General features: G+C 72.5%; 50 protein-coding genes (1 of these 50 only partly in view). 22 read left to right on the top strand and 28 right to left on the bottom strand.

The window, feature by feature from the left end; genetic code table 11:
- On the top strand, positions 1-1,117 hold the end of the coding sequence (locus ABZ459_RS47235; protein ID WP_357986147.1) for a phenylalanine--tRNA ligase subunit beta. It extends 1,439 nt beyond the left edge of the window; the window shows 1,117 of its 2,556 coding nt (coding positions 1,440-2,556); its start codon lies beyond the left edge, outside the window; its stop codon occupies positions 1,115-1,117.
- A gap of 45 nt (positions 1,118-1,162) precedes the next feature.
- Here ABZ459_RS47235 and ABZ459_RS47230 read toward each other — a convergent pair whose 3' ends face one another.
- Positions 1,163-1,771 (bottom strand): Uma2 family endonuclease, encoded by a 609-nt coding sequence (locus ABZ459_RS47230; protein WP_357986144.1) that lies wholly within the window; start codon positions 1,769-1,771, stop codon positions 1,163-1,165.
- 80 nt (positions 1,772-1,851) lie between these two features.
- Between ABZ459_RS47230 and ABZ459_RS47225 the strand changes: the two genes are divergently transcribed.
- Positions 1,852-2,085 (top strand): hypothetical protein, encoded by a 234-nt coding sequence (locus ABZ459_RS47225; RefSeq protein ID WP_357986141.1) that lies wholly within the window; start codon positions 1,852-1,854, stop codon positions 2,083-2,085.
- A gap of 41 nt (positions 2,086-2,126) precedes the next feature.
- Here the strand turns inward: ABZ459_RS47225 and ABZ459_RS47220 are convergent, their stop codons facing one another.
- The 4 genes from ABZ459_RS47220 to ABZ459_RS47205 form a co-directional block, all read right to left on the bottom strand.
- Positions 2,127-3,434, bottom strand: coding sequence for an MFS transporter (locus tag ABZ459_RS47220; protein WP_357986138.1), 1,308 nt, complete (start codon positions 3,432-3,434; stop codon positions 2,127-2,129).
- A 96-nt stretch (positions 3,435-3,530) separates the two neighbouring features.
- A complete protein-coding gene (locus ABZ459_RS47215) occupies positions 3,531-3,890 on the bottom strand; it encodes a nuclear transport factor 2 family protein (RefSeq protein ID WP_357986135.1) in 360 nt (119 codons plus the stop codon).
- Positions 3,891-3,941: 51 nt separating this feature from the next.
- Complete coding sequence (locus ABZ459_RS47210) at positions 3,942-4,346, bottom strand: hypothetical protein (protein ID WP_357986132.1); 405 nt, start codon at positions 4,344-4,346, stop codon at positions 3,942-3,944.
- A gap of 224 nt (positions 4,347-4,570) precedes the next feature.
- The gene (locus ABZ459_RS47205; protein ID WP_357986129.1) at positions 4,571-6,232 is read right to left on the bottom strand and encodes a class I adenylate-forming enzyme family protein; all 1,662 of its coding nucleotides are present in this window, start codon (positions 6,230-6,232) and stop codon (positions 4,571-4,573) included.
- A 262-nt stretch (positions 6,233-6,494) separates the two neighbouring features.
- On the opposite strand from ABZ459_RS47205, the gene ABZ459_RS47200 reads away from it, so the two are divergent.
- From ABZ459_RS47200 to ABZ459_RS47185, 4 genes are all read left to right on the top strand, one after another.
- Positions 6,495-8,156, top strand: coding sequence for an endo-1,4-beta-xylanase (locus ABZ459_RS47200; protein ID WP_357986125.1), 1,662 nt, complete (start codon positions 6,495-6,497; stop codon positions 8,154-8,156).
- Between the two features lie 124 nt (positions 8,157-8,280).
- Positions 8,281-8,850, top strand: coding sequence for a dienelactone hydrolase family protein (locus ABZ459_RS47195; protein ID WP_357986122.1), 570 nt, complete (start codon positions 8,281-8,283; stop codon positions 8,848-8,850).
- A 228-nt stretch (positions 8,851-9,078) separates the two neighbouring features.
- Positions 9,079-10,128, top strand: coding sequence for a TOMM precursor leader peptide-binding protein (locus ABZ459_RS47190; protein WP_357986119.1), 1,050 nt, complete (start codon positions 9,079-9,081; stop codon positions 10,126-10,128).
- A complete protein-coding gene (locus ABZ459_RS47185) occupies positions 10,125-11,204 on the top strand; it encodes a hypothetical protein (protein WP_357986116.1) in 1,080 nt (359 codons plus the stop codon). Before ABZ459_RS47190 ends, ABZ459_RS47185 begins: the two co-directional genes overlap by 4 nt.
- Before the next feature lie 60 nt (positions 11,205-11,264).
- Here the strand turns inward: ABZ459_RS47185 and ABZ459_RS47180 are convergent, their stop codons facing one another.
- The 12 genes from ABZ459_RS47180 to ABZ459_RS47125 form a co-directional block, all read right to left on the bottom strand.
- Positions 11,265-14,396, bottom strand: a complete 3,132-nt coding sequence (locus tag ABZ459_RS47180; protein ID WP_357986113.1) for a DUF87 domain-containing protein — start codon at positions 14,394-14,396, stop codon at positions 11,265-11,267.
- On the bottom strand, positions 14,378-15,013 hold the full coding sequence (locus ABZ459_RS47175; protein ID WP_357986110.1) for a hypothetical protein: 636 nt from the start codon (positions 15,011-15,013) through the stop codon (positions 14,378-14,380). Before ABZ459_RS47175 ends, ABZ459_RS47180 begins: the two co-directional genes overlap by 19 nt.
- A 3-nt stretch (positions 15,014-15,016) precedes the next feature.
- On the bottom strand, positions 15,017-16,048 hold the full coding sequence (locus ABZ459_RS47170) for a DUF559 domain-containing protein (protein WP_357986107.1): 1,032 nt from the start codon (positions 16,046-16,048) through the stop codon (positions 15,017-15,019).
- Between the two features lie 57 nt (positions 16,049-16,105).
- Entirely contained in the window at positions 16,106-16,765 is a 660-nt protein-coding gene (locus ABZ459_RS47165; RefSeq protein WP_357986104.1) for a sensor domain-containing protein, read from the bottom strand.
- A 114-nt stretch (positions 16,766-16,879) separates the two neighbouring features.
- On the bottom strand, positions 16,880-17,314 hold the full coding sequence (locus tag ABZ459_RS47160) for a helix-turn-helix domain-containing protein (protein WP_352364923.1): 435 nt from the start codon (positions 17,312-17,314) through the stop codon (positions 16,880-16,882).
- 40 nt (positions 17,315-17,354) lie between these two features.
- Positions 17,355-18,953 (bottom strand): ABC transporter ATP-binding protein, encoded by a 1,599-nt coding sequence (locus tag ABZ459_RS47155; RefSeq protein WP_357986100.1) that lies wholly within the window; start codon positions 18,951-18,953, stop codon positions 17,355-17,357.
- Positions 18,950-20,026 (bottom strand): serine hydrolase domain-containing protein, encoded by a 1,077-nt coding sequence (locus ABZ459_RS47150; protein ID WP_357986097.1) that lies wholly within the window; start codon positions 20,024-20,026, stop codon positions 18,950-18,952. The genes ABZ459_RS47155 and ABZ459_RS47150 overlap by 4 nt, the downstream gene beginning before the upstream one ends.
- Positions 20,023-21,201 carry an anhydro-N-acetylmuramic acid kinase gene (locus tag ABZ459_RS47145; RefSeq protein WP_357986094.1) on the bottom strand — a complete coding sequence of 393 codons (1,179 nt, stop codon included), beginning with the start codon at positions 21,199-21,201 and terminating at the stop codon, positions 20,023-20,025. The genes ABZ459_RS47150 and ABZ459_RS47145 overlap by 4 nt, the downstream gene beginning before the upstream one ends.
- Positions 21,198-22,097, bottom strand: a complete 900-nt coding sequence (murQ, locus tag ABZ459_RS47140; RefSeq protein ID WP_357986091.1) for an N-acetylmuramic acid 6-phosphate etherase — start codon at positions 22,095-22,097, stop codon at positions 21,198-21,200. Before murQ ends, ABZ459_RS47145 begins: the two co-directional genes overlap by 4 nt.
- Positions 22,094-22,921, bottom strand: coding sequence for an ABC transporter permease (locus ABZ459_RS47135; protein ID WP_357986088.1), 828 nt, complete (start codon positions 22,919-22,921; stop codon positions 22,094-22,096). The genes murQ and ABZ459_RS47135 overlap by 4 nt, the downstream gene beginning before the upstream one ends.
- A complete protein-coding gene (locus ABZ459_RS47130) occupies positions 22,918-23,886 on the bottom strand; it encodes an ABC transporter permease (protein ID WP_357986085.1) in 969 nt (322 codons plus the stop codon). The genes ABZ459_RS47135 and ABZ459_RS47130 overlap by 4 nt, the downstream gene beginning before the upstream one ends.
- Complete coding sequence (locus ABZ459_RS47125) at positions 23,886-25,433, bottom strand: ABC transporter substrate-binding protein (protein ID WP_357986082.1); 1,548 nt, start codon at positions 25,431-25,433, stop codon at positions 23,886-23,888. Before ABZ459_RS47125 ends, ABZ459_RS47130 begins: the two co-directional genes overlap by 1 nt.
- Before the next feature lie 86 nt (positions 25,434-25,519).
- Between ABZ459_RS47125 and ABZ459_RS47120 the strand changes: the two genes are divergently transcribed.
- The 3 genes from ABZ459_RS47120 to ABZ459_RS47110 all read left to right on the top strand — a co-directional run bounded on the left by ABZ459_RS47120 (position 25,520) and on the right by ABZ459_RS47110 (position 30,197).
- On the top strand, positions 25,520-26,404 hold the full coding sequence (locus tag ABZ459_RS47120; RefSeq protein ID WP_357986079.1) for a MurR/RpiR family transcriptional regulator: 885 nt from the start codon (positions 25,520-25,522) through the stop codon (positions 26,402-26,404).
- Positions 26,405-26,541: 137 nt separating this feature from the next.
- On the top strand, positions 26,542-27,060 hold the full coding sequence (locus tag ABZ459_RS47115) for a peptidoglycan recognition family protein (protein ID WP_357986076.1): 519 nt from the start codon (positions 26,542-26,544) through the stop codon (positions 27,058-27,060).
- A gap of 197 nt (positions 27,061-27,257) precedes the next feature.
- Positions 27,258-30,197, top strand: a complete 2,940-nt coding sequence (locus tag ABZ459_RS47110; RefSeq protein ID WP_357986073.1) for a tetratricopeptide repeat protein — start codon at positions 27,258-27,260, stop codon at positions 30,195-30,197.
- Positions 30,198-30,321: 124 nt separating this feature from the next.
- Here ABZ459_RS47110 and ABZ459_RS47105 read toward each other — a convergent pair whose 3' ends face one another.
- Positions 30,322-30,723 (bottom strand): hypothetical protein, encoded by a 402-nt coding sequence (locus tag ABZ459_RS47105; RefSeq protein ID WP_357986070.1) that lies wholly within the window; start codon positions 30,721-30,723, stop codon positions 30,322-30,324.
- Positions 30,724-30,948: 225 nt separating this feature from the next.
- Here ABZ459_RS47105 and ABZ459_RS47100 point away from each other — a divergent pair, with 225 nt between their 5' ends.
- Complete coding sequence (locus ABZ459_RS47100) at positions 30,949-31,506, top strand: dihydrofolate reductase family protein (RefSeq protein ID WP_357986067.1); 558 nt, start codon at positions 30,949-30,951, stop codon at positions 31,504-31,506.
- 45 nt (positions 31,507-31,551) lie between these two features.
- Here ABZ459_RS47100 and ABZ459_RS47095 read toward each other — a convergent pair whose 3' ends face one another.
- The 7 genes from ABZ459_RS47095 to ABZ459_RS47065 form a co-directional block, all read right to left on the bottom strand.
- Positions 31,552-32,088, bottom strand: a complete 537-nt coding sequence (locus ABZ459_RS47095) for an NUDIX hydrolase family protein (protein WP_357986064.1) — start codon at positions 32,086-32,088, stop codon at positions 31,552-31,554.
- A gap of 164 nt (positions 32,089-32,252) precedes the next feature.
- The gene (gene nrfD, locus ABZ459_RS47090) at positions 32,253-33,257 is read right to left on the bottom strand and encodes an NrfD/PsrC family molybdoenzyme membrane anchor subunit (protein WP_357986061.1); all 1,005 of its coding nucleotides are present in this window, start codon (positions 33,255-33,257) and stop codon (positions 32,253-32,255) included.
- A complete protein-coding gene (locus ABZ459_RS47085; RefSeq protein WP_357986188.1) occupies positions 33,254-34,036 on the bottom strand; it encodes a 4Fe-4S dicluster domain-containing protein in 783 nt (260 codons plus the stop codon). The genes nrfD and ABZ459_RS47085 overlap by 4 nt, the downstream gene beginning before the upstream one ends.
- A 63-nt stretch (positions 34,037-34,099) precedes the next feature.
- Complete coding sequence (fdh, locus tag ABZ459_RS47080; RefSeq protein ID WP_357986185.1) at positions 34,100-37,327, bottom strand: formate dehydrogenase; 3,228 nt, start codon at positions 37,325-37,327, stop codon at positions 34,100-34,102.
- A gap of 5 nt (positions 37,328-37,332) precedes the next feature.
- Complete coding sequence (locus tag ABZ459_RS47075) at positions 37,333-37,623, bottom strand: hypothetical protein (RefSeq protein WP_357986058.1); 291 nt, start codon at positions 37,621-37,623, stop codon at positions 37,333-37,335.
- A 103-nt stretch (positions 37,624-37,726) separates the two neighbouring features.
- Positions 37,727-39,136 carry a rhamnulokinase family protein gene (locus ABZ459_RS47070; protein WP_357986055.1) on the bottom strand — a complete coding sequence of 470 codons (1,410 nt, stop codon included), beginning with the start codon at positions 39,134-39,136 and terminating at the stop codon, positions 37,727-37,729.
- Positions 39,133-40,146, bottom strand: coding sequence for a LacI family DNA-binding transcriptional regulator (locus ABZ459_RS47065; protein ID WP_357986052.1), 1,014 nt, complete (start codon positions 40,144-40,146; stop codon positions 39,133-39,135). Before ABZ459_RS47065 ends, ABZ459_RS47070 begins: the two co-directional genes overlap by 4 nt.
- A 135-nt stretch (positions 40,147-40,281) precedes the next feature.
- Between ABZ459_RS47065 and ABZ459_RS47060 the strand changes: the two genes are divergently transcribed.
- From ABZ459_RS47060 to ABZ459_RS47050, 3 genes are read left to right on the top strand one after another with little or no spacing between them, the layout of a single operon-like run.
- Positions 40,282-40,599, top strand: coding sequence for an L-rhamnose mutarotase (locus tag ABZ459_RS47060; RefSeq protein ID WP_357986049.1), 318 nt, complete (start codon positions 40,282-40,284; stop codon positions 40,597-40,599).
- Between the two features lie 10 nt (positions 40,600-40,609).
- Positions 40,610-41,764, top strand: coding sequence for an L-rhamnose isomerase (gene rhaI / locus ABZ459_RS47055; protein WP_357986046.1), 1,155 nt, complete (start codon positions 40,610-40,612; stop codon positions 41,762-41,764).
- 5 nt (positions 41,765-41,769) lie between these two features.
- A complete protein-coding gene (locus ABZ459_RS47050; protein ID WP_357986043.1) occupies positions 41,770-43,809 on the top strand; it encodes a bifunctional aldolase/short-chain dehydrogenase in 2,040 nt (679 codons plus the stop codon).
- A 16-nt stretch (positions 43,810-43,825) separates the two neighbouring features.
- Here the strand turns inward: ABZ459_RS47050 and ABZ459_RS47045 are convergent, their stop codons facing one another.
- Positions 43,826-44,365, bottom strand: coding sequence for a hypothetical protein (locus tag ABZ459_RS47045; RefSeq protein WP_357986040.1), 540 nt, complete (start codon positions 44,363-44,365; stop codon positions 43,826-43,828).
- Positions 44,366-44,529: 164 nt separating this feature from the next.
- On the opposite strand from ABZ459_RS47045, the gene argC reads away from it, so the two are divergent.
- The 8 genes from argC (at position 44,530) to ABZ459_RS47005 (ending at position 52,503) form a co-directional block, all read left to right on the top strand.
- Entirely contained in the window at positions 44,530-45,552 is a 1,023-nt protein-coding gene (gene argC, locus ABZ459_RS47040) for an N-acetyl-gamma-glutamyl-phosphate reductase (RefSeq protein ID WP_357986037.1), read from the top strand.
- Entirely contained in the window at positions 45,549-46,700 is a 1,152-nt protein-coding gene (gene argJ / locus ABZ459_RS47035) for a bifunctional glutamate N-acetyltransferase/amino-acid acetyltransferase ArgJ (RefSeq protein WP_352364964.1), read from the top strand. Before argC ends, argJ begins: the two co-directional genes overlap by 4 nt.
- Positions 46,697-47,572: an acetylglutamate kinase gene (gene argB / locus ABZ459_RS47030; RefSeq protein WP_357986034.1), complete on the top strand. Its 876-nt coding sequence runs from the start codon at positions 46,697-46,699 to the stop codon at positions 47,570-47,572. The genes argJ and argB overlap by 4 nt, the downstream gene beginning before the upstream one ends.
- Positions 47,569-48,735 (top strand): acetylornithine transaminase, encoded by a 1,167-nt coding sequence (locus ABZ459_RS47025; protein WP_357986031.1) that lies wholly within the window; start codon positions 47,569-47,571, stop codon positions 48,733-48,735. Before argB ends, ABZ459_RS47025 begins: the two co-directional genes overlap by 4 nt.
- A complete protein-coding gene (argF, locus tag ABZ459_RS47020) occupies positions 48,732-49,679 on the top strand; it encodes an ornithine carbamoyltransferase (protein ID WP_357986028.1) in 948 nt (315 codons plus the stop codon). The genes ABZ459_RS47025 and argF overlap by 4 nt, the downstream gene beginning before the upstream one ends.
- Positions 49,676-50,182 carry an arginine repressor gene (locus ABZ459_RS47015; protein ID WP_357986025.1) on the top strand — a complete coding sequence of 169 codons (507 nt, stop codon included), beginning with the start codon at positions 49,676-49,678 and terminating at the stop codon, positions 50,180-50,182. The genes argF and ABZ459_RS47015 overlap by 4 nt, the downstream gene beginning before the upstream one ends.
- A gap of 78 nt (positions 50,183-50,260) precedes the next feature.
- Positions 50,261-51,682, top strand: a complete 1,422-nt coding sequence (argH, locus tag ABZ459_RS47010; protein WP_357986022.1) for an argininosuccinate lyase — start codon at positions 50,261-50,263, stop codon at positions 51,680-51,682.
- Positions 51,664-52,503, top strand: coding sequence for a DNA-3-methyladenine glycosylase (locus tag ABZ459_RS47005; protein WP_357986019.1), 840 nt, complete (start codon positions 51,664-51,666; stop codon positions 52,501-52,503). Before argH ends, ABZ459_RS47005 begins: the two co-directional genes overlap by 19 nt.
- Here the strand turns inward: ABZ459_RS47005 and ABZ459_RS47000 are convergent.
- Complete coding sequence (locus ABZ459_RS47000) at positions 52,443-52,844, bottom strand: PH domain-containing protein (protein WP_352330053.1); 402 nt, start codon at positions 52,842-52,844, stop codon at positions 52,443-52,445. The two genes, ABZ459_RS47005 and ABZ459_RS47000, sit on opposite strands and share 61 nt — an antisense overlap.
- 87 nt (positions 52,845-52,931) lie before the next feature.
- Here ABZ459_RS47000 and tyrS point away from each other — a divergent pair, with 87 nt between their 5' ends.
- Positions 52,932-54,197, top strand: a complete 1,266-nt coding sequence (gene tyrS, locus ABZ459_RS46995; protein ID WP_357986017.1) for a tyrosine--tRNA ligase — start codon at positions 52,932-52,934, stop codon at positions 54,195-54,197.
- A gap of 121 nt (positions 54,198-54,318) precedes the next feature.
- Here the strand turns inward: tyrS and ABZ459_RS46990 are convergent, their stop codons facing one another.
- Complete coding sequence (locus ABZ459_RS46990; protein ID WP_357986014.1) at positions 54,319-55,878, bottom strand: glycosyltransferase family 39 protein; 1,560 nt, start codon at positions 55,876-55,878, stop codon at positions 54,319-54,321.
- Between the last annotated feature and the right edge of the window lie 939 nt (positions 55,879-56,817).

The following is a 56,817-nucleotide window of genomic DNA, read 5'->3' as shown; positions in this document are numbered from 1 at the left end:
GCGGCCCGACCTCACCGACCCCAACGACCTGGCCGAAGAGGTCATCCGGCTCGAAGGCTACGACCGGCTGCCGTCGGTGCTGCCCAGCGCTCCGGCGGGCGCCGGGCTGACCGAGGCGCAGCGGCTGCGCCGGCGGGTCGGCCGGGCGCTGGCCGAGGGCGGCTACGTCGAGGTGCTCAGCTACCCGTTCATCGGGGCCGACGACTTCGACCGGCTGCAGCTGCCCGCCGACGACGCGCGGCGCCGGGCCATGCGCCTGGCCAACCCGCTGTCGGAGGACGAGCCGCTGATGCGCACGACGCTGCTGCCCGGCCTGCTCAAGACGCTGGTCCGCAACGTCGGGCGCGGCTTCGGCGACGTGGCGCTGTTCGAGACGGGCGCGGTCTACCGGCCCCGGGAGAACGCCCCCGCCGTCGCTCCGGTGCTCGGCGTCTCGCGCCGTCCCACCGAGGAGGAGCTGGCCTCGATCGAGGCGGCGCTGCCCGACCAGCCGCTGCGGGTCGCGGTCGTGCTGGCCGGGGAGTTCGAGCGGTCCGGCTGGTGGGGCTCCGGCCGGCAGGCCTCGTGGGCCGACGCCGTGCAGGCCGCCCGGCTGATCGCCGCCGAGTCGCGGGTCGAGCTGTCCATCAGCGCCGACCAGCACGAGCCCTGGCACCCGGGCCGGTGCGCCGCCCTCTACGTGGGCGACACGCTGGTGGGGCACGCCGGTGAGCTGCACCCGCGGGTCATCGAGGCGTACGGGCTGCCGCCGCGCACCGCCGCGATGGAGCTGGAGCTGTCGCGGCTGGAGTCGGGCATGCCGGGTCCGGCGCAGGCGCCGCCGGTGTCCCCGTACCCGGTGGCGACGCAGGACGTGGCGCTGATCGTGCCCGACTTCACGCCGGTGGCCGACGTGGAGGCGGCGTTGCGCGACGGGGCCGGCGAGCTGCTGGAGTCGGTGCGGCTGTTCGACGTCTACGCGGGTGAGCAGGTGGGCGAGGGGAACAAGTCGCTCGCCTACACGATGCGGTTCCGGGCGGCGGGCCGTACGTTGACGGTCGAGGAGACGACGGCGGCCAGGGACGCGGCGGTGGCGATGGCGGCCGACCGCGTGGGAGCCCAGCTCCGCAGCGCCTGAGTCGACCAGAGGGGGCCGGTACGGATCGCCGTACCGGCCCCTTTGTCATGTGGTGTAGAGCGTCGTGAGGTCGATGTCGATGTCGAACGGCGCGGTCAGCTTGAGCCGGTCGTGGTGGATGCCGGTGTTGGCATAGCTGTTGGTGGCCGGGTCGATTTCGTAGACGTAGACCACCGGCAGGCCCGAGGCTTCCTCGATGCGCCAGAAGTGAGGGATGCCTGCCTCGGCGTAGAGAGTGGGCTTGCGCTTCCTGTCGCGGACCACCGAATCAGGAGAGACGACCTCGACGGCGAGAAGGACGTCTTTGGCGTCGAAGTAGGTGACGTCTTGCTGAATGACGGCGTTGGGGCCTAGCACGATGAGATCCGGTTCAGGCCGTTGTTTGGGCCCCAGTTTCACGCTCATCTCCTGGCGAAGACGGTAGCCCTCGGGGGCAGCCTCTCGCAGCTGGAGATGGAGCTGGAAGATCACTGTGTGATGGAAGTCGCGCTGGGGGCTTACGAAGGCCAAGCTTCCATCAATCAACTCTGTGTGCGCAGGCAAATCCGGAATGTGATCGAGGTCTTCGGCGACGTAGCCCTGCGGCGGGGGGAAGGCCCAGTCGGGGAGTGAGGAAGAGGACTCCATCTTGAAGATCACCGCTTCGGCAGTCATGATCCGACGCTAACCAATGTATTCCGTGCACGCTCGGTGAACGAACGTACACGCGTTCAACTCGCGGGAGAATGTGGGGCATGAGGCAGTTGCTGGTGTTCGGCGAGCGTGGGGATGCCGAGGAGGTCGCCGAGACGCTGGGGGAGTGGTTCCCGGGGCTCGGGGTGCCGCGGGTGGTACGGGAGACGCTCGCCGGTGAGGACGACGCCGAGGACGCCCAGTGGCTCGTCGTCGTGGACGGGCTCGACGAACAGGCCCTCGGCAAGGTGGATGAGCTGGTGGAGCGGTACGAAGGCTGGCGCGAGCCGGAGTAGGCCCGCCCCCGCCGGTGGGACGGCCGTGTGGGGCGGGCCGGTCAGGCAGGGGTGGGCTGGTCGGACGACTGCTGGGCGCGGCGGGCGCGTTCGGTGATCGCGTGTTCGTCGGTTCTGGCGTCGTAGCGGCGGAATCTGGGCAGGGCGGCGGCCAGGCCCAGGACGGCGCCCACGCACAGCAGGCCGCCCGCGCCCAGCGAGAAGCGGGTGCCGCCGAAGTTGGCCATCAGGCTCGCGCGGGCGTTGCCCAGCATCGGGCCGCTGGCGTACGACAGCAGCTCGATGCCCGCCAGCCGCCCGCGCAGCTCCTGCGGGATGGTCTGGTTCCACATCGTCGTGCGGAAGATGCCGCTGATCATGTCGGCCGCGCCGGCGAGCGCGATGCACAGGAAGACCAGCCACACGCTGGGGGCCAGCGCCGTCAGCGTCATCGCCACGCCCCACAGCGCCGCCGCGACGATCACGCCGAGGCCCTGCCGCTGGACGCGGGCCGTCCAGCGGCCGGTCACCGAGGCGGCCAGGGCGCCCACGGCGGCGGCCGAGTACAGCAGGCCGAGCGACTCGGGCGAGCCCAGCTCGTCGGCCAGGAACGGGAACAGCGCGTTGGACATCGCGAACACCATGGCCGCGATGTCCACCAGGTACGTGCCCATGAGGTCGCTGCGGCCGGTGGCGTACCGCACGCCCTCGACCAGTGACCTGAGCGAGGCCGGCGCGGCGTCCTCGACGGGCGGCAGCGACCTGATGCGCCACAGCAGCGCCAGGGAGAGCACGAAGGTCGCCGTGTCGATGGCGTAGGCGACGTGCGTGCCGAGGTGGACCAGCAGCAGGCCGCCCAGTGCCGGGGCGACGATCGCGCCGACGTTCCAGCGCAGGCTGTTCAGCACCGCCGCCGCGGCCTGCTGGTCGTGCCGGACGACCTGCTGCATCACCGCCTCCAGGCTCGGACGCTGCAGGCAGGCGATGCCGGTGGACAGGGCGCCCATCACGTACAGGACCCAGACCTGCGGGTGCGGGAGCATCGCGTTGACCACGAGGGCGGCGGTGGTGACCAGCAGGCCCAGCTCGCTCAGCACGATGATCCGGCGGCGGTCGAGCGCGTCGGCGATCGCGCCGCCCCACAACCCGCACACCACCATCGGCACGAACTCCGCAAGGCTCATCAGCCCGACCGCGACGTAGGAACCGGTCAGTTCCTTCATCTGGTACGGCAGCGCCACCATGGTGATCATCGTGCCGAACATGGTGACGACGCCGGCGCCGAACAGCAGGCGGTAGTCGCGGGAGTCGCGCAGCGGGCTCAGGTCGGGTGACAGCTGACGGAGCAGGCGCATGAATGATGCGGGCACGAAGTCTGATTGTCGGACCACGTCCGCGATGAGGGCAAATCATTTAGGAGCGGCGAAGGCCCCCGGGGGGAACCGGGGGCCTTCGCGGGAGGGGCGTCAGGCCGCGGGCACCTTGTCGAGGAAGCCGAGGACCTTGCGGATCCGGCCGTCCTCGGCCAGCTCGACCACGTCGAAGCCGACGGCCAGGGGCTCCTCGCCGGCCGGGCCGAGGTGCCAGGTGAAGCGGGCGATGTGGTGGTGGGCGTCGAACACCTCGCCCGGCGTGAACACCAGGCCGGGGAACATGCCCTGCGCGCCCTCGATCACGGCGGCGATCCCGGCGTGCCCGGCCACGTCGGCCATCGGGTCGGTGTAGGTCGCGTCCTCGGTCCACAGCTCGGCGACGGCCTTGGCGCGGGCGTCGGCGTCGGTCTCGTTCCAGGCGGCGATGTAGCGCTCGACGAGTTCGGCGGTCATGATGATCTCACTTTCTGCCAGGAGTTCTTTCAACGGTTCTCAGGAGAGGTGTCAGCGGCGGGCCTTGCGCAGGCCGGTGATCTGCAGCTCGGCGAACAGCCCCACGACCAGGGCCTGGGCGATGGCCCAGACGGCGCCGAGCGTGCTGAACTCGAGCGCGCCGGTCACGACTGCGACCACGCTGCCCAGGGTCCAGGCGATGTTCAGGCCGATGACGGCCTTGACGGCGGCTCGGTTGATCGTGGGGCGGGAGGCCAGCAGGCCGACGGCGGCGCCGTACACGAGGAGGAAGATCCCGATCTCGCGCAGCAGGCCGGCGCCCGGGCCGAGCAGGTCGCTCGCGGGGCCGGCCAGGGCCAGGTAGACCAGCCCGTTGCCGCCGGTGACGACGGCGTCCGCGACAAGCGCGAGGCGCAGGAACTTGGTCCGGTCGGCGGTGACGGTGAGGGCGGTCATCTCGGCTCCTTCAAGTGCTGGTTGCGACACTTGAACGATGTCAGCCGGGGCGTAGGGGCCGCGATTACGCGCCAGGTAATGAAGTCCGCGAACCCGCCGCCGACCTGCGGGTTCTTCGGGCAGAAAGAACGGGGCGCCCCCTTGCGGAGGCGCCCCGGACGGGGTTTTCAGAGGTGTGCGACGTCCCGGAGGCGGGCGGAGTGCGGCGTCGCGGCGGGGGACGGTCAGGAGCCGAGGACCTCGCGGCGCAGGTGGGTCTTGAGGATCTTGCCGCCGGGGTTGCGGGGCAGCTCGCCCTCGCGGAACCACACGTGTGCCGGGATCTTGAACTTGGCGATCCGGTCCGTCAGGAACGAGCGCAGCTCCTCGGCCGTGACCGACCGGCCCGGCGCCGGCCGGATCACCGCGCCGACCTCCTCGCCCAGCTCGTCGTGCGGGACGCCGATCACCGCCACGTCGTCCACCGCCGGGTGCTCGAACAGGGCGGCCTCGACCTCGGCGCAGTAGACGTTCTCGCCGCCCCTGATCACCATGTCCTTGGCGCGGTCCACGATGTAGACATAGCCCTCCTCGTCGATCCTGGCCAGGTCGCCGGTGTGCAGCCAGCCGTCCACGAACGTCTGCGCCGTGGCCTCGGGCTGGTTCCAGTAGCCCATGATCACGTTCGGGCCGCGCACGCACAGCTCGCCCACCTCGCCGGCGGGCAGCTCGGCGCCCATGGGGTCCACCACGCGCACGTCCACCACGGCAGAGGGCATGCCGATGCTGTCGGGCCTGGCGTGGTACTCGGCGCCGCCGTTGCCGATGGCCAGGGCGGTCGTCTCGGTCATGCCGTAGCCGTTGGAGGGGGCGCGGTCGGGCAGGTTCGTGGTGATGCGCTCCAGCAGCTTGGGCGGGGCGGGGGCGCCGCCGTAGCCGAGGGTGGTCAGGGACGACAGGTCGTACTTGCCGAAGTCGGGGTGCGACATGAGCTGCCAGGCGTTGGTCGGCACGCCGATCATCGTGGTGACGCGTTCCCGCTCGATCAACCGCAGCGCCTGCTCGGGGTCCCACTTGTACATGAGCACCACGCCGCCGCCGGTGAACATCGAGGTGGTCATGCCGGAGAAGCAGCCGGTGACGTGGAACAGCGGCACGGTCAGCAGCGTCACCCGGCGCACGCTCGCCGCCGCGCCCGCGTCCTTGCCGGCCATGGTGACCGAGCGGACGAGGCCGTAGGCCACCGTCATGGGGGACTGGCCGAGGTTGCGGTGGCTGCCCAGCGCGCCCTTGGGCCGCCCGGTGGTACCGGAGGTGTAGAAGATCGTCGCCGGGTCCTCGGGGGACAGCTCCACGTCGGGCAACTTCACGTCGGCGGTGACCTCGCCCAGCACGTCGCCGAACGAGCGCGCGCCCTCGGGCACCTCGCCCCTGGTCACGATCATCGGCACGCCCGTGGAGGCCAGCCTGACCGCCCGCTCGCCGTCGGCGATCAGCACCTTGGCCCCCGAGTCGCGCACGCCGTAGGCCAGCTCGGCCTCCGTCCACCAGGCGTTCAACGGTACGGCGATGGCTCCGGCGGCCAGCGCGGCCGAGAACGAGACCACCCATTCCGGGTAGTTGCGCATGGCGATGGCGACGCGGTCGCCCTTGGTCACGCCGTACTCCTCGACCAGGCGGCCGGCCAGGGTGGCGGCGCGGCGGAAGTGCTCCTCGAACGTGATGTGCTCGTCCTCGTAGGCCAGGAAGACCTGCTCGCCGTGGAACCTGCTGGTCTCCAGCAGGGCGCGGAAGTGTGCCGGCGCGTGCTTCCAGGTGCGTACCCCGGTGTCGCCGATCTCCTCGGTCTCGAAAAGCTGGCCGGGGCCGGTGAGCTGGGCTTGGACCTGGGCGTGCGAAAGGGACATGCGCAGAACTCCCGCATCAGACGATTCTTCCGGACTTTCACAGTACCGACCGGTAGGTACGTCGCGCTAGAGCAGCGAAAACCCCTGGCGCGGACGTTCGTGAAAGTTTCACGAGAAGGCCGATATTTTTCGCCTGCCAACTGCTCTTATGGCGGCGGTGCGCGATCGGCATTGACCGTTCTGCCGCATGTCAATACCGTCTGCGATGCGATCCGCCGAGGATCGAAAGGTTTCGGAATCGAGTGCCTGCCTCCGGAGGTAGATGCCCGTGCTCTCGTCCCTGTCCGTCAGAGTCCTCGCCCTGCTGGGGATTCTCGCAGCATTCCTCCTCCCCGCCACCGCGGCCGACGCCTCGGCGCCCCTGCGCACGCACGCGTCCGCCAAGGGCAAGTTCATCGGCACGGCGCTCGCCACCGGCCCGCTGGCCGGCGAGACCTCCTACCGCACCATCGCGGCGACCGAGTTCAGCCAGGTCACCGCCGAGAACGCGATGAAGTGGGACGCCACCGAGCCCAGCCAGGGCCAGTTCAACTACTCCGGCGCCGACGCGATCGTCGCCTTCGCCGCCCAGAACGACCAGCAGGTGCACGGCCACACCCTCGTGTGGCACAGCCAGACGCCGGGCTGGGTGCAGGGCCTGAGCGTGACCGCGATGCGCGCGGCCATGCAGAACCACATCGCCAACGTCGTCGGCCACTTCGCCGACAACCCGGCCGTGGTCTCCTGGGACGTGGTCAACGAGGTCTTCGACGACAGCGGCAACCTGCGCACGTCGTTCTGGTACAACACGCTCGGCTCGGGACACATCGCCGACGCCTTCCGCGCCGCCCGCGCCGCCGACCCCGACGCCAAGCTGTGCATCAACGACTACAACACCGAGGGGATCAACGCCAAGAGCACGGCGATCTACAACCTGGTCTCCTCGCTGCGCCAGCAGGGCGTGCCGATCGACTGCGTCGGCTTCCAGTCCCACCTGGCCATCCAGTACGGCTTCCCCGGCGACTTCCAGCAGAACCTGCAGCGCTTCGCCGCCCTCGGCGTCCAGGTCCGGATCACCGAGCTGGACGTGCGCATGCAGACCCCCAGAGACGCCACCAAGGACGCCACCCAGGCCACCTACTACCGCAACGTCGTCAACGCCTGCCTCGCGGTGACCGCCTGCCAGGGTGTGACGATCTGGGGCTTCACCGACAAGTACTCCTGGGTGCCCGACACCTTCCCCGGCCAGGGCGCCGCGCTGATCTACAACGAGAGCTACCAGCAGAAGCCGTCGTACACCGCCGTGCACGACGCGCTGGCCGGCGGCACCGGCACCGACACCACCCCGCCCAGCACGCCGGGCACCCCCACGGCGGGCAACGTCACCGCGAGCTCGGCCACCCTCACCTGGGCGGCCTCCACCGACACCGGCGGCAGCGGCCTGGCCGGCTACAACGTCTACCGGGAGCAGGGCGGCACCGACACCCAGCTCGGCCAGTCCACCGGCAACAGCATCAACCTGACCGGCCTGACCGCGGGCACCCAGTACCAGGTCTACGTGCGGGCGCGCGACGGCGCGGGCAACCTGTCCGGCGAGTCCCCGGCGGTCACCTTCACCACCCTCACCGGAGGCGGCACCGGCGGCTGCACCGCCGCCGGCACCGTGCAGACCCAGTGGAGCGGCGGGTACGTCATCCAGCCCGTGACAGTCACCAACACCCGCACGTCCCAGATCAACGGCTGGACGGTCACCTTCACCCTGCCCGCCGGGCACGCCATCACCGGCTCCTGGAACGCCGCCGTCACCGTCAGCGGGCAGAACGTCACCGCCAGGAACGCCGGGTACAACGGCACGCTCGCGCCCGGCGCGAGCACCAGTTTCGGGTTCCAGGTCAGCAGGCCGGGCGGCGACACCGCGACGCCGTCCGCCTACACCTGCTCCTGACCCGCGCGACCCCCCGGGCGGACATGGCCACCGCCCGGGGCCCCGCACGCCGGCGCGGCGGGCCACGGGAGGGTGCCCGAACGGGGCCCTTGGTGGGGCCTGCGCGCGATGGTACACAGTGCACATGGCAGAGATCATCCTGTTGCACTCCGCACAGGGCCTGCGACCGGGGGTAATGGGGGCCGCGGAGGCGCTTCGCACGGGCGGGCACGTCGTGCGCACGCCCGACTACTACGACGGCGAGGTCTTCGACGACCTCGAATCCGGACTGCGCAAACGGGACGCGATCGGCTTCGACGAGCTCGCGCGCCGCTGGCGGGAGATCGCCGCGCGGGCGCGCGGGCCGGTCGTGTTCGCCGGGTTCTCGCTGGGCGGGTTCGGGGCCCAGCTCCTGGCCGCCACGCACCCCCTGGCCCAGGGGCTGCTGCTCTACCACGGCTGCGCGGCCGTGGCCGAGGTGAGCGCGGAGGGGTGGCCGGTCTCGGTGCCGGTGCAGCTCCACTATGCGGAGGGCGATCCGTGGGTGGACGCCGGCGACGTCCGCAGTCTGCGTACGGAGCTCGGGCCGTTATTCGAGTGCTTCATTTATCCGGGAAATGTGCACTTGTTCGCCGATCCTGATCTTCCCGGATACTCGGAAGAGTCGGCGGCGCTTATGTGGAAACGATCCCGCGACTTTATTGCACGGATATAAGACGATTTCGCGGATATTTCGTACTTGGGTCTATCAAAAGGGGCGATCTTTACTTTATGATCTCATCGGCCCATCAAGATCGACGGAAGGATCGCTCATGACGATCGAGATCAAGAAGGTCGAAGAAGTCGAGACCACTGGAAACAGCAACAGCTGCTGACCTCTTGGGGCCTCCCGCGACGCGGCCCGACCCCGCGGGAGGCCCTCACTCGCCCGGGAGCCGCCTTCATGCCCAGGATTCAGGTGAATCCGGTCTTCCCCCTGTTCATCGACGACGCCCGCGGGCGCGTACGGCTCGGCGACTTCCCCCCGACCGGCCAGATCCTCGACCCGGCGCCACCACCCCTGCGCCGCCTGCTGCGCCTGTGCGCCGAGACCCCCGTCGAGCAGTCCGACCTGTACGACCTCCTCGACGACCTCACCCCCGCCGAGATCGACTCGGCCGTCGAACAGCTGCGCGCGGCCCGCTTCCTGGTCACCGACGCCGAGCTCGTCACGCTCGCCGCCGACGCCCGGCTGTCCAGGTTCGCGCTGTTCATGGCCATGTTCCAGCCGGCCGACCGGGCCGTGGCCGCGCTCGGCGACCTCGCCGGCAGGCACGTGGCGGTGCTCGGCGTCGGCGCGATCGGCGGCCAGGTCGCCCTGCACCTCGCCACCTCCGGCGTCGGCCGCCTGACCCTGCTCGACGACGACCGCGTCGAGATCGGCAACCTGCACCGCCAGCACCTCTACACCGTCCGCGACCTCGGCGAGCCCAAGACGGCCGCGGCCGCCCGCAGGCTGCGCGAGCACTGCCCGGACGTCCGCGTCACCCGCGTCGAGCGGCGCATCACCGGCCCCGCCGACGTCGTCACCGACGCCGACCTCGTGGTCAACACCGTCGACACCCCGCAGCCGCACATCCGCCGCTGGGTCAACGAGGCCTGCGTACGGGCCGGCACGCCGTTCGTCACCGGAGGCTTCAACCAGCACGTCGGCCTGCTCGGCCCGCTGGTCGTGCCCGGCAAGACCGGCTGCCTGGCCTGCCAGGAGGCCGCCCTGGCCGCACGGTACGGCTCCACCGTCCTGCCAGCCAACGACAACCCGGGACGGGCCATCCCATCGTTCGGGCCGTTGTGCGGGATCGTGTCGAGCATGCTCGCCGCCGAGGTGATCCGCTTCCTGACCGGCATCGGCGCGCCCGCCGTCGAGGGCCGCAGCCTCTGGCTCGACCTGCTCACGCTGACCACCACGGCCTACGACTTCGACCGCCGCGACGGCTGCGAGGTGTGCGGGTGAAGACCGGGCCGCGGACCGATCTGTCGTTCCTCAGCGTGGTGGCCGACGGCCCGGACGACTACGTGATCGGCAACGGCGAGACGTTCGTCAACGTGCCCGGCGTGGCGGCGGCCGTGGTCGAGGCGCTCGACGGCACCAGGACGGCCGCCGAGGCCCGCGCCCTGGTCCTGGCCGAACGCGGCCTGGACGTCGACGTCGCCGAGTTCGTGACCGGGCTCGGCGCGGCCGGGCTGCTCAGCCGGCCCCGGCGCCCGCCCAACCTGTGGGACCGGATCAGGCCCGGCCACGTGGCCTGGCTGTTCTCCCGCCCGGCGCACGCCGTGCTGGCCGCGCTGACCGTGTGCGCCCTGGCCGCGGCGGTCGCCAGGCCCGGCGTGCTGCCGTCGTTCTCCTCGCTGGTCTGGTCGGACAGCCTCACCTTCACCGTCGTCTTCGCCGCGGGCTCGTGGCTGCTGGTGCTGGTGCACGAGCTCGGCCACATCGCCGCGGCCCGGTCGCTCGGCGTGCGGGCCGAGCTGTCGCTCGGCACCCGCCTGCAGTTCCTCGTCGTGCAGACCAGGATCACCGGCATCTGGGGCGTGCCCAGGCGCGCCCGCTACCGCGCCCACCTGGCGGGCATGCGGGTGGACTGGTTCCTCGCCTGCGCCGGGACCTGCGTCCTGTACGCCGCCGAGGTGCCCGTGGTGCGGCTGGTCGTGGTCATCTGCCTGTCGCAGATCGCCTGGCAGTTCCTGTTCTTCATGCGTACCGACGTCTACTACGCCATCGCCAACGCCGGCGGCAACAAGAACCTCATGGCCGACGCGCAGGCGTACCTGCGGGCGCGGCGGACCCGTACGGCGCCGCGCGGCGTCCGGGTGTACGCCTGGTTCCTCGTGGTGGGGCGGGTGCTCGGGCTGGCCTTCTTCGCGCTCTACACGATCCCGGTGACGGTCGCCGTGTGCCGCCGGGCCGTCGAGGAGCTGCCGGGCTGGCAGCCGGTCGCCGCGCTGGCCGTCGTCGGCGCCGGGTGGGCGCTCTACCTGGCCGTCCTGGCCCGCCGCCTGCTCACCTCGGCCCGCCGCCCGGGCTCCTGAGGCAGCCGACGCAGGCCGGCACGGCCCCGGCCGCCCCCTCCGCGGCCGGGACCGTGGCGATCAGGCGCCCCCGCGGCTCCTGGCGACGACCTCCTCCGTGGTGAGCGGCGCCTTCGGGTGGTGCGTCAGGCACATGGGCACGCGCGCCTTGGCGAACCCGCCCCCTTCGCCCGCCACGTAGAACTCGCCCGCGCCCAGCCGGGAGATGTCCGGCACGTCGCCGCCGCCCTTGAACTGGGCCATCTCCCTGGCCGCGCTGATCTGGATCGGGGCGTTCAGCAGGCCGAAGAACTGCGTGGCGCAGTTGCCGGGGATCTGGTTGTGCAGCCCCTTGGGCGCCTGCGTGGCGAAGACCAGGCCCAGGCCGTACTTGCGGGCCTGGGAGGCGAGCAGCACCGTGCTGCGGGTGGAGACCGACGCGCCGCCCGCCGCGGGGGCGAACGTCTGGGCCTCGTCCATGACGAACAGCGCGCCCAGCGGTCGGTCCTGGGCGGGGTGCCGCTTGAACCAGACGAACAGCTCCATCTGCAGCCGGCTGACGAAGCTCTGCCGCTGCTCCAGGCCCGGCAGCCCGGCCAGGCTGATCACCGAGACGCGGGCCCGCCTGCCCGGCGGCGGCGTCACCAGCAGCCCCGGATCGACCGGCTCGCCGGCCCCGCCGAACAGCGGGTCGTTGTCCATCGCCGCGGTCAGCGACTGGGACAGGTCGGCCGCGATGCGCCGGGCGCTGGCCAGCTCGCTGACCCCGTCCGGCAGGTCGGCCAGGTACGCCGCCAACCCTCTCAGGCTGGTCGCGCCGCCGCCTCCGTAGGCGGCCAGGGCCCGCCTGAGCACGGCCTGCCCGCGCAGCGCCTTGTCGGTGTTGGCGTCCAGCCTGACCCGCGGCACGATGAACGCGACCGCGGCCTCGACCGCCTCGGCGAACTCGTCGGGGTCGCCGGCCAGGCTCGCCAGGTCGGGCAGCGGCTGGAAGCTCAGCGGGCGTCCGCCCGTCCGTCCCGGCGTCCAGACGGTCACGTCGGTGGCCGCCAGGTACTCCTCGGCGCGGCGGGCGTCGCCCTCCGCCCACGTGCGCGGCGGCTCGGGCCACGGCTCGTCCAGCCTGGCCAGGTCGTTGTTCGGGTCCAGCACGATCGAGGAGACGCCGCGCAGCGCGCACTCCTCGACCAGCCGCCTGATCAGCACGGTCTTGCCCGAGCCGGAACCGGCGAAGATCGCGGTGTGCTTGCGCAGCGCCTCCAGCGCGATCCGCACCGGCTCGCCGTCCGCGATCCGCCGCCCGATCGTCAGGGCCCCCTCCTGGTCGCCGCCGCCCTGGCTCCGCGCCGCGACGGGAATCTCGGGGGCCGGCCCGGCGGGAACGCTCCACGCGTCGGCCAGAGCCTCGGTGAGGAATCCGATCCTGGACGTCGGCCGCCGCGCGGCGAGCCAGACGGCCAGGTCCGGCGGGCTCTCCGCGACCAGGGCCCGCAGCGCGGCGAGGACCAGCAGGTCCTGCCGGCTCACCCGCAGCGTCCTGCCACCGGCCCGCTCGAACGCCGCGATCGTCTCCCGCGTCGCGGGCCCTTGCGACCATGGGGTGTCGCGCAGCAGGAACAACCGCCGCTTGGGCACCTCCGCGTCCAGCCCGGCCGCCACGCACGCCTTGCGGACGCGGTTCAGCGCCGCGTTCCCGTGCGTCGCGCTGACCGCGCGGAAGGCCCAGTGGACCTCGTCCTCCCTGCTGTCGTCGAGCGTGCGGCGCAGCCGGGCGTGCAACGGGGGCTTGGCGCTCGGCGGCGGATCCACGCCGAAGGCCCGGCCGGCCTCACCCTGCTCGGCGATCCACGCATGCAGCCCGGCGGCCAGCAGCGCGGGCATCACGGTGTCCTCACCGGCCTGGTCGATCACCGGGGCCTGCGCGGCCTCCAGCAGCTCGGCGAAGCGGGCGTCGAGCGCGTCGAGGTCGGCGAGGTCGGCAGGGCGCGCGGGCGGCTGCTGACGCGGCGCCGACTCCGCCGCGAACCCGGTCAGCTCCCTGACCGCGCCGTCCATGACGCAGGCGTGCACGTGCCGGTCGATCCGGATGAGCAGCTCCCGAGGGGTGAACCCGGGCGCCTGCTCGAACGCCTCCGGCCGGACCGGCCAGGTCGGGTACGGCGGCTTGACGCCCGCCTCGCCGTACTGCACCTCGAAGCGCGTGGCGACCAGGGTGCGGGCGGTGGCCGCGTCGGGGATGGTCATGAGCGGGACCGCCTGGCGGAAGCGGTCGCGCACGGTGTCGACCGCCACCCGCTCGATGAGCGCCCACGTGGCGGGGATGCAGGTCACGACCGTCAGGGTCCGGCGGGTGACCTCGCGCAGCGCCATCAGCCCGCCCGCGATGCGCTCGATCATGAGCTGCTCGGCCGGGTCGTGCTCGGCGCCGCCGGAGGTGGTGACCCGTGACTGGGCGACGAGGGGGTCGATCTGGTCCACCGCGACGACGGTGGGGCCGGTGAGCGCCATCAGCCGCGACAGGTCCCTGACGATCTCCTGCGGCGTGCGCCCGAGCTGCCGGATGCCCCAGCGGGCCCGCTCGCCCGGCTCGCCCTCGGGCGCCGACGACAGGTACGACTCCCCGAGGTCCTGCAGGGCGGGATCGTCGCCGGCCAGCAGGACCAGGGCGCGCGCGGCGTCCTGGCTGTCGCGGCCGACCTGGCCCCCGACGCGGCGGAACGCGGTGACGAAGGCGTCCAGCTCGTCCCTGGTGAGGCCGCGCTTGCCGGTGACCGAGCGGCGGGCCATGCGGGACAGCCCCGCCATGATGGCCAGGCGGTCCAGGAGCACGGTGAGCTGCGTCTGCCCGTCGTGGCGGGGCCGGGAGAGGCTGTCCAGCAGGGAGACCACGATGCTCTCCCAGAAACCCTTGGCATCCAGCAGGCCGACCAGGACGAAGTAGCCGCCCTCGCGCTGGGCGCGTTCGCGCAGCCAGCCGAGCAGGTGGGTCTTGCCGGTGCCGCGCTGGCCCTGCATGACCACGCCGATGGGGCTGCTGTCGGGCTGGTGGGCGGCCGCGGCCAGCCCGTCGAGGAGGATCTTCGTCGATGCGCCGTGCAGGCCCTCGACGTGGAAGGGGGAGCGGCGCCACACGTCGTCGGCGCCCTCGGTGTAGTTGAACGTCAGCGCGGCCAGGTCCGCGATGCCGCCGCGGCTCACAGCTCGCCGATCCACAGCAGATGCTTGTCCTGCCCGCCTATGATCACCGCCGCCTCGCGGTCCTCGGGCGTGAGCGTCTTCTGGTTCGACTCCGGGACCAGGTTCACGTCCGGAAGGCGTTCCATCTGGACGAGCGTCTCGTCCACCTCCTGCTTCGGCACGGCGGGAAGCAGCCGCCGGAGCGGGGTCAGGCTCACCCACGAACCGGGGGCGGCGGCCAGCTCGGCGTACGCGGCACGGATGCGCGACTCCAGACCGGCGGGCAGGACGTCCGGCTCGGGCTGGAAGATCTCCGACAGCCGCTGGTCGGTGCGCCGCATGAACCGGGGCAGCCATTCCAGCAGGGCCCGCGCGATGGCCCCCGACGAGCCGGTCTGCGGCGGGATCGCCCCGGCCCGCAGGTCCTCGGCCAGCCTGGCCCACCCGGAGTCGGTGAGCACGTGCACGAAGGCGCGTCCGCGCCTGGGCTGCCGGCTCTCGACCAGCTTCAGGTCGTTGAGCTTCAGCCGCCGCTGACCGTCGATGGTCAGCCTGTAGTGCTCCTTGAGCTCGCTGTTGGAGATTTCGCGGGCTTCGACGGCCAGCACCAGCAGGGCAGTGAACTCGGGCAGGGTCAGCCCTTTGTCTGGCATATCTCATCCTTCCGCTCTGCGGCGGTTCCGCAGAAACTGGCCGATCTGACGGACGACGGTGTCCATGTCAGTCATCACCTGAGCATCGGGAAAGCGCAGCACGGCGTAACCATCGAGTTGGAGGAGCACGTCCCGCTGCCGGTCGGCGGCGAACTTGGCCGGAGCCCGGTGGTCGGGACCGTCGATCTCCACGACGCACCGCTCCCGCTCCCAGAGCAGGTCCACCCGGATCGGCACGGCCAGCGGCCCCGTCCGGTACGTCTGGTTCCAGGCCCGGCCCCCGGCCCACGCCCGCGCGGACAACGCGGCCTCCAGCGCCCGCTCGCTCGCGCTGCCCGGATGCGGCCTGCCCGCCACCGGCGGATACGCGACGGCGGGCGCCCGATCGGCGGTCGCGGGAAGCGGGACGGCCCCCCGGGCGCCACCCGCAGCCGCCGGGAGCGGGCTCGCGGGGAGCGGGGTGGCGATCGTCCGTACGCGGTCGTCGTGCAGGGGCGCGCCCGCCAGCCAGACGCCGGCCCGGCCCCGGTGCGCCAGCCACTCGCACCCGGCGACCAGCACTTCCCCTGCCGCCGCGCCGAGCCCGTCCGGCACCCTCACCAGGACCGCCAGCCGGGCCCGGCCGAAGCTGTCGGCCAGCGCCCTGACCAGCCCCGCCGCCCGGACCTCCGGCGCCAGCCCGCTGGGTCCGCCCGTCAGCGCCCGCCGGGCCAGCTCGGCGAGGAACGGCCCGAAATGACCGGTCGCCGAGGCCCTGCGCAGGGCCAGCGCCTGGACCGCGGCCACGTTCACCCCGGACGGGCCCTCGATGCCCTCGGCGCCCGGCAACCAGGCCGGGAACAGCGCGATGGCCGCCTTGTCCAGCTCACGCAGGACGGAGGCGGCCAGGCCGACGACGGAACGTTCCTCGGCGGCGAAGTAGGTGACGACGGCCGGGGCGTCGTCCGGCAGGGGATCGAGGGCCGGCGCGATGGCGTCGGGGTCGGCGTCGAGCCGTACCACCTGGCCGATCGGCAGATCTGCCCACGACGGCACGGCTTCCCTGCCCTCACAAGATCGGAAACTTCGGCACTTGGGAGGGTAGCCCCGTCCCTACCGGGCTGTCACCCAGACCGGGGACGCACCCTCCATGGACGGGACGTGCGCGCGGGTCAGCAGGGCCTGGGACACGCTCGCCTTCACCAGGGCCGCCGTGCGCACCACAGGGACGAGCGTGAGCGCGAACAGCAGGCCCACCGCCGTGTTGAACGCCACGAACGGCACGGTCCCGGTGCCGAGGCCGAGCAGGGCGGGCAGGCCGCCGTCCACGCCGGGGATCGCGGCGATCGCCCAGCCGTAGACCGGGAAGGTCAGGCCGAGCACCGCGCCCGCCCACCACACCGCGCTGACGACGGCGGCGGCCAGCGAGACCGGGAAGGTGATGATCGCGTGCAGCAGGTCCATCGCCGCCTGGCCGGAGGCCAGCGGGTTCATCATGCGGCGGAAGGAACCCGCCCCCACGGGGACCTGCGCGTAGCGGGGGCGGGCGATCGGGTGGCCGAGCACTCCGGGGAGCGCGGCGCGCTCCAGGTCGGCGAAGTGGCGGGCCATGGCGGCGGTGGCGGCCAGGACGGGCAGCCCGACGAACACGACCGCCGAGCCGAGACCGGCCGAAACTCCGGCGACGGCGAGGGTGAAGGAAGCGGCGGCCGCGGGGAGGCCGAGCAGGGTGTAGCGGGTGTCGGTGGCGACGCGGTGCCGGAGGGTTGTCATGGCCACGACGCTACGGGCCCGGCGGGCGAGTGATCGATCCTGGCGGCGGGCCATTGCGTGGTAGGGCAGGCCCTACCACGCCCCCCCGGCGGACCGCTGGGCGGACGGTTCCCGCTACTGCGGCTGGTCGACCCGGATCACGGTCAGCTCCTGGGGGCGCACCGGCTCCCGGCAGTGCGCGCACACCGTGAGCGGCTCCAGGGGCTCGCCGCACGAGTGCCGCCACACGGTGGGCGGCTCGCCCTCGGTGACGTAGCGGTCGCCCCAGTCCATGAGGGCGAGCAGGACCGTGTGCAGGGCCTGTCCCGACTCGGTGAGGACGTACTCGTGCCGCGGCGGGTGCCGCTCGTACGGCACCCGCTCCAGCAGGCCCACCTCGACCAGCTTGCGCAGCCGGGCGGTGAGGATGTCGCGGCTGGCGCCGGTGTTGCGGGCGATCTGGTCGAAGCGGCGTACCCCGAGCATGATCTCGCGCATCGCCAGCAGGCTCCACCGCTCGCCCACGACGGCCAGCGCGTTGGCGATCGAGCACTCTCTCGGGCGGGACAAGGCCCCTCCGCTCAGGTAGGTCCGGATTTCCAACTTACCATCAGGCGGCCCGTCCAGGGATGGCGGCGAGCAGCTCGCGGGTGTAGTCGGCCCGGGGCGAGCCGAAGATCTCGGCCGCCGTGCCGCTCTCCACGATCCGGCCCGCCTGCATCACGTGCACCCGGTGCGAGATCATCCGGACGACGGCCAGGTCGTGGCTGATGAACAGGTAACTGAGCCCGAGGTCGCGCTGCAGCTCGGCGAGCAGCTCCAGGATCTGCGCCTGGACCAGCACGTCGAGCGCGGAGACGGCCTCGTCGAGCACGACCAGCTCGGGGGAGAGCGCCAGCGCCCGCGCGATGGCCACCCGCTGCCGCTGGCCGCCGGACAGCTCGTGCGGCAGCCGCTCGGCCACCGACGCCGGCAGCGACACCTTCTCCAGCAGCTCGGCGACGGTCCGCGCGCGCTCGGCCGGGGTGCCCACGCGGTGCACGCGCAGCGGCTCGGCGATCGACTTCTCGACCGTGTAGCGGGGGTCGAGCGAGGCGTACGGGTTCTGGAAGACCGGCTGCACCCGGCGGCGGAAGGCGAACAGCTCCCGGCGGCCGAGCGAGGTCAGGTCGGTGCCGTCGAACAGGATCCGGCCGGAGGTGATGCCGTCCAGGCCGAGCAGCAGGTTCGCGGTGGTCGACTTGCCCGAGCCGGACTCGCCCACGACCGAGACGGTACGGCCGCGCGGGATCGTGAAGGAGACCCCGTCCACCGCCGTGAACTCCCCGGCGCCGCCCCGCAGCGGGAACACCTTGCGCAGGTCCTCCACCACGACCAGGTCCTCGGCGCCCTCCTCGGGGCCGGGCTCGGCCACCCGCACCGACGACAGGCTCGGCACGGCCTTCAGCAGCCGCCGGGTGTACTCGTGCCGGGGGTCGGCCAGCAGCTCGGCCGCCGGTCCGGTCTCCACGATCTCGCCCCGGTACATGACGGCCACCACGTCGGCCCGCTCGGCGGCCAGCGCCAGGTCGTGCGTGATGAGGAAGACGGCCGTGCCCATCTCGGCGGTGAGCTGCCCGAGCTGGTCGAGGATGCGCCGCTGCACGGTCACGTCCAGGGCCGAGGTCGGCTCGTCGGCGATGAGCAGCTTGGGCCGGCAGGCCAGGCCCATGGCGATGAGCGCCCGCTGCCGCATGCCGCCGGAGAACTCGTGCGGGTACTGCCCGGCCCGCCGCTCCGGCTCGGGGATGCCGACCATCTCCAGCAGCTCGGTCACGCGCCCGCGGGCGGCCCGGCCGGTGGCGAGGCCGTGCACCTCCAGAGCCTCGGCGATCTGGTCGCCGATGCGCATGAGCGGGTTGAGGTTGGACATCGGGTCCTGGGGCACCAGGCCGATGCCCGCGCCCCGGACGGCGGTCATCTCGCGTTCGCTCACCCCGGCCAGGTCGCGGCCGTCGAACAGCACCTGGCCGGTCGTGATGCGCCCGCCCGCGGGCAGCAGCCGGTTGACCGCGGCGGCCGTGGTGGACTTGCCCGAGCCCGACTCGCCGACCACGGCCACGGTCTGTCCCGGCAGGATCTCCATCGAGACGTTCTTGACGACGGTGACGTCCTGCTTGCGGGTGCGGAAGGCGACGGAGAGGTCGCGGATCTCCAGGAGCGGGGTCATGCGGTCCTCGATCGATGGGTGATGGCCTGCAGCAGGCCGGTCCAGAGGGCGTCGGTGGGCGTCGGTGCGGCCGTCGTCAGCAGGCGGTTGCCGGCCAGCGCGATCGCGATGTCCCGGCCGGGGACGAACCCGACGGCGCACCCGACGTAGCCCGGGTGGCCGAGCACGGTGACGGTCTCCTCCCGCAGGTCGAGCCGGTAGGTGCGGAAGCCGAGCGCCTGGCCGGGGTCGGGGCCGGGGGTGAAGAACTCGCGGGCGACCTCGGGCCGCCACAGCCGGTCGTGCTCCTCGTAGCGGGACAGCGCGGCGGCGTACCGCAGCAGGTCAGGGACGGTGGAGAACAGCCCGGCGTGCCCCGCCACGCCGCCGAAGGCGTGGTAGGCGTTGCCGTCGGCGACCTGGCCGAGCACGGGCTCGTGCCGCCAGCCGGCGAAGTCCGCGCTGCGGAAGGGCACCGGGTACGGCTCTGAGGTGTCGAGCATGCGCATCTCGACCCGGTCGTCCAGGGCGCTCATGGCCACCTCGGGCCCCGCCGGCCGCGCGTACGTGGTGTCGGCCAGTCCCAGCGGGCCGGTGACCAGCTCGGCCACCGCCCGGTCCAGCGACGTGCCGGTGACGGTCTCGGCCACCCGGCCGAGCAGGATGAAGCCCAGGTCGGAGTAGTGCCGTTCGCGGCCGGGCGCGTAGCGCGGGGCGGGCATCCGCGGGTCGAGGTACAGCGGCCACCACTCCCACAGCCCGGCCCGGTGCAGCAGCAGGTCCCGCACGGTGACCTGTTCGGGGCAGCCTCCCGGCAGGTACGCGGCCGCCCGCTCGTCCAGGTCCACCAGGCGGTCGGAGACCAGGCGGACGAGGGCCGTCGTGGTCGCGACGACCTTGGTGACCGAGGCCAGGTCGTGGTACGTGCCGAGGGTCATGGGGGCCTCGCCGGCCAGTGCGCCGCCGTCCGTCCGGCGCACGGTGCGGTGGCCGGTGCACTCGGTCAGGTCGAACCACGGCGTGCGGGCCGCCCGGACCAGGCCCGCGGGCGGGCCAGGTTCGGGGCCGGGCGGTGCGGCGGGGGCCGGGGTCATCGGCGCAGCACCAGCGAGCGCGGCGGTGTGGGCAGCGGGGCGGGCAGGACGAGCGGGCCCGCGCCCGGCGTCAGCGTCCCGAGCACCCGGGCGGCCTTCGCGCCCGTGCCGCCGGGGATGGTGCCCGGCAGGCCGTGGGCGGTCAGCCAGCCGATGAGCGCGAAGGCGATGGCCTCCTTGTCGTCGGCCGGGGCGCCGAGCTCGTCGGACAGCGACACCCGCACGCCCGGCAGGGCGGCGCGCAGGCCGTCCATGATGACCGGGTTGCGGCAGCCGCCGCCGGAGACGACCAGCACGCCCACGCCCGCCGCGGCGATGTCGGCCGCCACCGTGCGGACGGTCAGCTCGGTCAGCGTCGCCACCAGGTCGGGGCCGGACGGCTCGCGGCCCGCCCTGGCGATCGCCGCCTCGACGTAGGCCAGGTGGAACAGCTCCTTGCCGGTGCTCTTCGGCGCGGCCAGCCGGTAGTACGGCTCGTCGAGCAGCACGTCGAGCAGGCGCTCGTCCACCCGGCCGGAGGCGGCGATCCGGCCGCCCTCGTCGAAGCCGCGCGGGTTCAGGCCGCGGCCGGCCACCACGGCGTCGATGAGGGCGTTGGCCGGGCCGATGTCGTAGGCGCTCAGGCCGCCGTCGCGCACGACGGTCATGTTGGAGATGCCGCCCAGGTTGAGCGCCGCCGCGCCGCCCGCGGGCCCGTCCTGCAGCAGGCCGCCGAGCAGCAGGTCGTCGAGCACGGAGACCAGCGGGGCGCCGTGCCCGCCGGCGGTGATGTCCCGGATGCGCACGTCCGACAGTACGGGCGCGCCGGTGCGCTCGGCGATCCAGGCGGGCTGGCCGATCTGCAGGGTGCCGCGCGCGTGCGCGCCCTCCACCCAGTGGAAGACCGTCTGGCCGTGGGAGACGATCAGGTCGGCCGGACCGGCCTGCTCGGCCGCGGCCGCCGCGGCCTCGGCGAAGCACTGGCCGATGAGCGTGTCGAGCACGCACACCTCGGCCAGCGTGACGGGCGCGGGCGGCAGCGCGGCCACCAGCCGGGCGCGCAGTTCGTCCGGGTACGGGGTGCTCGCGGTGTGCAGCACGCGGCCGGTCAGCACGCCGCCGTCCAGCGCGAAGTCGACCAGGGCCACGTCGATGCCGTCGTGCGAGGTGCCGGAGATCATGCCGAGGATCTTCATGCCGGCTCTCCCAGCGCCACGCGCAGCCGTCCCTCGCTGCGGTCCAGCAGCGCCGCGGCCTCCCGTGGGCCGAGCCCGAGCCGGGCGCCGAGCACCGCCTGCTTGACGTTGAAACCATGCTGGTCGAGCACTCGTTCCGCCTCCTCGCGGTCCACACCGGCGATCGTGCGCACGATCCTGATCGCCCGTTCCCTGAGCTTGCCGTTGCTGGCCTTGACGTCGACCATCAGGTTCCCGTACGTCTTGCCGAGCCGGACCATGACGATGGTCGAGAACATGTTGAGCACGAGCTTCTGCGCCGTGCCCGCCTTGAGCCGGGTCGAGCCGCTGACCACCTCGGGCCCGACCAGCACCTCGATCGCGTGCTCGGCCTCGCCGCTGAGCGGGGTGCCCGGGTTGCAGGACAGGCCGACGGTCAGCGCGCCGCGCTCGCGGGCCCGCCGCACCGCGCCCAGCACGTACGGCGTGCGCCCACTGGAGGCGATGCCCACCACCGTGTCCAGCGGCCCGATGCCGGCCGTGTCGATCGCCGCCGCGCCGGCCCCCGCGTCGTCCTCGGCGCCCTCGCACGGGTGCACGATCGCCCGCTCGCCGCCGGCGATGACGGCGAAGACCTGCTCGGGCGGGGTGCTGAAGGTGGGCGGGCATTCGGAGGCGTCCAGCACGCCGAGCCGGCCCGGCGTGCCCGCGCCCACGTAGACCAGCCGGCCGCCGGCCCGTACCAGCTCGGCGGCGGCCTCGATGGCCCGGGTGATCTGCGGCAGCGCCGCGGCGACCGCGGCGGGGACGGTGGCGTCGGCCGCGTTCATGGTCGCGGCGAGCTCGGCCACGCTCATGGTGTCGATGCCCGCGAAGCGCGGGTCGGCCGATTCCGTGGTCAGTTCTGAGAGGTTCACCGCTTGCCTCGGGTTCTGGGGTCGAGAGTGTCACGCAGGCCGTCGCCGAGCAGGTTCAGGCCCACCACCAGCAGCACGACGACCGCGCCCGGCGCGATCAGCGTCCAGGGGGCGATGAAGACCAGGCTGCGCGCCTCGAAGATCATCGAGCCCAGCGAGGGGGCGGGCGGCGGCGTGCCCAGGCCGAGGAAGCTCAGCGACGCCTCGGTCAGCACCGCCCACGACAACGACAGCGCCACCTGGATGACGATGATCGAGGTGATGTTGGGCAGCACGTGCCTGAGCATGATCTGCCAGCGGCTCTGGCCGGTGGAGACCGCGGCCTTGACGTACTCGATCTCCCGGAGGGAGAGCACGGGGCCGCGCGTGACACGGATGAAGATGGGGACGTACACGATCGCGATGGCGACGGCGACCGTGAACCAGTTGCGGTCCAGCACCGAGGCCAGCGAGAGCGCGAGCAGCAGCGGCGGGAACGCGAACAGCACGTTCGTCACGCCGCCGATGGCGCCGTCGGCGAAGCCGCGGTAGAAGCCGGACACCAGGCCGCCCAGCGTGCCGACCACGGTGGCGAAGGCCACCGCGACCACCGCGATGAGCGCCGAGTTGCCGACCCCGGCCGCCACCCGGGAGAAGACGTCCCGGCCGAACTGGTCGGTGCCGAACAGGTGCGTCCCGGACGGCGACAGGAACCGCTCGGGCGGGTTCTGGGCGATCGGGTCGTAGGGCAGCAGCCCGGCGTACGACAGCGCCGCCACCACGGCCAGCACCAGCAGCACGATCGTGCCCGCCAGCATGGCGGGGCTCCTGCGCAGCGCGGTCACGACGCCCTCACCCGCGGGTCGATGATCCGGTACAGCCCGTCGGTCAGCAGGTTGACCAGCACGAACGCCAGCGCGATGACCAGGACCGTGCTCTGCACGACCGCGTACTCCTTCTGCTGGATGCCGAGCAGCACCTGCCGGCCCACGCCGGGCACGGAGAAGATCTGCTCGACCACGACCGCGCCGCCGAGCAGGTAGCCGAACTGCAGCCCGGTCATCGTCACGATCGGCACCAGCGCGTTGCCCAGCACGTGCCTGACCTGCAGGCGGCGCGGCGGCACGCCCTTGGCGCGGGCGGTGCGCACGAAGTCCTCCGAGCGCACCTCCAGCACCGCCGTACGGGTGGTGCGCAGGATCGGCGCGGCGATGCCGAAGCCGAGCACGAGCGCGGGCAGGAACATCTGTTGCAGGTTGAGCAGCGGGTCCTCGGCGAGCGTGGCGAAGCCCTGGCCGTTGGGGTTGAAGCCGAACGACGCCGCGAAGATCGACAGCAGCGTCGTGGCCAGCAGGAACGCCGGGACCGACAGCCCGGCCAGGCTCACGACCTGGCCGAAGGCGTCCCGAGGCGAGTTCGTCCTGGACGCCGACAACATGCCGAGCGGCACGCCCAGCAGCAGCGCCAGCACGATCGAGAACACCGCCAGCTCGAACGTCACCGGCAGCGAGTGCAGCGTCATCTCCAGCACGCCCTGCTGCGAGCGGGCCGAGTAGCCGAAGTTGCCGGTGAGCATGTTGCCCAGCCACGAGAAGAACTGCGTGACCGGCGACTGGTCCAGCCCGTAGTACTGCTCCAGGGCCACGCGCTGCGCCGGGGTGAGCGCGGCCGCCTCCGTGCCGAGCCCCGCGGTGATCTGGTCGCCGGGGATCGCCCGGAGCATGACGAAGACGAACACGGCCACCCCGAACAGGGTGCCGATCGTCGAGGCCACGCGCCGGACGGCCCGGTTGGCGAGGATCCGGCGCATCAGGCGACGGACGTCGTGCGCAGGTACTGCAGCGACCCGCTGACCATCGGTACGAACCCGGACACGTTCGAGGTGGTGCCGGTGTAGGTGTAGCTGGTGAACAGCCAGATCCAGGGCGCGTTGGCCTCCAGCTCGGCCGAGACCTTCTCGTAGATCGCCTTGCGGGCGGCCGGGTCGGTCGTGGCCTTGCCCTCGGCGAACAGCTTGTCCAGCTCGGGCGAGCTGTACCCGGCGACCTTGTTCAGGTTGCCCTTGCTGGTGAAGTAGCGGCCGTAGGAGCCGTCGGGGTCCGGGCGCCCGCCGTTGAGCGCGACGGCGGCGTCGAAGTCGGCCGCCACCCAGCGGTCCACGAACGCGCCGGACTCCAGCACCTCCAGGTCCAGGGTGATCTTCGCCTCGGCGAGCTGCGCCTTGAGGTTCTGGGCCTCGTTCACGGAGGTGGCGTACTCGCCCTGGGAGACGATGGCCTTGACCGTCACGCCGCCGGACTTGCCCGCCTTGCCGAGGTACTCGGCGGCCTTGGCCAGGTCGCGGCTCGGGCAGGGACGCTTGGCCGGGTCGGACTTGAAGGCCGGGGCGGTGATCGGCCCGGTCACCTCGCCCTCGCCGAGCGCGGCGGTGTCGAGCACCTGCTTGCGGTCGATCGCGCACTGGATCGCCAGGCGCACGTTGACGTCCTTGAGGTCGCCGCGCTGCGCGTTGAGCTGGAGGGCGTGGTAGCTGAGCTGCGGCGTCTTGGTGACGGTGATCGTGCCGCCGCCCTGCGCGGTCTGGGCGACCAGCGGGTCGTTGAAGACCGCGAGCTGCACGTTGCCCGACTGCATGGCCGAGACGATGGACGACTCGTCCGGGATCACCCGGAACTCGACGCTGCCCACCTTGGGCTTCTCGGCGCCCCAGTACTTGTCGTTCCTGGCCAGCGTCAGCGACTGGCTCGGGACGCGCTTGCCCAGCGTGAACGGGCCGGTGCCGTTGGGGGTGGCGTTGAGCTTCTCCTCGGTGTCGTCGGAGGAGAGCATCGCCATGTTGACGGTGGCCAGGTTCGCCGGGAGCGCGGCGTCGGGGCCGGTCAGCTCCAGCACCACCGTGCTCGCGTCGGGGGCCTCGACGGACTTCACCGACGCCAGCGACGCCCGCGCCACGGCCGCCGTCTTCTCGTCCATGATCTTGTCCAGGGACGCCTTGACGTCCTTGGAGTCGAACGCGCTGCCGTCGCCGAAGGTCACGCCCTTGCGCAGGGTGAGGGTCAGCTTCTTGCCGTCCTCGGCGGTCTGCCACGACTCGGCCAGGCCCGGCACGACGTTCAGGTCCTTGTCGAACTCGGTGAGGGTGCCGTAGATGTTCTGCAACACGTTCACGGCCGTGAACTGGGTGGCCTTCCAGGGGAAGAGCGTGTCGGGGTCGGAGGTCACGCCGACGACCAGGGCGCCGCCGGACTTGCCCGTGGCGCCGGTGCTGGTCGCGGGCCCGGAAGATGATGAACAGGAGGTCAGGGCGATGGACAGCACTGCGGCGGCGCCGATCGCGGAGAGCGCGCCACGGGGCATGTGGTCTCCTCAGGGGCAGTAGGTCATAAAATTACGCAGACCCTACCACTGGTGTACTAAATTTCCTCAACAGGGATGGATGACGAATGGTCGAGGACGACGGAAGCCTGCTGATCCGCATCCGTGCGGCCATGCCCGCATTACGGCCGTCGGAGCGGCGCATCGCCGAGACGTTCACCGGCGACCCGGCCGCCGCCGCGAACCTGTCCATCGCCGAGCTGGCCGCCCGCTGCGCCACCTCGACGACCTCGGTCGTGCGCTTCTACCAGCGCATGGGATACGCCCACTTCAAGGACTTCCGGATCGACCTGACCAGGGCCGCCGCCCGGGAGGAGCTGACCACGTCGAGCCTGCCGGAGGTGTCGGGCGACATCGACCGTCACGACAGTCTGGAGGGCATCGTCTCCAAGGTCGCCACCAACGAGACGCTGTCCATCGCCGACACGGCCCGCTCCCTCGACATGCAGGCCCTGGGCCGGGCGGTCTCCCTGCTGCTGGCCGCGCGCCGGATCGACACCTTCGGCGTGGGCGCGAGCGCGCTGGTCGGCCTCGACCTGCAGCAGAAGCTCTCGCGCATCGGGCGTACCGCGATCAACTGGCACGACGCCCACTCGGCCTGGACGTCGGCGGCCACGCTCGACGCCGGCTGCGTGGCCGTCGCGGTCTCGCACACCGGCGCGACCGTGGACACGGTCGAGTTCCTGGCCATCGCCCGCCGGTCGGGTGCGGCCACGGTGGCGATCACGAACTTCCGCGACTCGCCGCTGGCCGGCACCGCCGACGTGACGCTGACGACGGCCGCCCGCGAGACCCAGTTCCGCTCCGGCGCGCTCGGCAGCCGCATCGCCCAGCTCATGGTCGTCGACTGCCTGTTCACCGGCGTGGCCGCGGCCAGTTACGACGAGTCGATGGCGGCCCTGCGCAACACGTACGCGGTCGTCCACGACCGCACGGTGCACAAGCGGGGGTGAACCGGTGCGGGGGGCGGCCTGACCAGCATGGAAGTCTTTCTTTGGCGGCACGTGAACCTAGTGACAAAAAGTGATGACACGGCTACTTTAAGTTGACATTCTGGTGGCGAGGCATCGTCTACCAGGAGAGACACCACATGCAGCTGATCACCCGTGCCGACTGGCACGCCAAGAAGCCCACCACCAGCTACACCCGGCTGGCCTCCACCCGAGGCGTCAAGATCCACTACACCGGCGGGAAGGTGCCCTCCGACCTGCCGGACGCCGACAACCACGACAAGTGCGTCGACCTGGTCAGGGACATCCAGCGCATGCACATGTCCGGCGGACGCGGCGAGACCTACATCGACCTCGGCTACAACATGGTGTGCTGCCCGCACCGGCGCACCTTCATGGGCCGGGGTCCGCACCACCTGCCCGCCGCCAACGGCCCGGGGCTCAACTCCGGCCACTACGCCGTGCTCGCCCTGCTCGGCAACACCGGGTTCACCGAACCGAACGACGACCTGCTCAACGCCCTCGTCGACGCCATCGAGTACCTGCGCGAGCACGGCGACGCCGGCGACGAGGTCAAGGGCCACCGGGACGGCTACGACACCGACTGCCCCGGCGACCCGCTCTACCACTGGGTACGAGGGGGCGCCGAACGCCCCTGAGACGGTTGGAGCAGGTGCTCGCCGGGTCGAAGCAGGACGGGCGCAGGCAACCGCCCCCGCGCTCGTCCTCCGCGCTCGCCCCCCGGTAGGGAAGCGTGGCACCTCGCCGCAATCCGTCGCGGCGGCCGGTCCCGGAGGACTGTAACGCCTTCGCTACTTCCGCTCCGCTTCCACCGGTTCGAGGGCACCCTGGAGACATGTCGAAGACGTCGGCCGGCAACCAGGGCGTCGATGACACGATGACCACCCCGGGGGATCCCGAGGAGCTGCCGGACGTCCAGATGGACGGCAGCGCCCGGGAGCAGGGCCGGGTCTACCAGGCGGTCGGCGACCAGACCATCAACGAGATCTTCCAGCAGGACCCGCGGCGGTCGCTGCCCCCGGCCGGCGCCGTGCGGGTCCCGGCCGGGCTGTCCGGCCTGCCGCGCCCTCCCGTGGCGGCCTTCGTCGGACGGGACGCAGCCCTGACCGCCCTGCGCCGGACGCTGCGGGACGCCAAGGGACCCGGCGTGATCACCCAGGCCGTGCTCGGCCTGGGCGGCGTCGGCAAGAGCGAGCTGGCCCTGCAGTACGCCCACCACCACCGTCATGACCACGACCTGGTGTGGTGGATCGACGCCGACGGCCCCGACCGGATCCGCGCCGGACTGGCCGCCCTGGCCCGGGCGCTGACGTGCGCCATCGATTCGGTGGCCGCCGAGCAGGCCACCATGGAGGAGGCCGCCGCCTGGGCGCTGAGCTGGCTGGCCGCCCATCCCGGGTGGCTGGTCGTCCTCGACAACGTCGAGGAGGTCGCCGACGTCGAGCCGTACCTGGCCCGCCTGGCCCATGGCCATGTGCTGATCACCACCCGCCGCGACATCGGCTGGCAGCGCCTGAACGTCACCCCGTTCCGGCTGGAGCTGTTGCCGCGCCCGGCCGCGATCGCCCTGCTGGCCGGCCTGGTCGGCCCGCCGGACTCCGCCGACACCGGCCGGCTGGGGGAGCTGGCCGAACAGCTGGGGGACCTGCCGCTCGCCCTGGCCCAGGCCGGCGCCTACATCGCCCGCACTCCCCGCATGACCCTGGCCGCCTACCTGGAGCTGCTGACGACCGTCCCCGCCCGGATGTACGGCGCCGCGACGGCCGGAGTCGACGCCGAGCGCGTGGTGGCCAAGGTGCTGACGCTCAGCCATGCCCGCATCGCCGCCGTCGACCCGTTCGCGATCGACGTGCTGAACCTGCTGGCCTGTTTCGCCCCCGACAACCTGCCCTGCTCCGTCCTGGACGGCCTGCCCGAGGCCGACCCGTTGCAGGTCGGCGAGGCGCTGGCACTGCTGGAGTCCTACAGCCTGATCACCGTCGTCCCCGGCCGGGCGGAGGATCTGGTCAGCGTCCACCGGCTGGTCCAGGCCGTCACCTTGCACCAGCTCACTGCCGGCCGGTGTGCTCAGGTTCGTGACACGGCCAGGGACCTGGTCCTGGCCGCGCTCCCCGACGATCCGGGCACGATCGACGCCTGGCCCGCCTACCAGGCACTGTTGCCGCATGCCCGGAGCATGCTGCCACTGGACTCCCCGGGCATGCATCGGGTGGCCACCTATCTTGCCGCGAGCGGTGACTACACCGCTGCCGTCCAGCTTGAGCAGGAGCGCTACACCCACGCGGTGGCGACACTGGGCGCCGAACACCCTCGGACCATGGCCTTTCAGCACAAGCTCGCCATCTGCACCGGGCAGGCGGGGGACGCGTCCGCCGCCCGTGACCAGCTCGCCGCCCTGCTGCCTGTCCGCGAACGTGTGCTGGGGGCCGAACATCCCAGCACCCTGGCCACCCGGCACAACCTCGCCGACTGGACGGGCCAGACGGGGAACGCCGCCGCCGCCCGCGACGGGCTGGCCGCCCTGCTCCCCGTCGAAGAACGGGTCCTGGGGGCGGAACACCTGGGCACCCTGGCCACCCGGAACCAGCTCGCCCGCTGGACGGGACAGGCGGGGGACGCGGCCGCCGCCCGCGACCAGTTCGCCGTCCTGCTGCCTGTCCGCGAACGTGTCCTGGGCGCCGAACACCCCGACATCCTGGCCACCCGGCACAATCTCGCCGACTGGACGGGGCAGGCCGGGGACGCGGCCGCCGCGCGCGACCAGCTCACCGCTCTGCTCTCCGTCACAGAACGCGTCCTCGGCGCCGAACATCCCGCCACCTTGACCACCCGGCACAATCTCGCCTACTGGACGGGACAGACAGGGGACACGGCCGCCGCCCGCGACCAGCTCGCCGCCCTGCTCCCCATCCGCGAACGCGTCTTGGGCCTGGAGCATGCCAACACCCTGACCACCCGGTACAACCTCGCCGACTGGACGGGACGGTCAGGAGACGCGGCCGCCGCCCGCGATCAGTACGCCGCTCTTCTGCCCGTCGAAGAACGCGTCCTGGGCGTCGAACATCCCAGCACCCTGACCACCCGGAACCAGCTCGCCCGCTGGACGGGGCAAGCGGGGGACGCGGCCGCCGCCCGCGACCAGTGCGTGGCCCTGCTCGCCATCCAGGAACGTGTTCTGGGCGCCGAACACCCGGGCACCCTGGCCACCCGGCACAACGTCGCGTACTGGACGGGGCAGGCCGGAGACCCGGCCGCCGCGCGTGACCAGCTCATCGCCCTGCTCCCTGTCCGCGAGCGCGTCCTGGGGGCCGAACATCCGGGCACCCTGGCCTCCCGGAACCAGCTCGCCCGCTGGACGGGGCAGGCGGGGGACGCGGCCGCCGCCCGCGACCAGTGCGTGGCCCTGCTCGCCATCCAGGAACGTGTTCTGGGCGCCGAACATCCCGCCACCCTGACCACCCGGCACAACCTCGCCTGCTTCACCGGGCAGGCCGGAGCCGCGTCCGCCGCCCGCGACCAGCTCACTGCCTTGCTCCCCATCCGGGAACGAGTCCTGGGCGTCGAACACCCCGCGACCCTGGCCACCCGAAACCAGCTGGCCGACTGGACCGGGCAGGCCGGAGACGCGTCCGCCGCCCGCGACCAGCTCACCGCCCTGCTCCCCGTCCGCGAACGCGTCCTCGGCGCCGACCACCCCCACACGCTGATCACCAGGGACAAGCTCACCGACTGGGCAGCGCAGGCGGTGGAGGAGACGGAGCCGAGTATGGGATGACGGTTCCTCGCCCGGTGAGGCCGCGCACAGAAGGGCCGGGTCAACGCCGGAGGCCGCCATGGACGTCCATGGCGGCCTCCGGGCTGGTCATGCCGCTACAGCGGCCCGATCGCGGGGAAGGTGGTCACCACTTCTCCCACTCGCCCGTCTTGAAGCACTTCATCGCCCAGTAGGCGAGCTTGGACGGCCCCGTCCAGCCCACGTAGGGCGCGTGTCCCTGCACGCAGCGCATCTTCTTGATCGTGACCGGCTCCCACCTGCCGTGCGAGCACGCCGGGACCAGCTTCTTGATGACCGGCTTGCCGCACAGCCACCGGACGCTGGGACGCGGGCCGGCGGCCTGCGTCCACGTGGCCGTGACGGCCTGCGCGGAGACCGGGACGGCGGAGACGGTGGCACTCACCGCCGAAGTGGCCGAAGCGGCCGAAGCGGCCGAAGTGGCCGCCGTGGCGGGCGTCCCGGCGGACAGCGCCAACGCGAACACCCCCGCCGCAGCCGCCGTCCCGAGCTTGGTGATCGTCCTCATGGCGTCTTCCTCCCTTGTCGTACCGGATGTCGTACGGGCAAGTTAGGGCGGCGGACGTTGAGTTCCCGTTGAGGATCCGTGCAAGACCAGGCCCGCGGGGATGGGCCGTCCTCAGGAGCCGGCGGCCGGCGCGATGAGTTCCGAGGCGACCGGTGGTCTGAGTGTGTGTGGGTGACCGACCACACCGACCGGCGGGGTCCGGGACGGAACACATGGAGGCATCGGATGCGGAAGTTGATCTTGGGTTTCTACGTCTCGCTCGACGGCAAGAGCGCGGACGGGGACAACGGGATCCGGGACGTCATGATGAGCATCGACGACCCGGAGCAGGAGGAGTACTTCGTCAGCCGGCTGTGGGAGGCCGGGGCCTTCCTCATGGGCCGCAACACCTACGAGATCATGGCCGGATACTGGCCGGGCTCCGACCACCCGTCCGCCAGGGCGATGAACGAGATCCCCAAGGTCGTGTTCTCCCGCACCCTGAAGTCGGCCGACGACTGGCCCGAGACCCGGATCGCCGCCGGTGACACGGCGGAGGAGATCGCCAAGCTCAAGGCCGAGCCCGGCAAGGACCTCGTCGCCGCCGGCGGCACCGCGTTCATGCACTCCCTGATCAGGCTCGGCGTGGTCGACGAGTACCGGTTGTGGGTGCTGCCCGCCGTCACCGGCAGGGGCGCGCCGCTGTTCCCCGAGCTGGACCAGGCGGTGAACCTGCGCCTGGTGAAGAGCACGACCTTCCCGTCGGGAGTCCTCGAACTGGTGTACGTGCCGGCCGGCACGTAAGGCCCGGCGGCGGTCACCCCGACGCCGGGCCGTACCGGAGTGGCGCTAGACCAGCCGGCCCACGTGGGCCAGCGCCTGCTTGAGCAGCACCCCCTGGCCGCCGGTCATCTCCTGCTGCACGGCCGGCGAGGACGCCTCCTCGGGAGTGAACCAGACCAGGTCCAGGGCGTCCTGGCGGGGACGGCAGTCACCGGCCACGGGCACGATGTAGGCCAGCGACACCGCGTGCTGGCGCGGGTCGTGGTACGGCGTGACGCCCGGCGTCGGGAAGTACTCGGCGACGGTGAAGGGCTGCGGCGAGACGGGGATGCGGGGAAGGGCGACGGGCCCGAGGTCCTTCTCCAGGTGGCGCATCAGCGCGTCGCGGATGCGCTCGTGGTGCAGCACCCGCCCCGAGACCAGCGCCCGGCTGACCGTCCCGTCCGCCGCGATCCGCAGCAGCAGGCCCACGCGGGTCACCACGCCGGTCTCGTCGACCCGTACCGGCACGGCGTCGATGTAGAGGATCGGCAACTGGCCGCGCACCGACTCGAGCTCTTCGGGTGCCAGCCATCCAGGCGCGGTTTCGGTCTTTTCGGTCATCTGCCGATCGTATGCCCCACGCCGCCACTGACAGCGTAAGCCCCACCGACCGATCCCCGGACGGGGTCAGGCCCGCCTGGCCGGCCTGCTCCTGCCCGCGATCCAGGACGCCGTGCAGACGACCAGCACGATACCCATGAACGGCAGGTACTCGGCGACTCTTCTCATGACAGATCACGCTCCGCTCTCGACTTGGCGAGCCGCCGGCGTTGCGGCTCGACGGTGTACCGGGGGTCGCACGCCGAGGCCGCCCCGGCGTGGAAGATCCCGAACCGGGTGCACACCGACCCGGCCAGCAGGGCCGCCCCCGCGGCCACCGCCGCGACCCTGCTGCGACCGCCCATGCCCTGACCGAGCAGGGCGCCCGCGACCGACAGCGCCTGGCCCGCCCTGAGCAGGCGGCTGCGCCGCAGCGGCTCGGCGGTCAGGCCCATCCGGCGTTCCATGCGGACGGCCGCCGCGCACTCCAGGGCCGCCCCCAGCACCGCCGCCCGCCGGGCCGGGGCCGCCTGCGCGACCGGCGCGGCCAGCATGCCGAGCCCGCCCGCCGACGCGGCGGCCGAGCCCGCGAACAGGAACGGCATCTCCCTGAACCCGTCGTGCCAGGCCGGGACGGCGGTGTCGCAGATCAGCGCGGCGGTGTAGGTGGCCAGCGCCGGCCCGGTCAGCCCGGCCCCCACCGTGGCCGCCCGGCCCAGCCGGGGGAACAGCCCGGTCACCCCGGTGAACGCGGCCAGCCCGGCCTGCGGCCCGTACGCGGTCAGGATCCAGGTGCCGACGCTCATCGGCGAGGTCACCTTGAACACCCGCAACATGTTCAGGAAGCGCGACGGCTTGCCCAGGTCGTGGATCAGCGCGTACAGCGAGCCGCCGACCGCGCCCAGGGCGGCGACCTTGGCGGCGCGGGCCAGCGCCGGGCGTCCGGTCAGCTCGGCGGCGGCGGCCAGCGTGGAGGAGGCGCCGGCCAGGCCGCCGAGGAACAGGTAGCCGGCGATGTCGTGGTCGCTCCAGGGCGTGCTGTTCAGGACCGGCAGGCCGTAGTAGGAATCGGCCTCCGGCTCGGGCGGCCGCAGGGAGCGGCTGCCGCGGCCCGCCGAGCCGGGCGTGGCCTCGCGCTCGGTGCGCAGGCCGGGCGCGTCGTCCAGGCGCACGTCGGTCTGGTTGCTCATCCGCCCCTCCTCCAGGCCGCCGCGGCGGCCATCCCGGCCAGCAGGACCAGCGCCGCCGCGCCGGCGTGCCGCCACATCGACGGCAGGTCCGCGGTGGTCACCACGGGGTCCGGCGGCAGGCCGTACACCTGGGGCTCGTCCAGCAGCAGGAAGAAGGCGCCGGTGCCGCCCACGCCGTCGGCGGGGTCGTGGCCGTACAGGCGGGCCGAGGACACGCCCGCCGCGCGCACCTGCTCCAGCCGGCGGTCGGCGCGCTCGCGCAGCTCGTCCAGCTCGCCGAACTGGATGGAGTCCGTCGGGCACGTCTTGGCGCAGGCCGGCTCCTGGCCGACCTCCAGCCGGTCGTAGCACATCGTGCACTTGGCGGCCGTGCCGGTCTCCGCGCGCCTGCCGATCACCCCGAACGGGCAGGCGGGCACGCAGTAGCCGCACCCGTTGCAGACGTCCTCCTGGACGACGACCGTGCCGTACTCGGTGCGGAACAGCGAGCCGGTCGGGCAGACGTCGAGGCAGGCCGCGTGCGTGCAGTGCTTGCACACGTCGGAGGCCATCAGCCAGCGGAAGTCCAGGTCACGGGCGCCGGTCTCCTGGTGGCCCAGCGGCTTGCGCTGCTCGACGAACGCCACGTGCCGCCAGGTGTCGGCGCCGAGCCCGACGGAGTTGTCGTAGGACATGCCGGTGAACAGCAGGCCGTCCTCCGGCACCTCGTTCCACTCCTTGCAGGCCACCTCGCACGCCTTGCACCCGATGCAGACGCTGGTGTCGGTGAAGAAGCCCATGCGCCTGGGCGGGTCGTCGTAGCCGGCGTCGAGCGGCGCCCGGTCGAGGTCGAAGGCCACGGCTCACACCTCCGTTCCGGTGTCCTCGGTGACGCCCGCCCGCCGCCGGTAGGCCAGCACCAGCTCCGGCAGGGCCGGGCCGCGCGGCCTGCGCCCGGGGCGGATGTCCGCCGACAGGGCCTTGACCTCCTGGATGTGGGAGTTGGGGTCGAGCGAGATGGCCGCCAGCTCGTTGGCCGCGTCGCCGGTGGCCAGGCCGTTGGGGCCGAAGTGGAAGGGCAGCCCGATCTGGTGCAGGACCTTGCCGTCCAGGTGCAGCGGCGCCATCCGGTCGGTGACCAGCACGCGGGCCTCGATGGCGCTGCGCGCGGTGATGATCGTGGCCCACTCGCCGTGCACGAGCCCGCGCTCGGCGGCCAGCTCGGGCGAGACCTCGCAGAACATCTCCGGCTGCAGCTCGGCCAGGTACGGCGTGTGCCGGCTCATGCCCCCCGCCGTGAAGTGCTCGGTCAGCCGGTACGTGGTCACCACGTACGGGTAGACCGACGCGCCCGGTTCGGCCCCGCTCGGCTGGTAGCGGTTGTCCTCGTGCCGGTAGAGCTTGCGGGCCGGGTTGCGCTGCCGCCCGTAGAGCGGGTTGGCGACCGGCGAGTCCTGGGGCTCGTAGTGGCTGGGCAGCGGGCCGTCCACCACGCCCGAGGGGGCGAACAGCCAGCCCTTGCCGTCGGCCTGCATGATGAACGGGTCGATGCCCGACAACGCCGCCGGGCCCTGCGCCCCCGGCTCCGGCCGGTAGGACGGCGGTTTGCGCTCCTCGAAGTCCGGCACGTCGAGACCGGTCCAGCGGCCGGCGCCCTCGTCCCACCAGACGAGCTTCTTGCGCTCGCTCCACGGGCGGCCGTCCGGCGCGGCCGAGGCCCGGTTGTAGAGCACCCGCCGGTTGGCCGGCCACGCCCACGCCCATTCGGCGGCCACCCAGTCCTGCTCGGCCGCCGGCCTGCGGCGGGCGGCCCGGTTGACGCCGCCGGCGTACACGCCGCAGTAGATCCAGCAGCCGCACACCGTCGAGCCGTCGTCCTTGAGCTGGGTGTAGCCGTCGAGCGGCCGGCCCTCGGCGTCCCAGCCGTTGATCTCGGCGAGCACCGCCTCGGCGACCGGCTCGGCCGTCTCGCCCTCGACGGGGTAGTCCCAGGTGAGGTCGAGCAGGGGACGGTCCATCGGGTCGGCGGAGCCGGCCAGCTTCTGCCGGATGATCCGCCCGAGGTGGTACATGAACCACAGGTCGCTGCGCGCGTCGCCGTCCGGCTCGACGGCCCGGTGGTGCCACTGCAGCCAGCGGTTGGTGTTGGTGAAGCTGCCGCTCTTCTCGGTGTGGGCCGCGGCGGGGAAGAAGAACACCTCGGTGCCGATCCCGGACGTGGTCAGCTCGCCCGTCTCGATCTCGGGGCCGTCCTTCCACCAGGTGGCGCTCTCGATCAGGTTGAGGTCGCGCACCACCAGCCAGTCGAGCTTGGCCATGCCCAGGCGTTGCATCCGGGAGTTGGCCGAGCCCACGGCCGGGTTCTCGCCGAGCAGCAGGTAGCCCTTGCAGGTGCCGTCGAGCTGCGCCAGCACCGTGTCGTACGTGCTGTGCGAGCCGGTCAGGCGCGGCAGGTAGTCGAAGCGGAAGTCGTTGTCGCGCGTGGCCGCCGGCCCCCACCACGCCTTGAGCAGGCTCACCAGGTAGGCGGGCATGTTGGCCCAGAAGCCGCGGCAGGAGGCGTCGGCGCGCAGGAAGTCGCGCATCTTCTCGTGCTCGTGGGCGTGCGGCATCGGGATGTAGCCGGGCAGCAGGTTGAACAACGTCGGGATGTCGCTGGAGCCCTGGATGCTGGCGTGCCCGCGCAGCGCCTGGATGCCGCCGCCGGGGCGGCCGATGTTGCCGAGCAGGAGCTGCAGGATGCTGGCCGTGCGGATGAACTGGGCGCCGTCGCTGTGCTGCGTCCAGCCCACCGCGTAGACGAACTCGGCGGTCCTCTCCGGCCCCGAGTTCTCCGTCAGGTGGCGGCACACCTGGGCGAACAGCTCCGGCGGCACCCCGCACACCTGCTGGACCATCTCGGGCGTGTAGCGGGCGAAGTGGCGGCGCAGCACCTGCAGCACGCAGCGCGGGTGCCGCAGCGTCTCGTCGCGCCGCGGCTCGCCGCCGAGCGGGACGCCGGTGCCGCCCTGCACCTCGGCGCGGCCGGCCGGCATGCTGCCCGCCGGGCGGTCGTAGTCCTCGTCCCGCTCGCCGGAGGCGGCGACGGTGTGCATGCCCTCGTACTGCCAGGTGTCGTCCTCGTAGCAGCGGTGCTCGGCGTCGAAGCCGGAGAACAGGCCGTCGAGGTCCTCGGCGTCGCGGTAGTCCTCGCGCAGGATGGTCGCCGCGTTGGTGTAGTGCAGGACGTAGTCGCGGAAGAACAGCTCGTTCTCCAGCACGTGGTTGACGATCGCGCCGAGGAAGGCCACGTCCGAGCCCGCCCTGATCGGCACGTGCAGGTCGGCCAGCGCGCTGGTCCGGGTGAACCGCGGGTCCACGTGGATGACCACCGCGCCGCGGGCCTTGGCCTCCATCACCCACTGGAACCCGACCGGATGCGCCTCGGCGAAGTTCGACCCCTGGATCAGCACGCAGTCGGAGTGCTGGAGGTCCTGCAGGAACGTCGTGGCCCCGCCGCGCCCGAACGACGTGCCGAGACCCACCACGGTCGAGCTGTGGCACACCCGCGCCTGGTTCTCGATCTGCACCACGCCGAGCGCGGTGAGCAGCTTCTTGATGAGGTAGTTCTCCTCGTTGTCCAGCGTCGCGCCGCCCAGGCTGGCGATGCCCATCGTGCGGGCCACCCGGCGGCCGTTGTTCTCCCACTCCCAGGTCGCCCGGCGGGTGGCGATGATCCGGTCGGCCACCATGTCCATGGCGGTCTCCAGGTCGAGCTCCTGCCAGTCGGCGGCGTACGGCGGGCGGTACAGGACCTTGCGCAGCCGGTCCTCGCCGGTGGTGAGCTGGAGGCTGGAGGCGCCCTTCGGGCACAGCCGGCCCCTGCTGATCGGGGAGTCGGGGTCACCCTCGATGTGCACGACCTTCTCATCACGGACGTAGACGTTCTGGGCGCAGCCCACCGCGCAGTACGGGCACACCGACTTGACCACGCGGTCGGCGGCGGCCGTCCGGGCCGGGTGCGCGCCCGTGCGCGGCGACTTCACCGCGGCCGCCCGGCCGAGCCTGTCCTTGCCGGTGAGCTGCCGCAGCAGCGGCCAGGAGAACCCCATGCCGCTCACGCGCCCGTCTGGCGCATGCGCCGGTCGCTCCAGGCCCGCTCGCGCATCCAGGCATGCACGTCGCCGCGCTCGACCGGCCCGACCTCGCGCGGGTTGACCAGGTGCTGGGTACGCCCGGCCAGCAGGCCGGGCCGTCCCCGCCGGCGCGCCACCGCGTCGCTCCCGTCGGCCGGCACGCCCGTCGCGATCAGGTACGCGCGCCCCGCGGGCACGCCCAGCAACCTGGCGATCTCCGCGTAGTCCAGCCCCTGCGACAGCAGCCGCAGCACCCGCTCCTTGCTCGGCATCGTTCCCCCCGGCGCCCGTTCCCCCCGGTCCCGGTCCTCCCCCTCGGGGGTAGGCGGAAACCCGAAGTCCCACGTCAAAGGCGTATTTGGGGACAGTTTGGCGTCAGGCCAGGCGGGCGGCGGCCTCCCCCCAGGCGGCGGCGTCGCCGGCGGGCTCGTACCGGCGCAACTCCTGCGTGGCGGACACCAGCGCGCGCATCCCGGCCAGGTCGGCGACCAGCCCGGCCGTCCGCGCCTGCACCAGGACGTTGCCGAGCGCGGTCGCCTCGGCCGGCCCGGCCACCACCGGCAGCCCGCAGGCGTCGGCGGTGAACCGGCACAGCAGTTCGTTGCGCGACCCGCCGCCCACCAGGTGCACGACCTCCACCTCGCGGCCCGACAGCTCCATCGCCTGCCGGATCGCGTTGCGGTGCCCCAGCGCCAGGCTCTCCAGCACGCAGCGCACGAAACCCGCGGGCGTCGAGGGCGGCCGCTGCCCGGTGCGGCGGCACTCGGCGGCGATCCGCGCGGGCATGTCGCCCGGCGGCAGGAACACCGGCAGGTCGGGGTCCACCACCGCGGCGAAGGGACGTTCGCGCGCGGCCGCCGCCAGCAGGTCCTCGAGCGAGGAGCCGGGCCAGGCCCGCAGGCACTCCTGCAACAGCCACAGCCCCATGACGTTGCGCAGGTAGCGGACCGTGCCGTCGATCCCGGCCTCGTTGGTGAAGTTGGCCGTCCGGCCCGCCTCGGTGAGCACGGGGGCGAGCAGTTCCACCCCGGCCAGCGACCAGGTGCCGCACGAGACGTAGGCGAACGCGGGCCCGGCGGCCGGCACGGCGGCCACGGCCGAGGCGGTGTCGTGGGAGGCCACCGCCCGCACCGGCGCCGAGAAGCCGATCTCCGCCGCGACGTCGCGGCGGACCCCGCCGATCGGCTCGCCCGGCTGCCGCAGCCGGGGGAAGATCCCCCCGGGCAGGCCCAACCGGTCGATCAGCGGCACCGCCCAGGACCGGGTGCGCACGTCGAGCAGGCCGGTGGTCGAGGCGTTGGTCACCTCCGCGCCGATCTCGCCGGTCAGCCAGTAGCCGATCAGGTCCGGGACGAGCAACATCGTCGCGGCCCCGTCGAGCCGGTCGGCCAGGAGCTGGTAGACGGTGTTGAACGGGAGCACCTGCAGCCCGGACACCGCGTACAGCGCCTCGGCCCCGATCAGCTCGGCCACCTGCCCGGCCACCCCACGCGTACGGTCGTCGCGGTAGTGGACCGGGTTGCCGAGCAGCGCGCCGGTCTCGTCGAGCAGGCCGTAGTCGACGGCCCACGAGTCGACCCCGATCGAGGTGACCGGCCCGGCCGCGCGCAGACCGGCGAGGATCTCGCGGTAGAGGCCCAGGACGTCCCAGTGGAGGCGGCCGGCCAGGCGGACCGGGCCGTTGGGGAAGCGGTGGACCACGGACGTGGCGAGCCCGTCCGACAGGTCGGCGACCAGCACCCGGCCGCTGGAGGCGCCCAGGTCCACGGCGGCGAATCTGCTCATTGGGTGGACTCCCTCGCGACCAGTTCGGGCTGGAACATGATGTGCTGGTGGGCGTGCTCGTCCGGGTTGTCGCACTCGTCCAGCAGCAGTTCGGTGGCGATGCGGCCGAGCTGGTACGTCGGCTGCCGCATCGAGCTGAGCGACACGGCCGAGGCGGCGGCGAACTCGATGTCGTCGTAGCCCATCAGCGCCACGTCGTCGGGCACCCGCACCCCGGCGCGCAGCAGGGCCCGCAGCACGCCCAGCGCGAGCAGGTCGTTGGCGCAGAACACCGCCTCGGGCAGGCCGTCCGCCATCAGGTCGGCGGCGGCCTTCTCACCCGCGCGGGCGGTCATCGCGGCCGCCTCGACCACCCGCAGCGAGGCGGGGTCGAGCCCGGCCGCCGCCAGCGCCTCCGCCGCGCCCCGCCGCCGCTCGACGCACTGGCGCACGGTCAGCGGCCCGCTCACGTACGCGACACCGGCCGCACCCCCGTGCCCGCCCCTGGCCAGCAGGTGCGCCACCGCGGCCCGGCCGCCCGCGACGTCGTCCACCGCGACCGCGCACTGGTCGGGCCGGTGGGCCGGATGGTCGACGAGCACGACGCTGATGCCGCGCTCGCGCAGCCGGTCCAGCCGGGCCGGGTCCTCGCCGGACGGGGTGATCAGCACGCCGCGCACCCGCTGCTCGGCCAGCACGCCCAGATTGCGCTCCTCCTTGTCCGGGGAGCCGGCCGAGTTGCCGAGGATCACCGCGTAGCCCAGCTCGCTGGCGACGTCCTCGACCCCGGCGGCGACCTCGGTGAAGAACGGGTTGCCGATGTCGATGACGCTCAGGCCGATCGTCCTGCTGTGGCCGGCGCGCAGGGTCGAGGCCGAGCCGTGCCGGACGAAGCCGAGCTCGCGGATCGCGGCCTCCACCCGTTCGCGGGTCGCCGGGGCGACCTTCGCCGGTCTGTTCAGGACGTTCGAGACCGTCCCGGGGGAGACGCCGGCGCGGGCGGCGACGTCCTTGATGCTGACCATGGCCATGGCGCCACATTAAAACGTACCAACGACGAGGTTGGCCAGTCCCGCCGATCTGGCGGCGCCGGACGCATTGACAGCGTCCCCGTGTGATCGTAGTTTCCTCCGCGACAGATTAAAACGTTTTGAAGAGGGGTGACCGTGCGACGCGTCTGCTTCCTGCTCAAGGTCCGTCCCGAGCGGCTGGCGGAGTACCGCGAACGCCACCGGGCCGTCTGGCCGGACATGCTCGACGCGCTGCGCCGCGCCGGCTGGCACAACTACTCGCTCTTCCTGCGCGACGACGGCCTGCTGGTCGGCTACCTGGAGACCGCCGACTTCGAGGCCGCCAGAAAGGCGATGGCCGCCACCGAGGTCAACGCGCGCTGGCAGGCCGAGATGGCGCCCTTCTTCGAAGACCTCGACGGCCGGCCCGACGAGGGCATGCGGCCGCTGGACGAAGTGTTCCACCTGGACTGATCGGGGAGTCATGACCACTGACCTCAAGGCCGCCCTGCGCGCGCTGCACATCGAGACGCCGTCGTGGGCGTACGGCAACAGCGGCACCCGGTTCAAGGTGTTCGCGCAGCGGGGCGTGCCGCGCGACCCGTACGAGAAACTGGCCGACGCCGCCCAGGTGCACGCCCACACCGGCGTCGCGCCCACGGTCGCCCTGCACATCCCCTGGGACAAGGTGGCCGACTACGGCCACCTGGCCGCCCACGCCCGCGAGCTCGGCGTCGGCATCGGCGCGATCAACTCCAACGTCTTCCAGGACGACGCCTACATGCTCGGCAGCGTCACCAACCCCGACCCGGCGGTCCGCCGCAAGGCGCTGGCGCACCTGCTGGAGTGCGTGGACATCATGGACGCCACCGGCTCTGCCACCCTCAAGCTCTGGTTCTCCGACGGCACCAACTACCCCGGCCAGGACGACATCCGCGCCCGCCAGGACCGCCTGGCCGAGGCCCTGTCCGCGGTGTACGCCCGGCTCGGCGAGGGGCAGCGCTTCCTGCTGGAGTACAAGCTGTTCGAGCCCGCCTTCTACACCACCGACGTGCCCGACTGGGGCACCGCCTACGCCCACTGCCTCAGGCTCGGCCCCAAGGCGCAGGTCGTCGTGGACACCGGCCACCACGCGCCGGGCGTCAACATCGAGTTCATCGTGGCGTTCCTGCTGCGCGAGGGGAAGCTCGGCGGCTTCGACTTCAACTCCCGCTTCTACGCCGACGACGACCTCATGGTGGGCGCGGCCGACCCGTTCCAGCTCTTCCGCATCATGTACGAGGTCGTGCGCGCGGGCGGGCTGGCGGCGGGCGTGGCGTTCATGCTCGACCAGTGCCACAACATCGAGCCCAAGATCCCCGGCCAGATCCGCTCGGTCATGAACGTCCAGGAGGCCACGGCCAAGGCGCTGCTCGTCGACCGGGACGCGCTGGCCGCCGCCCAGGCCGGGGGAGACGTGCTGGGCGCGAACGCCGTGCTCATGGACGCCTACAACACCGACGTGCGGCCGCTGCTCGCCGAGCTGCGCGCGGAGGCGGGCCTCGCGCCCGACCCGATGGCCGCGTACGCCAAGTCCGGATATTTCGAGAAAATCGCTGCCGAGCGCGTCGGCGGCACGCAGGCCGGCTGGGGGGCCTGACCACCATGGACGTCATCAACGAACTGCTGGACCGCTCCCACCGCCTGGGCGCCGACCCGCGCAACACCAACTTCGCCGGCGGCAACACCTCCGCCAAGGGCCGCGCCCCCGACCCGGTCACCGGCCAGGACGTCGACCTGCTCTGGGTCAAGGGCTCGGGCGGCGACCTCGGCACGCTCAAGGAGGCGGGCCTGGCCGTCCTGCGCCTGGACCGCCTGCGCGCGCTCGCCGCCGTCCACCCCGGCGTCGAGCGCGAGGACGAGATGGTCGCCGCCTTCGACTACTGCCTGCACGGCAGGGGCGGCGCCGCCCCCTCGATCGACACCGCCATGCACGGCCTGGTCGAGGCCGCCCACGTGGACCACCTGCACCCCGACGCCGGGATCGCCCTGGCCACCGCCCGCGACGGCGAGGAGCTGACCCGGCGGGTCTTCGGCGACCGCGTGGTGTGGGTGCCGTGGCGGCGGCCCGGCTTCCAGCTCGGCCTGGACATCGCCGCCGTCAAGGAGGCCAACCCGCAGGCCATCGGCTGCGTGCTCGGCGGCCACGGCATCACCGCCTGGGGCGCCACCTCGCAGGAGTGCGAGGCCCGGTCCCTGGAGATCATCCGCACCGCCGAGGAGTACCTGGCCGCGAACGGCCGCCCCGACCCGTTCGGGCCGGTGCTGCACGAGCCGCTGCCCGAGGGCGAACGGCACGCGCGGGCCGCCGCGCTGTTCCCGGTCGTGCGCGGGCTGGCCTCGTCCGACGCGCGGCAGGTCGGCCACTACACCGGCACGCCGGAGGTGCTGGACTTCCTCTCCCGCGCCGAGCATCCGCGCCTGGCCGCGCTCGGCACGTCCTGCCCTGACCACTTCCTGCGCACCAAGGTCGCCCCGCTGGTCCTGGACCTGCCGCCGGACGCGCCCCTGGACCAGGCGGTCGCCCGGCTGCGCGAGCTGCACGCCGCCTACCGCGCCGACTACACCGCCTACTACGAGCGCCACGCCACCCCGGACTCGCCGCCGATGCGCGGCGCGGACCCGGCGATCGTGCTGGTGCCCGGCGTCGGCATGTTCTCCTTCGGCAAGGACAAGCAGACCGCCCGCGTGGCCGGCGAGTTCTACGTCAACGCGATCAACGTCATGCGCGGCGCCGAGTCCGTCTCCGCCTACGCGCCCATCCCGGAGTCGGAGAAGTTCCGGATCGAGTACTGGGAGCTGGAGGAGGCCAAGCTGCGCCGGATGCCGAAGCCGAGGCCGCTGGCCGGGCGGGTGGCGCTGGTCACCGGCGCGGGCTCGGGCATCGGCGCGGCGACCGCGCGGCGGCTGGCCGCCGAGGGCGCGTGCGTGGTGCTCGCCGACCGCGACCCGGCCGCCGCCGGGAAGGTGGCCGCCGAGATCGGGGCCGGGGCGTACCGGGCGTCCGACGTCGCGGTGGCCGTGGAGGTGGACGTCACCTCCGAGGAGCAGGTGGTGGCCGCCGTACGGGCCGCCGTGCTCGCCTTCGGCGGCGTGGACCTGGTGGTCAACAACGCCGGCCTGTCGTTGTCGCGCTCCCTGCTGGAGACCAGCCTGGACGACTGGGACCTGCAGCACGACGTGATGGCGCGCGGCTCGTTCCTGGTCTCCCGGGAATGCGCCCGGGTGCTGATCGACCAGGCGATGGGCGGGGACATCGTCTACATCTCCTCCAAGAACGCCGTCTTCGCCGGGCCGAACAACGTCGCCTACGGCGCGGCCAAGGCCGACCAGGCCCACCAGGTCCGCCTGCTGGCCGCCGAGCTGGGCGAGCACGGCGTCCGCGTCAACGGCGTGAACCCCGACGGCGTGGTGCGCGGCTCGGGCATCTTCGCCTCCGGCTGGGGCGCCAACCGCGCGGCGGTGTACGGCGTGGAGGAGGAGCGCCTGGGCGAGTTCTACGCCCGGCGCACCCTGCTCAAGCGCGAGGTCCTGCCCGAGCACGTGGCCGCCGCGGTCTACGCGCTCGCCGGGTCCGACCTGACCCACACCACGGGCCTGCACGTCCCGGTGGACGCGGGCGTCGCCGCCGCCTTCCTCAGGTGAGCCCCGGGTGGCGGCCTCACGAGTAGGCCGCCACCACCCCCACGACCATCAGCAGCGCCCCGGCGGCGGTGACCACGCTGCCCGCCGCCACGGCCGCCCGCCTGGCCCGCCGCCCCGCCCCGGCCCAGTAGAGCAGCACGTAGGGCAGGAACCCGATCCCGCCCAGCCCCACCGCGGGCAGGGCCATCGCGGCCAGCACGCCCCTGGTCCCGGCCGGCGCCGCCCGGTCGCCCTCGGGCGTCAGCTGCGCCCGCGTCACGTCGCCCGCCGCGGAGTCGGGCGAGGCGTCCACCGGGACGGACGGGCCGCCGGAGTCGGGCGTGAAGCGCCCCTTGCAGTCGTAACGCCCCTTGCCCAGGTCGGCGCAGGAGAGCACGGTCAGCGTCCCCGGCGTGCCGGTCCGCCCGGTGGCCAGCCGGAAGTCCTGGACCGACAGCACCGCCGGCAGCACGCAGATCCCCACCCACAGCAGCACGATGACGGCGCGCCCGAACCGCCCGGGACCGGGCCCGCGCGACGGGGTGACGAAGGTGAGATCGGGCAGGAAGTCGCTCATGCCCGGCAGCATCCCGCCCGCCACTTGGGGTTGGCCTGGAAAGGACTGGGACATGCCCCTGTCGCCGGCGCGGGCCGTCCCGGCTTGCATAATCATCCTCTTGAGTGCATCATCTTCACAAGCAAGGTCATGAGATAGGGTGCATAGTTATGCAGGAGGGCCGGATGAGAGCAGCGATCGCGGGAGCCAGCGGCTACGCCGGAGGTGAGCTGCTCCGCCTCCTGCTCGGCCATCCCGAGTTCGAGATCGGCGCGCTCACCGCGGCCTCCAGCGCCGGCAGCCTGCTCGGCGCCCACCAGCCGCACCTGCCGCAGCTCGCCGACCGCGTCCTGGAGGAGACCACGCCGGGCGTGCTCGCCGGGCACGACGTGGTCTTCCTCGCGCTGCCGCACGGCCACTCGGCCGCCGTCGCCGCCGAGCTCGGCGAGGACACGATCGTGGTCGACTGCGGCGCCGACCACCGGCTCGCCGACCCCGCGGCCTGGCAGGAGTTCTACGGCGGCGACCACGCCGGCACCTGGCCCTACGGCCTGCCCGAGCTGCCCGGCCGGCGCGACGTGCTGCGGACGGCCCGGCGCGTCGCCGTCCCCGGCTGCTACCCGACCTCGGTGCTGCTGGCCCTGTGGCCCGCCTTCGCCGCGGGCCTGGCCGGTCCCGACGTCGTCGTGGTGGCCGCCAGCGGCACCAGCGGCGCGGGCAAGGCGGCCAAGGCCCACCTGCTGGGCAGCGAGGTCATGGGCTCGGTCAGCGCGTACGGCGTGGGCGGCGTCCACCGCCACACCCCCGAGATGGAGCAGGGGCTGTCCGCCGTCGCCGGCGCCCCCGTACGCGTCTCCTTCACCCCCACCCTGGCCCCCATGAGCCGCGGCATCCTGGCCACCTGCACCGCCCCCGCCGCCCCCGGCCTCACCCGCGAGTCGCTGCGCACCGCCTACGAGGTCGCGCTGAAGGCCGAGCCGTTCGTCCGGCTCCTGCCCGAGGGCGTCTGGCCGGCCACCTCCATGACGTACGGTGCCAACACCGCCGCCCTCCAGGTGACGCTCGACGAGCGCGCCGGCCGCGTGGTCGCCGTCATCGCCATCGACAACCTCACCAAGGGCACGGCCGGAGGCGCGGTCCAGAGCGTCAACCTCGCCCTCGGCCTGCCGGAAGAGCTCGGCCTTCCCCTGACAGGAGTTGCTCCATGAGTGTCACCGCCCCACTGGGCTTCCGGGCCGCGGGCATCGCCGCCGGCATCAAGTCCGGCGACGCCCGTGACCTGGCCCTCGTCGTCAACGACGGGCCCAGCCGCGCCGCCGCGGGCGTCTTCACCGCCAACCGCGTCAAGGCCGCCCCCGTGCTCTGGTCGCAGCAGGTCCTGGCGGGCGGGCGGTTGCGCGCGGTGGTGCTCAACTCCGGCGGCGCCAACGCCTGCACCGGCCCCGAGGGCTTCCAGGACACCCACGCCACCGCCGAGAAGGTCGCCGAGGTCATCGGCGACAGCGCCGGCGAGATCGCGGTCTGCTCCACCGGCCTGATCGGCGAGCGGCTGCCGATGGAGGCCCTGCTGACCGGCGTCCAGACCGCCGCGGGCCAGCTCTCCCGCGACGGTGGCCTGGCCGCGGCCGACGCCATCCGCACCACCGACACCGTCTCCAAGATCTCCTTCAAGCGGGCCGACGGCTACATGGTCGGCGGCATGGCCAAGGGCGCCGGCATGCTCGCCCCCGCCCTGGCCACCATGCTCTGCGTGATCACCACCGACGCCGACCTGACCAGCGAGGAGCTCGACACGGCGTTGCGCGCCGCCACGGCGACGACCTTCGACCGGCTCGACTCCGACGGCTGCATGTCCACCAACGACACCGTGCTGCTGCTGGCCAGCGGCGCCGCCGGGGTCAGGCCCGACCTGGCCGAGTTCGGGCAGAAGGTGCAGGAGGTCTGCGCCGACCTGGCCAGGCAGCTGCTCGTGGACGCCGAAGGAGCCTCCAAGGCCATCGCCGTCGAGGTCGTCGGCGCCGCCTCCGAGGACGACGCCGTCGAGGTGGGCCGCACCGTCGCCCGTTCCAACCTGCTCAAGTGCGCCATCCACGGCGAGGACCCCAACTGGGGCCGCGTCCTGGCCGCCGTCGGCACGACGAAGGCCGCCTTCGAGCCCGACCGCGTCAACGTCGCCATCAACGGCATCTGGATCTGCCGCGACGGCTCCGTCGGCGACGACCGCTCCAAGGTCGACATGCGCCCCCGGGACGTGACGATCACCATCGACCTGTCGGCCGGCCGCCACAGCGCCACGATCCACACCACGGACCTGACCGCCGAGTACGTCCACGAGAACTCGGCGTACTCCTCGTGAGGGCCGTCACCGCGGCCACCAAGGCCGAGGCGCTGATCGAGGCACTGCCCTGGCTGACCCGCTTCCACGGCGCGACCGTCGTCATCAAGTACGGCGGCAACGCCATGACCGACGAGTCCCTCAAGGAGGGCTTCGCCGAGGACGTCGTGTTCCTGCACCACGCCGGCCTGCGCCCGGTCGTCGTCCACGGCGGCGGCCCGCAGATCAGCAGCGCCCTGGACAGGCACGGCATCGAGTCCACCTTCACCGCCGGGCTGCGCGTCACCACGCCCGAGGCCATGCAGGTCGTCAGGATGGTCCTGGTCGGGCAGGTGGGCCGCGACATCGTCGGCCTGGTCAACCGGCACGGCCCGTTCGCGGTCGGCATGTCCGGCGAGGACGCCTGCCTGTTCACCGCCGAGCGCAAGCTCGCACTCGTCGACGGCGAGCCGGTGGACATCGGCCAGGTCGGCGAGATCGTCAAGGTCGATCCCGGCGCGGTGCGCGCGCTGATCGACGACGGCCGCATCCCGGTCGTCTCCAGCGTCGCCACCGGTGCCGACGGAGAGATCTACAACGTGAATGCGGACACCGCGGCCGCCGCGCTTGCCGTGGCGCTGGGCGCGCAGAAGCTGATCGTGCTCACCGACGTCGAGGGCCTGTACGCCAACTGGCCCGATGACACCGACGTGATCGACCAGCTCGACGCCGACGAGCTGGAGAAGCTGCTGCCCACGCTGTCCAGCGGCATGGTGCCCAAGATGGAGGCGTGCCTGACCGCCGTGCGCGGGGGAGTGCCCCAGGCGCACGTCCTCGACGGCCGCGTGCCCCACTCGATGCTGCTGGAAATCTTCACCAACGAAGGAATCGGAACCATGGTGATGCCCTCATGAACCTCCACGAGCGGTTCGAGCAGGCGTTCATGCCCAACTACGGCGTCCCCCCGATCGCCCTGGCCCGCGGCGAGGGCACCCGCGTCTGGGACGTCGACGGCAAGGAGTACCTCGACTTCATCGGCGGCATCGCGGTCAGCTCGCTCGGCCACGCCCACCCCGCCCTGGTCGAGGCGGTCTCCAAGCAGGTCGCCACGCTCGCCCACACCAGCAACCTGTTCCTGCACGAGCCCGAGGTGCTGCTCGCCGAGCGGCTGCTCGGCCTGCTCAACGCGCCCGCCCGGATTTTCTTCGCCAACTCCGGCACCGAGGCCAACGAGGCCGCCTACAAGCTCGCCGTCAAGTACGGCAAGCGTGAGGGCCGCTCCTACTTCGTCGCCGCCGAGAACGGCTTCCACGGCCGGACGATCGGCGCCCTGTCGCTGACCGGCAAGAAGGCCATCCGCGACCAGTTCGGCCCGTTCCCCGTCGACGTGCGCTTCGTCCCGTACGGCGACGCCGACGCGCTCAAGGAGGCGGTGACCGGCGACTGCATCGCGGTGTTCCTGGAGCCGACGCAGGGCGAGGCCGGTGTCGTCCCGCCGCCCGAGGGCTACTTCGAGGCCGCCCGCGAGATCTGCGACTCGACAGGCGCGCTGCTGGTCGCCGACGAGATCCAGTCGGCGATCGGCCGTACCGGCCACTGGTTCGCCCACCAGGCCGACGGCGTCACCCCCGACATCCTGACCCTGGCCAAGGGCCTCGGCGGCGGCCTGCCGATCGGCGCGTGCGTCGGGTTCGGCGAGGCCGGCCGGCTGTTCGACAAGGGCGACCACGGCTCGACGTTCGGCGGCAACCCGGTCTCGTGCGCGGCGGCGCTGGCCGTGCTGGACAACCTCGACCTCGACCACGTCAAGTCGGTCGCCGCCGGGCTGCGCGGCGGCCTGGAGGCGGTCCGCCACCCGCTGCTGAAGGGCGTGCGCGGGCGCGGCCTGTGGCTGGCCGCCGTCCTGAAGGAGGAGCGGTCCGTGCGGGTGCAGCAGGCCGCCGCCGAGGCGGGCTTCCTGGTCAACGCCCTCCAGCCGGACGCCGTACGCCTCGCGCCGCCGCTCGTGGTCACCCACGAGGAGGTGAACGCCTTCGTCGAGGCGTTCCCCGCGATCCTCGAGGAGGCGTCGGCGTGACCAGGCACCGCGCGGACTCGGCGCAAGTCAGACACTTCCTGCGGGACGACGACCTGAGCCCCGAGGAGCAGGCGGAGGTCCTCGACCTGGCCGCCGCGATGAAGAAGGACCGGTTCGGCTACCGGCCGTTCGAGGGCCCGAAAACCGTCGCCGTCCTGTTCGACAAACCCTCGGCCCGCACCCGCGTCTCCTTCCACACCGGCATCGGCGAGCTCGGCGGCCTGCCGCTCGTCGTGGACAACGTCGCCGTGCTGATGGGCAGGGGCGAGCCGACCGCCGACATCGCCCGCGTGCTCGACCGCCAGGTGGCCGCCATCGTGTGGCGCACCACCGGGCAGCGGCTGGTCGAGGAGATGGCCGCCGCCTCCGCGGTGCCCGTCGTCAACGCGCTCACCGACGACTTCCACCCCTGCCAGATCCTCGCCGACCTGCAGACCGTCCGTGAGCGGCTGGGCGGCACGGCCGGGCTGACGCTGACGTACGTCGGTGACGGCGCCAACAACATGGCGCACTCCTACCTGCTCGGCGGCGCCACTGCCGGCATGCACGTACGGATCGCCGCCCCGGCCGGCTACCAGCCCGACGCCGTGATCCTCGGCCAGGCCGCCGCCGTCGCGGCCAGGACCGGTGGCTCGGTGGTCGCGATGACCGACCCGGCCGCCGCCGTCCAGGGGGCGCACGTGATCGCCACCGACACGTGGGTGTCGATGGGGCAGAGCGGCGAGGAGGAGCGGGCGGCCGCGTTCTCGCCGTACCAGGTGAACGCCGGGCTGCTGGGGCACGCCGCGCCCGAGGCGATCGTCCTGCACTGCCTGCCCGCCTACCGCGGCAAGGAGATCACCGCCGACGTCCTCGACGGGCCGGCCAGCGTCGTGTGGGACCAGGCCGAGAACCGGCTGCACGCCCAGAAGGCCCTGCTCCACTGGCTGGTGACCCGCGGATGACCATCCCGATGACCAAGGCCGCGCGGCAGGCGAAGATCACCGACCTGCTGCAGCGCAAGGCCGTACGCTCCCAGCCCGAGCTGGCCAAGCTGCTGGCCGAGAGCGGCGTCGAGGTCACCCAGGCCACCCTCTCCCGCGACCTGGACGAGCTCGGCGCGCTCAAGCTGCGCGCCGACGACGGCTCCCTGGTGTACGCGCTGCCCGGCGAGGGCGGCGACCGCATCCCGCTCACCAGGACCGGCGGCGGCGAGAGCCCCGCGGCGCGCCTGCACCGCATCGCCGAGGAACTGCTGGTGGCCGCCGAGGCCTCGGCCAACCTGGTCATGGTCCGCACCCCGCCGGGCGCCGCCCAGTTCCTCGCCTCCGCCATCGACCACGCCGACTGGGAGTCCATCCTCGGCACGGTCGCGGGCGACGACACGATCCTGGTCATCAGCCGTGATCCGATGGGCGGCCAGGCCGTCGCGGAGGCGCTGCTGCGCGTGGCGGACCGGCGTGGCTGAACCGGTCGCCGGGATCGCGGCCGCCCCTGACGCAAAGAAGGGCTGAGTTGCACTATGGTCGCGTGGGAAATGGAGGAGATGACGGTGAGTGATGGCAAGCCGATGCGGCTGTGGGGCGGGCGCTTCGAGAGCGGTCCGTCCGACGCGCTGGCCCGGCTGTCGGTGAGCGTGCACTTCGACTGGCGGCTGGTGCCGTACGACCTGGCGGCGTCCAGGGCGCACGCCCGCGTGCTGCACAGGGCGGGGCTGCTGAGCGACGAGGAGCTCGAGCGCATGATCGGCGCGCTCGACGACCTGGAGGCCGCCTGCAAGGCGGGCGAGTTCCGCCCGACCGTGGCCGACGAGGACGTGCACACCGCGCTGGAGCGCGGCCTGCTGGAGCGGCTCGGCTCGCTCGGCGGCAAGCTGCGCGCGGGCCGCAGCCGCAACGACCAGATCGCCACCGACCTGCGCCTCTACCTCCGCGACCACGTGCGCAGCATCGTCTCCCGCCTGGTCGAGCTGGAGACCGCGCTGATGGCCCAGGCCGAGCAGCACGCCGAGACCGCCGCGCCGGGCATGACGCACCTGCAGCACGCCCAGCCCGTCTCCTTCGGCCACCAGCTCCTGGCCCACGTGCACGCCTTCACCCGCGACATCGACCGCCTCACCGACTGGGACAAGCGCGCCGCGGTCTCCCCGCTCGGCTCCGGCGCCCTGGCGGGCTCCTCGCTGCCGCTCGACCCGCAGGCCGTGGCCGAGGAGCTCGGCTTCTCCGCCGCCGCGCCCAACTCGATGGACGCCGTCGCCGACCGCGACTTCGCCGCCGAGTTCCTGTTCGACGCGGCGATGATCGGCGTGCACCTGTCGCGGCTGGGCGAGGAGATCGTCCTGTGGGCCTCGCAGGAGTTCCGCTGGATCGAGATGGACGACGCCTACTCCACCGGCTCGTCGATCATGCCCCAGAAGAAGAACCCCGACGTCGCCGAGCTGGCCCGCGGCAAGTCCGGCCGCCTGATCGGCAACCTCATGTCGATGCTCACCACGCTCAAGGGCCTGCCGCTGACCTACAACCGCGACCTTCAGGAGGACAAGGAGCCGGTGTTCGACTCGGTCGACACGCTGCTGCTCGTCCTGCCCGCGATGGCCGGCCTGGTCGCGACCATGCGCGTCAACACCGCCCGCATGGAGGCCTCGGCCCCCGACGGTTTCGCCCTGGCCACCGACCTGGCCGAGCTGCTGGTGCGGCGCGGCGTGCCGTTCCGCGACGCGCACGAGGCCGTCGGCCACCTGGTGGTCTGGTGCCAGGTCAACGACAAGGACCTCGGCGACCTGAGCGACGACGAGCTGGCCAAGGTCTCGCCGCACCTGACGCCCGACGTCCGCGACGTGCTCAACGTGCCCGGCGCGCTGGCGGCCCGCAAGGCCCACGGCGGCACCGCGCCCGACCGCGTACGCGACCAGCTCGTCGCCCTGCGCGAGGCGGTCGACGCGCAGGCAGCATGGGCCTCGGGCAGCTGAGCGCCGCGCCGCTGCCGCGGAGTTTCTTCGACCGGCCCTCGCACGAGGTCGCGCCCGACCTGCTCGGACGCGTCCTCGTGCACGGCCCGGTCGCCGTCCGCCTCACCGAGGTCGAGGCGTACGGCGGCCCCGGCGAGGACCCGGCGGCCCACACCTACCGCGGCAGGACACCCCGCAACGCCGTCATGTTCGGCCCGCCCGGCCACCTGTACGTGTACTTCACCTACGGCATGCACTTCTGCGCGAACCTCGTCTGCCTGCCCGAGGGCCACGGCTCGGCCGTGCTGGTCCGCGCCGGCGAGATCGTCGCCGGCCTGGACGAGGCCCGCACCCGCCGCACCCCCACCGCCGGCCGGGCCCCGGCGGGCGGTCAGGGCAGCCGGGGCGGTCAGGGCGGCCGGGTGCCGGACCGTGACCTCGCCCGCGGCCCCGCCAGGCTGGCCGTCGCGCTGGGCCTGCTGCGCGAGCACAACGGCCTCGACGCGATCTGGGAAGGCTCACCCGCCGCACTGGGTCCCCTGACCGGGAACCCCGGTGACCCCGGTCACGGACCGCGGCCCGCCACCTGGCTCCCCGGCCAGGGGCCGGAGCACGCGACCTGGCTCACCGGCCTGCCCCACGGGACGGCCGCCGTGCTCGAAGGCCGGCCCGCCGACCCCGGCACGATCAGGTCAGGCCCGCGCACCGGCGTCTCGACCGCCAAGGAGACCCCGTGGCGGTTCTGGATCGACGGCGACCCGACCGTCTCGCCGTACCGCGCTCACGTGCCGCGCCGGCGCAGCTCCGCGGCCACCTCCGTGGGGGAGACGCCCAGCTCGTGAGCGCTGAAGACGTGCAGGTGGTCGCCGGTGTCGATCTCCAGCATCTCGCTGCGCAGCCCGAACCGCCTGCGCACGTCCACCGTGACGTCCTCGATCGCCGCCCACGGCACGTGCCGCCGGCCGGCGAACCCGTGCACCACCGTGATGCCGTCCGCGTCGGCCGACAGCCGTACCGGCACCAGCACGTCGCGCAGCCCCATCCCGCCCACCAGCACGGCCGCCGGCACCGCGAGGATCACCCCGCGCACGTCCCCGGCCACCCACCAGAAGACGGCGAGCCCGGCGCACGCCAGAGCCCCTAAGATCTTGAAAACGGCCAGCTCGCGACGGACCCTCCACATGGACACCGAGCGTATCCAAGTGGCGCGCCGGCACACCGATCGGGCAGGCTAAAGGCACCGACTCCGACTCAGGGAAGCCACATCACCGTGACCGACATCATCGACGACCTCGCGTGGCGAGGATTGATCGCCCAGTCCACCGACCTCGACGCCCTGCGCGCGTCCATGGCCAAGGCACCGATCACGGTCTATTCCGGTTTCGACCCCACAGCGCCGTCCCTGCACATCGGCCACTTCGTGCCGCTGCTCACGCTGCGCCGCCTGCAGCTCGCCGGGCACAACCCGATCGGCCTGGTCGGCGGCGCCACGGGCCTGATCGGCGACCCGAGCGGCCGCAACACCGAGCGTTCGCTCAACTCCAGCGAGATCGTCGCCGAGTGGGTGGAGCGCCTGCGCGGCCAGGTCGGCAAGTTCCTCGACTTCGACGCGGAGTCCAACCCGGCCCGCCTGGTCAGCAACCTCGACTGGACCGGTGAGCTGAGCGCCATCGACTTCCTGCGCGACATCGGCAAGCACTTCCCGGTCAACCGCATGCTCGCCAGGGAGTCGGTCTCCGCCAGGCTCGCGGGGGAGGGGCTCAGCTACACCGAGTTCAGCTACCAGATCCTGCAGTCCAACGACTACCTGGAGCTGTTCCGCCGCTACAACTGCACCTTGCAGATCGGCGGCAGCGACCAGTGGGGCAACATCACGGCGGGCGCCGACCTGATCCGCCGCATCGAGGGCGGGCACGTGCACGTCCTGACCCAGCCGCTGATCACCAAGGCCGACGGCACCAAGTTCGGCAAGACGGCGGGCGGCGCGCTCTGGCTCGACCCCGAGATGACCTCCCCGTACGCCTTCTACCAGTACTTCCTCAACTCCGACGACCGGGACGTGATCCACTACCTGAAGGTGTTCACGTTCCGCAGCCGCGAGGAGATCGAAGAGCTGGAGAAGGCGGTCGCCGAGCGTCCCTTCGCCCGCGAGGCCCAGCGCACGCTGGCCGAAGACCTCACCGAGCTGCTCCACGGCCGCGCCGAGCTGGAAGCGGTCATGGCCGCGTCGAAGGCGCTGTTCGGACAGGGCTCGCTGGAGGACCTGCCCGCCGCCACCCTGGGGGCCGCCCTGGCGGAGGTTCCCAAGGCCACCGTCGCCGAGCTCGGCGCGTCCTTCGTCGACCTGCTGGCCGACAGCGGGCTGGTCGAGTCGAAGTCGGCGGCCAGGCGCGCGGTCAAGGAGGGCGGCGCCTACCTGAACAACGTCAAGATCACTGACGAGGCGTACGTGCCCGAGGCGTCCGACCTGCTGGCGGGCCGGTTCATGGTTCTGCGCCGCGGCAAGAAGTCGATCGGCGGCGTCGAGGTCGCCTGATCCCGACCGGCAAGGCGGGCCCTGCGGGGCCCGCTTTCCGTATGGCGAGGCGAGCCCTGCGGGCTCAACTTCCGCATGACCAGGCGGGCCCCGGGAGGCCCGCCTGTCTCATTTCCGCATCTCATTTCCGCACTGACGTCCGCGTCGGCTTCCGGCCCGGTTTCCGGTCTGGTTTCCGTTCGAACAGGGCCACTGTCAGCCCCGGCAGATCCGCCGAGTGCTTGACCGACACCGGCTCGAACCCCGCCTGTCTCACCTGCGCCACCCGCGGCACGGAGTCGCCCTGCAACCCCGCCTGCTTGGTGCCCCGCCACACCACCCAGACCCGCTCGCGCCCCTTCAACGCCGCCGCGACCTCCGACCTTTCGGGGTAGCCGAAACCGTCGGCGTCCGGCACGTCACCCGTCTTCAGCACGTCGTCCGGCATCGCCGCGTCCGCGTAGTAGTCGAACCCGGCCCGGAGCTGGCTCTGCCCGTACACGACCGCGTCCCCCGGCTCGGCCCTGACCACCCGCAACGCCCAGGGGATGTTCTCGAACCGTCCGTTCTCCTCGCGTACCGTCACATGGTCGGAAACCGCGAGCAGACCCCCCACCAGCACGAGTGCGATCCCCGCCGGCACCGGGAACCGCGGCACCCCCGCCGCGGCCACCCCCGCCAGCAACGCCAGCGCGGGCGCCGTCACGAACAGGTACCGGTCCACGTACGCCGGCGTCACCAGCTGCGAGACCGCGAGCAGCAGCAGCGGCGGCAACACCAGCCACCCCACCCCCGCGACAGCCCACCGCCCCCCGTCCCCGGCCACCGGCTCCCGCCCCGCGGACCCGTCACGATCCCCCCAAGCCTGACCAGGCCCCGCGGAACCGTCACCATCCCCCCGCACCTGATCCGGACCCGCCGACCGGTGCCCGCGTTCTCGCACCCGATCACGGCGCGCCGTCGACTTCCAGAGCACCACCGCGCCGGCCAACGCGACCGCGAACAGCAGCACCCCGGCCCCGGTCGAGCCCGCCGCCATCTTCGGGAACTTGAGCCACACCTCCGGCCCACGCTGCGGGATCCAGCTGATCGCGTGCCGCTCCCCGAACCCGATCAGCCCCAGCACGACCACGGGCAGACCTCCGATCCCCAGCGCCACCGCCATCCGCACCAGCAGCCCACGCCGAGCCAGGGCAAGGTGCGCGGGCAGCGCCAGCACCGCGAACAGATGCGTGCAGCACACCAGTGCCACCGCCACCCCGTACGCCACCCATCGTCGCGGGCTCGGGCGCTCCACCGCCCGGTGCAGCGCCCAGAACGAGAACACCACCGCAGCCGCCGCGAACGCATAGGACCTGGCGAAAGCCCCGTAATAGGAAACGGAGGGCAGGATCGCGAGCAGCGCCGCCCCGATCACCCCCGCCCGCACACTGTGCAGCCGCCTCCCCAGGTCGGCGAGGAACCAGGCCGCCACCCCGATAGCCACCGCCGACGGCAGTCGCAACCATAGTTCGGCCGTGCCGGCCTTCACCCAGAAGTGCATGAACAGGTAGTACGGCAGGAAGTGCCCGTCGATGTGCCGGGCCAGCTCCCACAACCCCCCCAGTGACCGGGAAGCCGCGCTGATGGTGGCCAGCTCGTCACCGTTCAGGGTGGCCGCCCCCGTCCCCGAGAACGCCACCGCCCCCGCGACCAGAGCCATCCACCAAGGGGAGGAGGAACGCAGACGGGTCGCAGGCTGGACCGAAGGGGCAATTGTGGCGGCAGTGGTCACCGGGGCAGAATACGCGCCCCTCCGCACCCCCGCCCTGCACTCTCAACCCGGCAGCCGTCCGATCGAGCTGGTCAGCGCCCATGCCTCACCACCGCCTCCACGCACCGGTCACTGCCTTCGTCGCGATGCCCCGAAGCCATCACAAGCCGGCACCTCAGAGCAGCAAGTCCGGCAACCTCTACCGCGCCCCGCCCGCAGAGCCCGAACGAGCCACCCCACACCGCTGCCCCCGCCACATCCGACCCAATTGCACTCTCCTCTCCTACCAACCCCCTCTCTTCGAGCTCGCCGATCACTCCCTCCCACAGCCATCACCGCCCATCCAGCTGAGGACCGCCCGCCCCGGCTGAGGCCGGCCCTCGTCGGCGATGCCTCGCGCGGCACGCATGACGAGCACCTTCACCCCGCGTTCCGCCATGCCCCCGTCCGGCGATTTGACGTGTCGCGGATCGCGACCTAATCTTTCACTTCGTCCCCGGAGCGAGCCGGACGCCGATGAGGCGGACGGGCCCCGGGACAAGCCCCTTGAGATGACAAGCCACCTCGGTCGAGGCGCTTCAACGCGCTTTGGCATGGGTTGTCCTCTGGCGCCCGAAGCACGCCGAATAATCGGTTGATTCGACAAGTGCCGGATGACACGGTAAGTTACGAGGGTTGCCTCGGAAGCGGGGCATCCAATCCTAGACAGGTTTGGTCCGGTTTGTTCAAGTCTCCGGATTTGACACGAAATCGGCGGGCCTGCTAAGATTAAGAAGACGAAATGAACGCCTCTGAACGAGGATCCGGGAACGGGTTCTGGTGAGGAAGTACGCGTCCGTTTCTTGAGAACTCAACAGTGTGTTAAAAGCCAGTGCATGAAACACATGC

Source organism: Nonomuraea sp. NPDC005692, assembly GCF_040631115.1.
Lineage (GTDB): Bacteria > Actinomycetota > Actinomycetes > Streptosporangiales > Streptosporangiaceae > Nonomuraea.
The sequence above is the reverse complement of the archived record's forward strand: the minus strand, read 5'-3'. Positions and strand labels throughout refer to the sequence as shown.

Coding starts and splice junctions, on each gene's coding strand:
- ABZ459_RS47230 (WP_357986144.1), bottom strand. CDS start 1,771: ATGACTGCCGAAGCGGTGATCTTCAAGATGGAGTCCTCTTCCTCACTC.
- ABZ459_RS47225 (WP_357986141.1), top strand. CDS start 1,852: ATGAGGCAGTTGCTGGTGTTCGGCGAGCGTGGGGATGCCGAGGAGGTC.
- ABZ459_RS47215 (WP_357986135.1), bottom strand. CDS start 3,890: ATGACCGCCGAACTCGTCGAGCGCTACATCGCCGCCTGGAACGAGACC.
- ABZ459_RS47210 (WP_357986132.1), bottom strand. CDS start 4,346: ATGACCGCCCTCACCGTCACCGCCGACCGGACCAAGTTCCTGCGCCTC.
- ABZ459_RS47205 (WP_357986129.1), bottom strand. CDS start 6,232: ATGTCCCTTTCGCACGCCCAGGTCCAAGCCCAGCTCACCGGCCCCGGC.
- ABZ459_RS47200 (WP_357986125.1), top strand. CDS start 6,495: ATGCCCGTGCTCTCGTCCCTGTCCGTCAGAGTCCTCGCCCTGCTGGGG.
- ABZ459_RS47195 (WP_357986122.1), top strand. CDS start 8,281: ATGGCAGAGATCATCCTGTTGCACTCCGCACAGGGCCTGCGACCGGGG.
- ABZ459_RS47190 (WP_357986119.1), top strand. CDS start 9,079: ATGCCCAGGATTCAGGTGAATCCGGTCTTCCCCCTGTTCATCGACGAC.
- ABZ459_RS47175 (WP_357986110.1), bottom strand. CDS start 15,013: ATGCCAGACAAAGGGCTGACCCTGCCCGAGTTCACTGCCCTGCTGGTG.
- ABZ459_RS47165 (WP_357986104.1), bottom strand. CDS start 16,765: ATGACAACCCTCCGGCACCGCGTCGCCACCGACACCCGCTACACCCTG.
- ABZ459_RS47155 (WP_357986100.1), bottom strand. CDS start 18,953: ATGACCCCGCTCCTGGAGATCCGCGACCTCTCCGTCGCCTTCCGCACC.
- ABZ459_RS47150 (WP_357986097.1), bottom strand. CDS start 20,026: ATGACCCCGGCCCCCGCCGCACCGCCCGGCCCCGAACCTGGCCCGCCC.
- ABZ459_RS47145 (WP_357986094.1), bottom strand. CDS start 21,201: ATGAAGATCCTCGGCATGATCTCCGGCACCTCGCACGACGGCATCGAC.
- ABZ459_RS47130 (WP_357986085.1), bottom strand. CDS start 23,886: ATGCGCCGGATCCTCGCCAACCGGGCCGTCCGGCGCGTGGCCTCGACG.
- ABZ459_RS47125 (WP_357986082.1), bottom strand. CDS start 25,433: ATGCCCCGTGGCGCGCTCTCCGCGATCGGCGCCGCCGCAGTGCTGTCC.
- ABZ459_RS47120 (WP_357986079.1), top strand. CDS start 25,520: ATGGTCGAGGACGACGGAAGCCTGCTGATCCGCATCCGTGCGGCCATG.
- ABZ459_RS47115 (WP_357986076.1), top strand. CDS start 26,542: ATGCAGCTGATCACCCGTGCCGACTGGCACGCCAAGAAGCCCACCACC.
- ABZ459_RS47110 (WP_357986073.1), top strand. CDS start 27,258: ATGTCGAAGACGTCGGCCGGCAACCAGGGCGTCGATGACACGATGACC.
- ABZ459_RS47105 (WP_357986070.1), bottom strand. CDS start 30,723: ATGAGGACGATCACCAAGCTCGGGACGGCGGCTGCGGCGGGGGTGTTC.
- ABZ459_RS47100 (WP_357986067.1), top strand. CDS start 30,949: ATGCGGAAGTTGATCTTGGGTTTCTACGTCTCGCTCGACGGCAAGAGC.
- ABZ459_RS47095 (WP_357986064.1), bottom strand. CDS start 32,088: ATGACCGAAAAGACCGAAACCGCGCCTGGATGGCTGGCACCCGAAGAG.
- nrfD (WP_357986061.1), bottom strand. CDS start 33,257: ATGAGCAACCAGACCGACGTGCGCCTGGACGACGCGCCCGGCCTGCGC.
- ABZ459_RS47085 (WP_357986188.1), bottom strand. CDS start 34,036: ATGGGCTTCTTCACCGACACCAGCGTCTGCATCGGGTGCAAGGCGTGC.
- fdh (WP_357986185.1), bottom strand. CDS start 37,327: ATGGGGTTCTCCTGGCCGCTGCTGCGGCAGCTCACCGGCAAGGACAGG.
- ABZ459_RS47075 (WP_357986058.1), bottom strand. CDS start 37,623: ATGCCGAGCAAGGAGCGGGTGCTGCGGCTGCTGTCGCAGGGGCTGGAC.
- ABZ459_RS47070 (WP_357986055.1), bottom strand. CDS start 39,136: ATGAGCAGATTCGCCGCCGTGGACCTGGGCGCCTCCAGCGGCCGGGTG.
- ABZ459_RS47065 (WP_357986052.1), bottom strand. CDS start 40,146: ATGGCCATGGTCAGCATCAAGGACGTCGCCGCCCGCGCCGGCGTCTCC.
- rhaI (WP_357986046.1), top strand. CDS start 40,610: ATGACCACTGACCTCAAGGCCGCCCTGCGCGCGCTGCACATCGAGACG.
- ABZ459_RS47050 (WP_357986043.1), top strand. CDS start 41,770: ATGGACGTCATCAACGAACTGCTGGACCGCTCCCACCGCCTGGGCGCC.
- ABZ459_RS47045 (WP_357986040.1), bottom strand. CDS start 44,365: ATGAGCGACTTCCTGCCCGATCTCACCTTCGTCACCCCGTCGCGCGGG.
- argC (WP_357986037.1), top strand. CDS start 44,530: ATGAGAGCAGCGATCGCGGGAGCCAGCGGCTACGCCGGAGGTGAGCTG.
- argJ (WP_352364964.1), top strand. CDS start 45,549: ATGAGTGTCACCGCCCCACTGGGCTTCCGGGCCGCGGGCATCGCCGCC.
- ABZ459_RS47025 (WP_357986031.1), top strand. CDS start 47,569: ATGAACCTCCACGAGCGGTTCGAGCAGGCGTTCATGCCCAACTACGGC.
- ABZ459_RS47015 (WP_357986025.1), top strand. CDS start 49,676: ATGACCATCCCGATGACCAAGGCCGCGCGGCAGGCGAAGATCACCGAC.
- argH (WP_357986022.1), top strand. CDS start 50,261: ATGACGGTGAGTGATGGCAAGCCGATGCGGCTGTGGGGCGGGCGCTTC.
- ABZ459_RS47005 (WP_357986019.1), top strand. CDS start 51,664: ATGGGCCTCGGGCAGCTGAGCGCCGCGCCGCTGCCGCGGAGTTTCTTC.
- ABZ459_RS47000 (WP_352330053.1), bottom strand. CDS start 52,844: ATGTGGAGGGTCCGTCGCGAGCTGGCCGTTTTCAAGATCTTAGGGGCT.
- ABZ459_RS46990 (WP_357986014.1), bottom strand. CDS start 55,878: ATGGCTCTGGTCGCGGGGGCGGTGGCGTTCTCGGGGACGGGGGCGGCC.